The 57671-nt window shown below is 27.7% G+C and carries 54 protein-coding genes, 6 tRNA genes, 3 pseudogenes, 2 riboswitches and 1 other annotated feature (1 of these 66 running past the window's edge); of the genes and pseudogenes, 19 read left to right on the top strand and 44 right to left on the bottom strand.

The genetic code is table 11. The features are described 5' to 3' along the window. Positions 1-135: pseudogene (locus tag NGI68_RS10845) on the top strand (2-keto-3-deoxygluconate permease); the annotation flags it as partial. Between the two features lie 215 nt (positions 136-350). Here NGI68_RS10845 and NGI68_RS17115 read toward each other — a convergent pair. From NGI68_RS17115 to NGI68_RS10865, 5 genes are all read right to left on the bottom strand, one after another. Beyond that, the gene (locus tag NGI68_RS17115; RefSeq protein ID WP_353505384.1) at positions 351-818 is read right to left on the bottom strand and encodes a hypothetical protein; all 468 of its coding nucleotides are present in this window, start codon (positions 816-818) and stop codon (positions 351-353) included. A gap of 69 nt (positions 819-887) precedes the next feature. Next, positions 888-1094 (bottom strand): NAD(P)-binding protein, encoded by a 207-nt coding sequence (locus tag NGI68_RS17120; RefSeq protein WP_353505385.1) that lies wholly within the window; start codon positions 1092-1094, stop codon positions 888-890. A gap of 92 nt (positions 1095-1186) precedes the next feature. Further along, a complete protein-coding gene (locus NGI68_RS10855; protein WP_251861517.1) occupies positions 1187-1573 on the bottom strand; it encodes a zinc ribbon domain-containing protein in 387 nt (128 codons plus the stop codon). A gap of 51 nt (positions 1574-1624) precedes the next feature. Beyond that, the gene (locus tag NGI68_RS10860) at positions 1625-2509 is read right to left on the bottom strand and encodes a bactofilin family protein (protein ID WP_251861640.1); all 885 of its coding nucleotides are present in this window, start codon (positions 2507-2509) and stop codon (positions 1625-1627) included. A gap of 16 nt (positions 2510-2525) precedes the next feature. Further along, positions 2526-3434, bottom strand: coding sequence for a metal ABC transporter substrate-binding protein (locus NGI68_RS10865; RefSeq protein ID WP_251861518.1), 909 nt, complete (start codon positions 3432-3434; stop codon positions 2526-2528). A 199-nt stretch (positions 3435-3633) separates the two neighbouring features. On the opposite strand from NGI68_RS10865, the gene NGI68_RS10870 reads away from it, so the two are divergent. Genes NGI68_RS10870 through rimI form a run of 4 tightly spaced genes read left to right on the top strand, consistent with a single transcriptional unit; the run spans position 3634 to position 6546 of the window. After that, positions 3634-4878, top strand: coding sequence for an HD-GYP domain-containing protein (locus NGI68_RS10870; protein ID WP_251861519.1), 1245 nt, complete (start codon positions 3634-3636; stop codon positions 4876-4878). Between the two features lie 48 nt (positions 4879-4926). Continuing rightward, positions 4927-5385 (top strand): tRNA (adenosine(37)-N6)-threonylcarbamoyltransferase complex ATPase subunit type 1 TsaE, encoded by a 459-nt coding sequence (gene tsaE / locus NGI68_RS10875; protein WP_251861520.1) that lies wholly within the window; start codon positions 4927-4929, stop codon positions 5383-5385. Further along, the gene (tsaB, locus tag NGI68_RS10880) at positions 5382-6095 is read left to right on the top strand and encodes a tRNA (adenosine(37)-N6)-threonylcarbamoyltransferase complex dimerization subunit type 1 TsaB (RefSeq protein ID WP_251861521.1); all 714 of its coding nucleotides are present in this window, start codon (positions 5382-5384) and stop codon (positions 6093-6095) included. The genes tsaE and tsaB overlap by 4 nt, the downstream gene beginning before the upstream one ends. Then, positions 6088-6546 carry a ribosomal protein S18-alanine N-acetyltransferase gene (gene rimI, locus NGI68_RS10885; protein ID WP_251861522.1) on the top strand — a complete coding sequence of 153 codons (459 nt, stop codon included), beginning with the start codon at positions 6088-6090 and terminating at the stop codon, positions 6544-6546. The genes tsaB and rimI overlap by 8 nt, the downstream gene beginning before the upstream one ends. A 174-nt stretch (positions 6547-6720) precedes the next feature. On the opposite strand, the gene tyrS is transcribed toward rimI, so the two are convergent. The 4 genes from tyrS to NGI68_RS10905 all read right to left on the bottom strand — a co-directional run bounded on the left by tyrS (position 6721) and on the right by NGI68_RS10905 (position 12386). Further along, a complete protein-coding gene (gene tyrS, locus NGI68_RS10890; RefSeq protein ID WP_251861523.1) occupies positions 6721-7944 on the bottom strand; it encodes a tyrosine--tRNA ligase in 1224 nt (407 codons plus the stop codon). A 218-nt stretch (positions 7945-8162) separates the two neighbouring features. Beyond that, a complete protein-coding gene (locus NGI68_RS10895) occupies positions 8163-8570 on the bottom strand; it encodes a hypothetical protein (RefSeq protein ID WP_251861524.1) in 408 nt (135 codons plus the stop codon). 136 nt (positions 8571-8706) lie between these two features. Then, complete coding sequence (locus NGI68_RS10900) at positions 8707-9864, bottom strand: AlbA family DNA-binding domain-containing protein (RefSeq protein WP_251861525.1); 1158 nt, start codon at positions 9862-9864, stop codon at positions 8707-8709. A gap of 863 nt (positions 9865-10727) precedes the next feature. Next, on the bottom strand, positions 10728-12386 hold the full coding sequence (locus NGI68_RS10905; protein ID WP_251861526.1) for a nucleoside kinase: 1659 nt from the start codon (positions 12384-12386) through the stop codon (positions 10728-10730). Positions 12387-12509: 123 nt separating this feature from the next. Here NGI68_RS10905 and NGI68_RS10910 point away from each other — a divergent pair, with 123 nt between their 5' ends. The 3 genes from NGI68_RS10910 to fba all read left to right on the top strand — a co-directional run bounded on the left by NGI68_RS10910 (position 12510) and on the right by fba (position 14730). Continuing rightward, entirely contained in the window at positions 12510-13178 is a 669-nt protein-coding gene (locus NGI68_RS10910; protein ID WP_251861527.1) for a DUF421 domain-containing protein, read from the top strand. Positions 13179-13240: 62 nt separating this feature from the next. Next, a complete protein-coding gene (locus NGI68_RS10915; protein WP_286010113.1) occupies positions 13241-13579 on the top strand; it encodes a DUF4363 family protein in 339 nt (112 codons plus the stop codon). A 224-nt stretch (positions 13580-13803) separates the two neighbouring features. Continuing rightward, entirely contained in the window at positions 13804-14730 is a 927-nt protein-coding gene (gene fba / locus NGI68_RS10920; protein ID WP_251861529.1) for a class II fructose-1,6-bisphosphate aldolase, read from the top strand. Between the two features lie 106 nt (positions 14731-14836). On the opposite strand, the gene NGI68_RS10925 is transcribed toward fba, so the two are convergent. After that, on the bottom strand, positions 14837-15874 hold the full coding sequence (locus tag NGI68_RS10925; RefSeq protein ID WP_251861530.1) for a nucleoid-associated protein: 1038 nt from the start codon (positions 15872-15874) through the stop codon (positions 14837-14839). A gap of 317 nt (positions 15875-16191) precedes the next feature. Between NGI68_RS10925 and NGI68_RS10930 the strand changes: the two are divergent. The 7 genes and pseudogenes from NGI68_RS10930 to leuS all read left to right on the top strand — a co-directional run bounded on the left by NGI68_RS10930 (position 16192) and on the right by leuS (position 22174). Next, positions 16192-16730: pseudogene (locus NGI68_RS10930) on the top strand (class IV adenylate cyclase). A 4-nt stretch (positions 16731-16734) separates the two neighbouring features. Beyond that, a complete protein-coding gene (locus NGI68_RS10935) occupies positions 16735-17610 on the top strand; it encodes a DUF5685 family protein (protein ID WP_251861531.1) in 876 nt (291 codons plus the stop codon). Further along, complete coding sequence (locus tag NGI68_RS10940) at positions 17597-18175, top strand: J domain-containing protein (RefSeq protein ID WP_251861532.1); 579 nt, start codon at positions 17597-17599, stop codon at positions 18173-18175. Before NGI68_RS10935 ends, NGI68_RS10940 begins: the two co-directional genes overlap by 14 nt. 24 nt (positions 18176-18199) lie before the next feature. Continuing rightward, entirely contained in the window at positions 18200-18724 is a 525-nt protein-coding gene (locus NGI68_RS10945; RefSeq protein ID WP_251861533.1) for a hypothetical protein, read from the top strand. A gap of 53 nt (positions 18725-18777) precedes the next feature. Then, a tRNA-Gln gene (locus NGI68_RS10950) sits at positions 18778-18852 on the top strand. A gap of 87 nt (positions 18853-18939) precedes the next feature. After that, a complete protein-coding gene (locus NGI68_RS10955) occupies positions 18940-19353 on the top strand; it encodes a rhodanese-like domain-containing protein (protein ID WP_251861534.1) in 414 nt (137 codons plus the stop codon). Between the two features lie 69 nt (positions 19354-19422). Next, positions 19423-19627: a binding site (T-box leader), on the top strand. Between the two features lie 105 nt (positions 19628-19732). Beyond that, a complete protein-coding gene (leuS, locus tag NGI68_RS10960) occupies positions 19733-22174 on the top strand; it encodes a leucine--tRNA ligase (protein ID WP_251861535.1) in 2442 nt (813 codons plus the stop codon). Between the two features lie 147 nt (positions 22175-22321). Here leuS and yjbM read toward each other — a convergent pair whose 3' ends face one another. After that, positions 22322-23110: a GTP diphosphokinase gene (yjbM, locus tag NGI68_RS10965; RefSeq protein ID WP_251861536.1), complete on the bottom strand. Its 789-nt coding sequence runs from the start codon at positions 23108-23110 to the stop codon at positions 22322-22324. Positions 23111-23274: 164 nt separating this feature from the next. Between yjbM and NGI68_RS10970 the strand changes: the two genes are divergently transcribed. Continuing rightward, the gene (locus tag NGI68_RS10970; RefSeq protein WP_353505386.1) at positions 23275-24108 is read left to right on the top strand and encodes a DUF2225 domain-containing protein; all 834 of its coding nucleotides are present in this window, start codon (positions 23275-23277) and stop codon (positions 24106-24108) included. A 171-nt stretch (positions 24109-24279) separates the two neighbouring features. Here the strand turns inward: NGI68_RS10970 and NGI68_RS10975 are convergent, their stop codons facing one another. The 5 genes from NGI68_RS10975 to NGI68_RS10995 form a co-directional block, all read right to left on the bottom strand. After that, positions 24280-24966 carry a metallophosphoesterase gene (locus NGI68_RS10975; RefSeq protein ID WP_251861537.1) on the bottom strand — a complete coding sequence of 229 codons (687 nt, stop codon included), beginning with the start codon at positions 24964-24966 and terminating at the stop codon, positions 24280-24282. Between the two features lie 13 nt (positions 24967-24979). After that, positions 24980-25240 carry an EscU/YscU/HrcU family type III secretion system export apparatus switch protein gene (locus NGI68_RS10980; RefSeq protein ID WP_251861538.1) on the bottom strand — a complete coding sequence of 87 codons (261 nt, stop codon included), beginning with the start codon at positions 25238-25240 and terminating at the stop codon, positions 24980-24982. 20 nt (positions 25241-25260) lie between these two features. Continuing rightward, a complete protein-coding gene (locus NGI68_RS10985) occupies positions 25261-26907 on the bottom strand; it encodes a hypothetical protein (protein WP_251861539.1) in 1647 nt (548 codons plus the stop codon). A gap of 263 nt (positions 26908-27170) precedes the next feature. After that, on the bottom strand, positions 27171-27758 hold the full coding sequence (locus NGI68_RS10990) for an ECF transporter S component (RefSeq protein ID WP_251861540.1): 588 nt from the start codon (positions 27756-27758) through the stop codon (positions 27171-27173). A gap of 95 nt (positions 27759-27853) precedes the next feature. Beyond that, positions 27854-27971: riboswitch (FMN riboswitch) on the bottom strand. 70 nt (positions 27972-28041) lie between these two features. Further along, positions 28042-30198: a Tex family protein gene (locus NGI68_RS10995; RefSeq protein ID WP_251861541.1), complete on the bottom strand. Its 2157-nt coding sequence runs from the start codon at positions 30196-30198 to the stop codon at positions 28042-28044. A gap of 107 nt (positions 30199-30305) precedes the next feature. Between NGI68_RS10995 and NGI68_RS11000 the strand changes: the two genes are divergently transcribed. Then, complete coding sequence (locus tag NGI68_RS11000) at positions 30306-31634, top strand: M28 family metallopeptidase (RefSeq protein WP_251861542.1); 1329 nt, start codon at positions 30306-30308, stop codon at positions 31632-31634. A 147-nt stretch (positions 31635-31781) separates the two neighbouring features. On the opposite strand, the gene prfB is transcribed toward NGI68_RS11000, so the two are convergent. From prfB to NGI68_RS11060, 12 genes are all read right to left on the bottom strand, one after another. Further along, a protein-coding gene (gene prfB / locus NGI68_RS11005) for a peptide chain release factor 2 (RefSeq protein ID WP_251861543.1) occupies positions 31782-32883 on the bottom strand; the annotation gives its coding sequence in 2 pieces (ribosomal slippage) (positions 31782-32804 and positions 32806-32883; 1101 coding nt in all). Positions 32884-32963: 80 nt separating this feature from the next. Beyond that, positions 32964-35471: a preprotein translocase subunit SecA gene (secA, locus tag NGI68_RS11010; RefSeq protein WP_251861544.1), complete on the bottom strand. Its 2508-nt coding sequence runs from the start codon at positions 35469-35471 to the stop codon at positions 32964-32966. Between the two features lie 227 nt (positions 35472-35698). Then, positions 35699-36226 carry a ribosome hibernation-promoting factor, HPF/YfiA family gene (hpf, locus tag NGI68_RS11015; protein ID WP_251861545.1) on the bottom strand — a complete coding sequence of 176 codons (528 nt, stop codon included), beginning with the start codon at positions 36224-36226 and terminating at the stop codon, positions 35699-35701. A gap of 425 nt (positions 36227-36651) precedes the next feature. After that, positions 36652-37329 (bottom strand): ComF family protein, encoded by a 678-nt coding sequence (locus NGI68_RS11020; RefSeq protein ID WP_353505387.1) that lies wholly within the window; start codon positions 37327-37329, stop codon positions 36652-36654. Further along, complete coding sequence (locus NGI68_RS11025) at positions 37302-38324, bottom strand: competence protein ComF (protein WP_251861547.1); 1023 nt, start codon at positions 38322-38324, stop codon at positions 37302-37304. The genes NGI68_RS11020 and NGI68_RS11025 overlap by 28 nt, the downstream gene beginning before the upstream one ends. Positions 38325-38350: 26 nt before the next feature. Then, on the bottom strand, positions 38351-40585 hold the full coding sequence (recD2, locus tag NGI68_RS11030) for an SF1B family DNA helicase RecD2 (RefSeq protein WP_251861548.1): 2235 nt from the start codon (positions 40583-40585) through the stop codon (positions 38351-38353). A 195-nt stretch (positions 40586-40780) separates the two neighbouring features. After that, positions 40781-41956 carry a methionine adenosyltransferase gene (gene metK / locus NGI68_RS11035; protein WP_251861549.1) on the bottom strand — a complete coding sequence of 392 codons (1176 nt, stop codon included), beginning with the start codon at positions 41954-41956 and terminating at the stop codon, positions 40781-40783. An 81-nt stretch (positions 41957-42037) separates the two neighbouring features. Then, positions 42038-42140, bottom strand: a riboswitch (SAM riboswitch). Positions 42141-42253: 113 nt separating this feature from the next. Then, a tRNA-Tyr gene (locus NGI68_RS11040) sits at positions 42254-42338 on the bottom strand. Between the two features lie 5 nt (positions 42339-42343). Then, positions 42344-42419: transfer RNA gene (locus tag NGI68_RS11045), tRNA-Thr, on the bottom strand. Positions 42420-42436: 17 nt separating this feature from the next. Next, positions 42437-42512: transfer RNA gene (locus NGI68_RS11050), tRNA-Val, on the bottom strand. A 13-nt stretch (positions 42513-42525) separates the two neighbouring features. Further along, positions 42526-42610, bottom strand: a tRNA-Tyr gene (locus NGI68_RS11055). A gap of 5 nt (positions 42611-42615) precedes the next feature. Further along, positions 42616-42691, bottom strand: a tRNA-Thr gene (locus tag NGI68_RS11060). Positions 42692-42877: 186 nt separating this feature from the next. Between NGI68_RS11060 and NGI68_RS17125 the strand changes: the two are divergent. Continuing rightward, positions 42878-42997 (top strand): annotated as a pseudogene (locus NGI68_RS17125) (tRNA 2-thiocytidine(32) synthetase TtcA); the annotation flags it as partial. Positions 42998-43045: 48 nt separating this feature from the next. After that, positions 43046-43570, top strand: coding sequence for a spore protease YyaC (yyaC, locus tag NGI68_RS11065; protein ID WP_251861550.1), 525 nt, complete (start codon positions 43046-43048; stop codon positions 43568-43570). A gap of 105 nt (positions 43571-43675) precedes the next feature. On the opposite strand, the gene NGI68_RS11070 is transcribed toward yyaC, so the two are convergent. The 16 genes from NGI68_RS11070 to wecB all read right to left on the bottom strand — a co-directional run. Beyond that, positions 43676-44704: a rod shape-determining protein gene (locus NGI68_RS11070; RefSeq protein ID WP_251861642.1), complete on the bottom strand. Its 1029-nt coding sequence runs from the start codon at positions 44702-44704 to the stop codon at positions 43676-43678. A gap of 95 nt (positions 44705-44799) precedes the next feature. Further along, on the bottom strand, positions 44800-45054 hold the full coding sequence (gene spoIIID, locus NGI68_RS11075; protein ID WP_003356559.1) for a sporulation transcriptional regulator SpoIIID: 255 nt from the start codon (positions 45052-45054) through the stop codon (positions 44800-44802). 109 nt (positions 45055-45163) lie between these two features. Beyond that, positions 45164-45913, bottom strand: coding sequence for a M23 family metallopeptidase (locus tag NGI68_RS11080; RefSeq protein WP_251861551.1), 750 nt, complete (start codon positions 45911-45913; stop codon positions 45164-45166). Between the two features lie 267 nt (positions 45914-46180). Then, a complete protein-coding gene (spoIID, locus tag NGI68_RS11085) occupies positions 46181-47275 on the bottom strand; it encodes a stage II sporulation protein D (RefSeq protein WP_251861552.1) in 1095 nt (364 codons plus the stop codon). A 280-nt stretch (positions 47276-47555) separates the two neighbouring features. Next, a complete protein-coding gene (gene murA, locus NGI68_RS11090) occupies positions 47556-48812 on the bottom strand; it encodes a UDP-N-acetylglucosamine 1-carboxyvinyltransferase (RefSeq protein WP_251861553.1) in 1257 nt (418 codons plus the stop codon). 23 nt (positions 48813-48835) lie between these two features. Then, entirely contained in the window at positions 48836-49543 is a 708-nt protein-coding gene (locus NGI68_RS11095) for a YwmB family TATA-box binding protein (RefSeq protein ID WP_251861554.1), read from the bottom strand. 195 nt (positions 49544-49738) lie between these two features. Beyond that, positions 49739-50140 carry a F0F1 ATP synthase subunit epsilon gene (locus tag NGI68_RS11100; RefSeq protein WP_251861555.1) on the bottom strand — a complete coding sequence of 134 codons (402 nt, stop codon included), beginning with the start codon at positions 50138-50140 and terminating at the stop codon, positions 49739-49741. Between the two features lie 24 nt (positions 50141-50164). Next, complete coding sequence (atpD, locus tag NGI68_RS11105) at positions 50165-51556, bottom strand: F0F1 ATP synthase subunit beta (RefSeq protein ID WP_251861556.1); 1392 nt, start codon at positions 51554-51556, stop codon at positions 50165-50167. 13 nt (positions 51557-51569) lie between these two features. Next, positions 51570-52418 (bottom strand): ATP synthase F1 subunit gamma, encoded by an 849-nt coding sequence (gene atpG / locus NGI68_RS11110; RefSeq protein WP_251861557.1) that lies wholly within the window; start codon positions 52416-52418, stop codon positions 51570-51572. A 21-nt stretch (positions 52419-52439) separates the two neighbouring features. Next, positions 52440-53954 carry a F0F1 ATP synthase subunit alpha gene (gene atpA / locus NGI68_RS11115; protein ID WP_251861558.1) on the bottom strand — a complete coding sequence of 505 codons (1515 nt, stop codon included), beginning with the start codon at positions 53952-53954 and terminating at the stop codon, positions 52440-52442. Positions 53955-53964: 10 nt separating this feature from the next. Then, the gene (locus NGI68_RS11120) at positions 53965-54504 is read right to left on the bottom strand and encodes a F0F1 ATP synthase subunit delta (protein WP_251861559.1); all 540 of its coding nucleotides are present in this window, start codon (positions 54502-54504) and stop codon (positions 53965-53967) included. Positions 54505-54506: 2 nt separating this feature from the next. Continuing rightward, positions 54507-54986: a F0F1 ATP synthase subunit B gene (locus tag NGI68_RS11125; RefSeq protein WP_251861560.1), complete on the bottom strand. Its 480-nt coding sequence runs from the start codon at positions 54984-54986 to the stop codon at positions 54507-54509. A 62-nt stretch (positions 54987-55048) separates the two neighbouring features. Next, on the bottom strand, positions 55049-55291 hold the full coding sequence (atpE, locus tag NGI68_RS11130; RefSeq protein ID WP_003487868.1) for an ATP synthase F0 subunit C: 243 nt from the start codon (positions 55289-55291) through the stop codon (positions 55049-55051). Between the two features lie 39 nt (positions 55292-55330). After that, entirely contained in the window at positions 55331-56011 is a 681-nt protein-coding gene (locus NGI68_RS11135) for a F0F1 ATP synthase subunit A (RefSeq protein ID WP_251861561.1), read from the bottom strand. Positions 56012-56025: 14 nt separating this feature from the next. Continuing rightward, positions 56026-56394 (bottom strand): ATP synthase subunit I, encoded by a 369-nt coding sequence (locus NGI68_RS11140; protein ID WP_251861562.1) that lies wholly within the window; start codon positions 56392-56394, stop codon positions 56026-56028. Positions 56395-56870: 476 nt separating this feature from the next. Then, positions 56871-57671, bottom strand: partial view of a non-hydrolyzing UDP-N-acetylglucosamine 2-epimerase gene (wecB, locus tag NGI68_RS11145; protein ID WP_251861563.1) — the 3' portion only. It continues 357 nt past the right edge of the window; the window shows 801 of its 1158 coding nt (coding positions 358-1158); its start codon lies off the right edge, out of view; it ends in the stop codon at positions 56871-56873.

Genomic DNA, 57671 nt, shown 5'->3' on the forward strand with positions numbered 1-57671 from the left:
ATGAGAAAATATCTTGGAAGCAGTAAAATGTTATTAATTCCATTTTTCTCTTTCCCATTAGGTGCAGGAATGAATCTTGAAACTATTGTAAAAGCTGGAGGTCCTGGAATATTATTAGGAATAATAGACGGTTTTGGAGACCGCTACTCTACCAATTGAGCTATACCCCTATATATCAATTATTAATATACCTAGAGTCAAAATCTTATCCTCTTAGGCATCGTTCCAACGACAAATATTATAATACACGATATTTTCAATTATGTCAATATAGATTTTCATTTTTTACTAAAAATATACTTGTAAATATCCACTTAATTATTACATAAAGATAATTTAAATTATACTTATTAATCCTTGAAATGTTTAAAATTATTCCATAACCTCATAACAGGAGTTGCATACTTAAGTATATTTATATTACAATCATTGCTAAATAGCTTATCAAATCCTTTATCCATAATTTTATTATCCAAATTTCTAATGTGAAAATCTAATTCATTATCAGTTAAATTATCCATAAATCTTCTAAGAACAAGAGAATGATTATAATTCTGAAATAATTTTTTAGTAGATTTATCATAAACTTTTTTTCCACAAATATCATATGCTGAATATATTCCTGTTATAATTGATGTAAGTTGACCGAATCCTAATCCAGGTGAAATAGTACCAAAACAATTACCTATAAAATAAGTGTTATCAATCTTAGGTTTATTACATATTCCTATCATATACCTAGTTATTTCAAAATTATCTGTTATCTCAAAGTTTTGCTCTAAATCATTACAGGCTAAATTATATACCTTCTGCCACATATCATTTATATCTAATTTTATATTGCTAGGATAATAATGAATAAATAATTTATTAACTTCATCTATAGGCTATAAATTTATATTATAATTTCCTCTTAGATAAGGTATACAATCTTTAATAGGTTCATCAAGAACACTAAACATGGCCTCTGCATTAACAAATCTATCTCCTACTCTATTTCGTTTTTCAAAAATAGTTGGTTTAATTCCGTACATTTCCAATGTTTTAGCACAAGAAAGACCAGATATTCCATCTCCCATTATAGCTACCTTCATTAAAAGCACCTCCCACACCATATAGTATAAACGGAAAGCATATCTTCATACATTACAATAACTTAGAATAATGAAGAGCTAATCTGATCTTTTTAAAAATATATTCTTTTTCCACAATGTGGACAATATTTAAAATTACTATCTATTTCTTTTCCACAATTATCACAAATTATTGTATGATTCTCATAATATGATTTTTCACTATATATTTCCTGTAAATCCATATTATTGAGGTTTTTATATTCTCTCACACTATTTAAATTTTCCTTTGATATATAATATACTGTATTACAACATCTAGATTTCAAATAATACTTTTCTCCCCATTTAATAAGTGGTATAAAGAAAAAGTGAAAAATATTATAAGTTTTTATAACAGTATATCTGCTTAAACTTCCACATTTTTTGCAAATTAAATTTTCAAGCTCCTCTATTTCTTCCTTTTTTGTATTTATACCAAATATACCAAAGAAGAACATAAATCTTCTCCTCTCATATTAGTTATTTTATTATTTATACATAATGTAAATCTAATGTTTCCAAAAATCATTCCAATCATCAGTAGTATTTAATCTTCTCCAAGGTCTAAAACTTCCAAATTTACTTTTTACAACGATACCAATACTTAATGGTATTATAAATAATATGCTTATTATATGACCTAACCCTAAAAAAACTATACTTCTAATTAATTCATAAAAAGCCACACCAATAAATATAGCCACCATAGGAGATACCTTAGACTTTAAAAATCTCTTTCCTACATACAAGGAAATAGCTGTAAATCCCATAAGAAAAACTATTAATAAAGCCATACATACTATTGGAATCAATATGATACCTACAATACTAAATAATAAGATAATCAACAGTATAAATGTTAATATTATAGAAGCATATCCATAAACTAGGTTCTTTCCTAATTCTTTATCTATGGCCGATGCCATACGCATTTCATTATATGGCATTACATTATATACTACAATGCAAAGTATTAACAATAATATAGCCACTGATATTCTACTATAAGAAAATTTAATATTTTCTATGTTGATATTTCTAAAAGGAATTTTAGCTTTTTCAAATTTTTCCTTTACATCCCCTTTTATATCTCCCTTTGGCCCTTTTGTAACTTTTCCAGCCATAGACGTTACATCACCCGTAACTTTTCCATTTATATATACATTCCCACCTATAGAAGTTACATCACCATTTACAACACCATTTACATATATATCTGAACCTATGCTTATAACATCTCCATTTTCTACTTCACCGGGCTGAATATATATATTTTCATTAAATTTTACTACGCCTTCTACAACTGTATAAGAATTACTTGCTTTAACAGTATGTATTGGAATACTAAATAAGCACAGCATTACAATAACTATACAAAAGTATATCTTTTTCATCACAAAACACCACCTTCTATTTAAAAGTACTTTTTAGTAATGATATATTGTGCTCTATCATATCTTCATACAATATATTGTTATCATAAACCTTCATAAGTAAAGATTTTATTTTATATTTGTCTAATAGGTTTTTATTATTTTCAAGTATATCATTGTCACTTGATAAAAATATGCATTTGTCTTTATACTTTTTACATATATCTTCTATTTCTTTCTCATTAGTTATTTTATCTTTATCATCTCTTTTAATTTTTACTGTGTTTAAATTTAGATATTTTATAAAATAGTCTAGTTTATCCTCATCTACTATAAATATATAATCACCAGTTTTATCTGATATGTTATTAAATTCCTCCTCATAACTCTTAATTCTCTTTAACATATCAGAAAAATTTTTTTCATAAAAATCTCTATTACTGGGATCTTTATCTTGTATAGCATTTTTTATGTTAGATAATGCTATTTTATAATTATTTAAATTCAAAAAATAATACGGATTATCTTTTAATATTTTATTTCCAAACTTTACTTCTTTTTCATAAGGCATTAATTTAGAACCTCTAGATACATTAACTACTCCTACTTTACTTTTATCTAATTTTGATAGGAAATCATCAATCCAAGGCTCAAAACCAGATCCTACATAAAAAAATAGATCCTTACCACTTATATTTTCCAGTGTGTCCTCCTTTACTTTATAATTCATCAATTCATCTTTGTTTTTAAATATATATTCTATATAGTGCTTATCTTTTACTATTTCTTTTATTATGTTATATAAGTTTTTATCTGTAGTAACTATATCTAGATATACTTCCTTTTTTATGTTATCGTCTCCATCAACACCATTATTTGTTCTTGAACAACCAAATAAACTTATACATATTATAAATCCAATTATAAGAATAATATTTTTCTTCATAAATACACCTCTGTAACATATATATTGAAATATATGTATTATCTAATGAACATTCATATTATATTTTACATAATAGATTTTTTTATTGCAAACTTTATATAATACTTTATATAATTTAGTTCATTTAACTAAGAATATTTATTATTTGATAAAGCTATGTTAAAATAGTATAGGAAATTTAGTATTGAGAGGTTTTATTATGTACGTAAGCATGGATAAAGTTTTAATATCTATCTCTACAGCCCTAGACTTGGCTGAAATAAGCTCCATAGGAAATACTAATATCATAGTAGAAGATGTTACTAACATAGATTACTCAAACCATTTATTTCTCAATCATTCTCAAAGAACATGCTATATATCTTTATGTTTAGCTAAAGCTTTAAATATACATGGCACTCACTTAGAAGAATTATATGTATCCTCTTTACTTCATGATATAGGAGCCACAAATTTTCTTTCAAAAAGTCATTCTAGTAGTAAATTTATTTTAGGACATTGTATTACTGGGTCACAAATCACTAAGTCTTTTCCTATTTTTAATAATATATCTAATTTTATATTATATCATCATGAAAATTGGGATGGAAGCGGAGCCTTAAATATGAAAAAAGAGAATATTCCTATACAAAGTCAAATTATAAGATTGTCTGATTTAACAGATCTTTTATATAAAGATAGTATACCTTCTTATGAGCAAAAATCCTATATAATAAATTGGATTAATAATAATAAAAATATAATATTTTGTCCTGAAGTAGTAGATGCTTTTTTACAAGTGTCTTGTACTGATATGTTCTGGCTAGACTTGGAAAATACTAGTTATTTAAAATCTGCTCTAGATAACATTAGTCCTATACATGACTATAAATTAGATTTGCATAAATTTATGGATATAGCTTATATATTTTCAGAGATAATAGATAATAAAAGTTCCTTTACAGCTGATCACTCTAGAGAAATTGCAAAGCTATGTTACAAAGTAGGTAAAGCTATAGGATATGATGAAACAAGATGTATGAAACTTAAAATAGCTGGCCTTCTTCATGATATAGGTAAGCTAGCTATACCAAAAGATATTTTGGACAAAAAAGGTCCTTTAACTAAAAAAGAATTTTCAGTTATAAAATCTCATCCTTATTATACTAATATAATTTTAAATAGATTTGGAGAGATTGGTGATATTGGTTCTTGGGCATCAAATCATCATGAAAAATTAAATGGTAAAGGCTATCCTAGAGGATTGAAAGCAGAAAACTTATGCCAAGAAGATAGAATTATAGCAGTTTGTGATATATATCAGGCCCTAATAGAGGATAGACCTTATAGAAAAGGAATGAACTTAAAAAAAGCTTTTTCTATATTAGATAAGATGGTAGCAGAATCATTAATATGTGGCAAAGCTGTATATAATTTAAAACAAGCTATGTCATATAATAACTAAAGTTGTTTTTCCTCTATCTTTGTGCTATAAATATTTTGAGGTGATTATATGGAATTCTTAGTTAACTCTATAGAAAAAACAATTCATATAGGAGATTTTATAGGGCGTCATTGTAGTTCAGGAGATATTATATGTCTAAATGGTGATTTAGGTGCAGGTAAAACTCACTTATCTAAGGGAATAGCTACAGGTCTAAATATCCAAGATACTATAACTAGTCCAACTTTTAATATAGTTAATGAATATAATGGGAAATTAAAACTATATCATTTTGATGTTTATAGAGTAAATGATCCAGATGAAATAGAAGCTATAGGATTTGATGAATACATATTTGGAGAAGGTGTAAGCATTATTGAATGGTCTGATTATATAGAGGATCTTATTCCAGATGAATATATGGATATACGAATAACTAAAATGCCTAACATGGGTGACAATTATAGAAAAATATCAATAACTTATCATGGTAATAGATATGATTATATAAAGGAGCTAAAAATATGAAAATTCTAAGCATAGATTCTGCTACAGAATGCGCTAGTTGTTCTGTATTAGATGAAGACAAATTATACGGCGAAATAAATTTTAACTATAAAAAACAACATTCTACCATATTGATGAGTATGATAGATACTTTACTTAAAAATATAGATTGCGACATATCCTCTATAGATGCTTTCGTTATATCTAAAGGACCTGGATCTTTTACAGGATTAAGAATAGGGTCTGCTACCGTAAAAGGATTAAGTGAGGGTACAAAAAAACCTTTTATTTCTGTATCTTCTCTAGATAGTTTGGCTTTTAATTTGGCTTTTACGGAAGGTATTATTTGCCCAATATTAGATGCCTTAAGAGGAAATGTTTATACATCTTTATATAAATTTGAAAATGAAAAACTTGAGAAATTGATGGATTATAACGTAATATCCATAACAGATTTGATAGATATACTAAAGTGTAGAAATGAATCTATAACATTTGTAGGTGATGGTATTTTAAAATTTAAAGATACTATATTGAGCGCTCTAAGCAATGTGAAATTTGCTCCTAGCCATTTAAACTTAGCTCGTTCTTCTTCTTTGGGGGAATTGGGATTAAAATTATTAAAAGATGGCTATAAAGATGATATTCGTACTTTTGCTCCTCTATACATAAGAAAATCTCAGGCAGAACGAGAATATGAAAAAAAAATGGGAATGAAAAATAATGAATAAAAAAGATATAATTATATTGCCACTATCCCTAGAATATATAGATGGCGTAATGGAGATAGACAGTTTAAGTTTTTCTGTACCTTGGAGTAAAATTTCTTATGAAACAGAGCTTAAAAATAAATTTGCAAAATATATAATTGTTGTAGATAAAACAAATAATAAGGTTTTAGGATTTGCAGGAATGTGGCTTATAATAGATGAATGCCATATAACCAATATAGCCGTTCATCCAAATTATAGAGGACTAGGAATAGGAAATATCTTAATGAATGAAATAATAGAGTTTTGCAAACAGCATACTATAACTGGTATAACATTAGAAGTTAGAGAATCTAATACCACTGCTAAAAACCTTTATTATAAACACGGCTTTAAGGATAGCGGTATAAGAAAAGGCTATTATTCAGATAATAACGAAAATGCTCTATTAATGTGGAAAACAGATTTATAAAATAATTTATAAAATCATATAAATAGAAAAACTATTTTTCTCCATAGTTTTGTAAATTACACAAATACATTTATATTCCTAATAAAAATATACTTAATAAGATTTAAACCTTATTAAGTATATTTTTTATAATCATTTTAGATTACATTTATTTTATTATTAAAATATAATTTATTACTCTACTATTATTCTATTAAAATTCTTTTTGCCTCTTCTAATCATTATACCATCTTCTGTAACATGTTCTTCTATTACTACCAGATTTACATCTGTAACTTTTTCATCATTTAAGTAAAGGCCACCTTGTTTTATTAACCTTCTAGCTTCGCTTTTAGACGGTAATATTTCACACTTAACTAATACATCTACTAATAAGTTATTTAGCTCTTCTTTGCTTATATGGGATGTCGGCATGTTTCCTAAGTCTTTAGCATTCCCACCAAATAAAGCTTCTGCAGCAACTTTAGCTTTTTCTGCTTCTTCTTCTCCATGTATAACTTTAGTAACTTCAAAAGCTAACACTTTTTTAGCTTCGTTTATTTGTGATCCTTCTAATGATGAAAGTCTTTTAACTTCATCCATTGGTAAGAAAGTTAATAAACGTAAGCATTTTTCTACATCTGCGTCTGCTATGTTTCTCCAATATTGATAAAATTCATATGGTGATGTTTTTTCAGGATCTAACCATAAAGCTCCACTTTCTGTTTTACCCATTTTCTTTCCTTCACTATTAGTTAAAAGAGTAAAGGTCATACCATAGGCTGCTTTAGTTTCTTTTCTCCTTATTAGGTCTACACCTGCCAATATATTAGACCATTGATCATCTCCACCTAATTCCATAACACAATTATACTTTCTATTTAATTCTAAGAAATCATAACCTTGCATTAGCATATAGTTAAACTCTAAGAAAGATAATCCTTTTTCCAATCTACTTTTAAAGCATTCTGCTGTTAACATTTTGTTTACTGAAAAATGAACACCTATTTCTCTTAAAAATTCTATATAATTTAAGTTCAAAAGCCAATCTGCATTGTTTACCATAATGGCTTTATCTTCTGAAAAATCTATTATTTTTGCTAATTGTTTTTTAAAACAATTACAGTTATGCTCTATTTGCTCTTTTGTCATCATTTTTCTCATATCTGTTTTCCCAGTAGGATCCCCTATCATTCCTGTTCCTCCACCTACTAAGGCTACAGGTCTATGTCCAGCTTTTTGCATATGAGCCATAACCATCATTTGAAGGAAATGTCCTACATGTAAGCTATCTGCTGTAGGATCAAAGCCTATATAGAAAGTAATTTTTTCTTTTCCTAAAAGTTCTCTTATTTCTTCCTCATGAGTTAATTGTTTTATGTAACCACGTTCTTTTAATACATCATATACGTTACTCAATGTTCATTCCTCCTAATATTAGTTCCTTTTTTTAGTATATATTGAAAGCTATATTTTATCAATATTCATATAAATAATGTTTAACGTAATTTATATTAATTATTACATTTATCTAAAATTAAAGCTATTGAAAATTTCCTTATCAATAGCTTTAATACTTAATATAAAATTATTTTTAATCTATATAAACTAAAAATTGTTTTCAATCCTAATAATCCCTATGCTACGTACTTTCTTATAATCTCAGGTATATCCTTTTCTTCATTGATACTTATATAAAAATTCACATTGTAGTGTTCTCCAATATCCTCCAAGGCATAAAATAATTGTGCCGCATTATAAACACTCTTAGTTACAATATCAAACAGCCCATCAATATATACGCTTTCAATATCATAATCTTTTGCTAAAATGCCGCACAAAAATCCATAAAATCTCTCGGAACTATTAATTTTAAACTCAGAACTATCAATCAATCTTATTTTGCTATTTAGTTGAAACATAGCGCTATTATCCTCGTCAATATAAACAATATTACCCTCTCTAAATTTGACCTCCTCGTTAGCCATATTAATCATAGCTTTTGTTTTCCCTGATCCTCTTTGATCACAAAAAACTTGAATCATTTCTACCACCCCTTTTATAATATTTAGGTGAACTCCTCACCTTAAATTATATAGTAATTAAAATGATTTTTCAATAATATTTGGAATATTTACAATATAAAAAATAGTCTATAATATTACATTTTATAATGTTTTTTTACCTATTTTTCTTATAAAATTTATTTATTCCTGGAAACATAACTTTAAAACAATTCTCTCTAAAAGAATTTATAAAGATAACTTTTCCCTTTCCTCTAAATGCTTTTTTCATTCTTCTAAAACCATTTCCCGATTTAGTAAATCTATTTTTATCATCAAGTGTTATTAATTTTTCATATATCCACATATTTCTTTTTAATGTATTAAAGGAACTCATATTATTATCTCTTAATAAACATCCTGGACTTATTATACTAATACTTTTATTGTCTATTAATACCTGTATCTCTTCATAAAATATGGAATAATCTCTATATAACACTGCATTATTTATAGCTTCACATACTGCATCTATAGGATATGATTTAGGTAAAATATTTAGTAAAATATTTCTAGACCTATCTATAATATATAATAAATCTCCTTGAATTATATTAACTTTATCAAATTTGTTATTTATATTATTAATTATCTTTATTCCGTTGTGAGGTAAAAATATATTATTTTTTCTAGAAAATATAAGTAATCCTCCTAAAGATCCTACAAATTTACCTAGTTCCTTATCATAGTTTATTATAGATGCTTTTTCCATCATACTTATTCTATTGTCTTCATTAACAGCCACACCCATTGCACTAAAGTATTTATCTACTAAAGATATCTCCATATCCTTTTCATCACTTTTGATTATAGAACATAGCTCAATATTTAAACTTAAATTGTCCTGAAGAGAAGATATAATCTCTTCCTTTCTCATAACATCTGTAGTTGATCCTCTTCTTATATAAAAAACTCCATTTTCTCTCATCTGATAAGGCTTCTGATCACTATCATATATATTAATAATAACTAATCTTTTCCCTTTATATTGCAATGTTTCTAATGATATGGGTACAGGTGGATCTGTCCTTGAACTTATGATTTGTTGTATCTGTTCCTCTGTAAAATCCATATTATCTATACCAACTATATTTTTAGTTTTATCCTCTACCCCTATGATGATATATCCTCTACCACCTTTAGAGTTAGCAATGGCAGAAACATCTTTTGTTAATTCCTTTTTCCCACTTTCCGTATTAATATCTATAATCTGTTTGAAATCTAATTTTAAACCTTCATTTTTTTTAATTAAACTAGCCAATTTTTTTTCATCCATAACACTACTCCTAAAATACTTATAGCTGATAATATATTATATACATAAAAACCGATTTATATATTATATTTTAAATGATTTAATTTAATATTTACAGAGTATTTTCAAAATAAGTCGTAAAATAAGAAAATTACGACATAACAGACTTTAAAGGATTAAAATTAAAACAAGGAATACTTTTAGTCAATAGATAGCTATTTTCCTTAAAAGTATTCCTTGTTTTAATCCACTTAAAGACTGTTATATAAATTTTTAGTCTCACATAAATATTTTAAATTTAAATATAAAATAATTGGCATAGCCAGGAAATTAATCCATAGGAAATTTCATTGCTAACGCATAAATATTTAGTATTAATAATACTTGTATAAATTTTATAAATCATATATTAGTCTGGCATACTACGCATTAATTTTCTAACGAAAATTTTTTAAGACTTTTTTAAATAATAAAAATAATTGAGAGTTTCTAATAGCTTTAAATATCTTTATGAGTCTACAATATTCTTATAAATAAAAACATAATTGTAGATTTTACGTAACAAAGAGGAGTAAAATCCTCCTTTGTACTTCCTATTCCACATAAAATTACGTTTAAATAGATATAATATCTTTCTTAGATTAAAAAATTGGGATAAGTGGCGTAAAAAGGCATTTGAACAAAATTAGAGATTCTTATTTGTTTTCGAAAATATATGTATATTCCAAATTATTGTTTGAGCGTTCAGCCAGTTATAATTTGGAATCATATATTTTAAGGAAAAACAAATTAGAATTTCTTATTGAAGTGAATTGTCTTTCAAGCCACATATCCCTTTTTTTAATCTAAGGTAGTGACTTTTAAGTCGTAATTTTATTATTTTATTAATATTCATAAAAACAACTTCCGCCTATGAATTCCCTTAATATAGAATTATCAGGAACCAAATCCATATCAACCTCTTTGAAAAAGTTTAGGAAACTTTTCAATCTAGTTGCTTCATAGTAAACGTCACTATTCTTATCTATCTTATTAAGTTCTTCAAGAGCGTATTTTTTTAATACACAAAGTTCATAGACTATTGTGGAGTTAAACATTATATCTGCATTTTCTTGGAACACAAATATATTTCTATCTTCTCCCCTTTTTATGGAAGACCACATTCTTAAAGTTTCTTCTCCTCTATAGCCCCTTGATAAATAGTCTCTAACTAATCTTCTTATTATTCTTACATCAGTTGTGGACACTCTATTATGGTTGTCTATATTTAATTGAGTTAGTGCGCTTATATATATTTTAAATTTATTTTCATCGTTTATCTCTCTTGTTAATATTGGATTTAATCCATGTATTCCTTCTATTATCAATATACCATTTTTAGGGAGTTTTATTTTATTACCTTTATATTCTCTTTTTCCAATTTTGAAATTAAAAGTAGGTAATTCGATCTCTTCCCCTTTTAATATTTGTTTTAAATTTTCATTAAATAAATCTATATCTAAAGCATCAATAGATTCAAAATCATAGTCTCCATTTTTATCTCTAGGCGTGTTCTCTCTATCTACAAAATAATTGTCTAAAGAAATAGGAACAGGAATCAAGCCATTTACTCTTAACTGGATTCCAACTCTATTTGCAAATGTAGTTTTTCCTGATGATGAAGGTCCTGATATTAGTATCATCTTTATATTATTTTTGTCATATACTATGTCTGCTATATTTGCTATTTTCTTTTCATGTAATGCCTCTGATACTCTTATTATATTTTTTATTTCACCGTTAACAACTTTGTCATTCAATGCTCCTACATCTGCTACATCTAAAATTCCCCCCCATCTTTCTGTTTCTCTAAATATTTTCGTAAGTTTTTTATATTCAATAAAATCTGGAATATTAAATGGATCTTTTTCTCTAGGATATCTTAATATAAATCCTGGATCATAGTACATAATATCAAATTTTTTAATTGCTCCTGTTGAATATGCCATTGTTCCATAGAAATAATCGTATCTTCCATCTAATTCATACAATTTTACTTCCGTATATGGAACATGATTTAAAAGTCTAACTTTATCTTTCATTCCATACTCTTTAAATATTTCTACAGCTTTTTCTTTTTTAATCCAAACCTTTTTTATCTTTATATCTTTATTTATTATTTCATTCATTTTATTTTTAATTTTTAATATATCACCTTTATTTAATAATAGATTTTTATGAATTTCACCATATAGTCCTTTACCTAAAGAATGCTCAATAATAACAGTAGCCTTTGGATATAAGTCTAATACTGCTTTTATAAATATAAATTGCAAAGTCCTAACATAAGTATTTAATCCCATCCTATCTGTTATGTCTACAGGGGTGAATAATCCTTCTTTTTTAACTTTGGAAGCTAGTTCATAATATTCTCCATCTATTTTCCCAAGTAATGCAGGCAAGTTACCTTCTAATTTGTTTTCTTTCATTACATCATACAAATTTTTATCCTTAGATACTAAAATGCTACTACCATTAGGTATATCTAGCTTTAATTCTTCCATTTTATTCATCTCCTCATTTTAGGCTGTACTATTATTATAATTCAATTTATTCTATTTTGTTACTTATATTTATTCATATTTTTATTGAAAATTGCCACAATATGATTATAAGGAGGTTTACATATGTTTATAGTCTTAATTAGAACTATAATTTTATACCTTTTAGTTATATTATCTATGAGACTAATGGGAAAAAAACAAATAGGCGAATTAGAGCCTTTTGAATTAGCCATAACTATAATGATATCCGAATTAGCATCATTACCTATGCAGGATTCTCGTATACCATTATTACATGGAATAGTTCCTATATTAACACTTTTAATACTTCAAAATATGTTTTCACTTTTACAGCTTAAAAGTGAAAAACTAAGAAGCTTAATTAATGGAGAACCTAGCATATTAATAGAAAATGGTACGATTAATTTCAATGAATTAAAAAATCAACGCTTTAATATAAACGATATGATGGAAGAACTAAGACTTCAAGGATATTATGATTTAGGAAATATAGAGTATGCAATATTAGAGACTAGTGGTCAATTATCCATAATTCCTAAAACTGAAGAATGTGCTGCAACTAAAAAAGATTTATCTATAAAAACCACACAAGAAAAATTACCTGTAACATTAATTTTAGATGGAAAACTTAATAAAAGAAACTTAAAATTAATAAAAAAGGATGAACAGTGGCTAAAAAATAAATTAAAAGAAAAAAATATTAATTCTTATGATGAAATACTAGTAGCTATTTTAAATTCTAAAGGAAGTCTATATTATGAAAAAAAATAAAATTATAAGTAGGTGATATTATCAAGAGAAGTATAGCATCATTTGTATTATTTTTAATTTTAATTCTTACACTTTTAAACTATTCCTCTAAGCTAAATACTACTTGTAAAAATTTTATGAATCAATGTACTCAGTTAGAAAATTTAATTTCCTCTGAATCCTGGGAAAAAGCATATACTAAATCCAAAGAAATATTTGATAATTGGAAAAATGATCATTTTGTTATTTCTATGGTTATAAATCATTCAGAAATAGATAATATAAACAACGAATTATCTAAACTTACTCAATATGTAAAGTCTGAGAACAAAGATGAATCTTTAGCTTCTATTAATATAGTCAGATTTTTATTAGAGCACATTATGTTAATGGAAAAAATAAATATAGAGAATATAGTATAATATGATTCTAACTTTGGCTATAAGTATATGCTAATATTATATATATCACTCACAATTGGTTTGCTGCACTTTTAAAAAATATATAAATGAATTATAATTAAACTGTGGAAAATATTTGAGTAATAATCTATAATATAATTATGGTTAATAAATAAAAGTCCCATAGGGACTATATAAGTCCCTATGTATTTATTTTAAATTTATTTTGGAAGGTGGAATATTAAATGGCATTAGTAACAACTAAAGAAATGTTTAAGAAAGCTTATGAAGGCAAATATGCTATAGGTGCATTCAACATTAACAATATGGAAATATTACAAGGAGTTGTAAACTCTGCTAAAGCTGCAAACTCAGCTGTTATACTTCAAGTATCTACAGGTGCTTTAAAATATGCAGGTCCTAAATACTTAAAAGCAATGGTAGACGCAGCTATAGCTGAAACTGGAATAGATTTAGCTCTACACTTAGATCATGGTCCAGATTTTGATGCTGTAAAATTAGCTATAGAAAGTGGATTTACTTCTGTAATGTTTGATGGTTCTCATTATGATTATGAAGAAAATGTAGCTAAAACTAAAGAAGTAGTAGAATATGCTCACGCTCGTGGAGTTGTAGTTGAAGCTGAATTAGGAGTATTAGCAGGAGTAGAAGATGACGTAAAAAGCGACGTACATATCTACACTGATCCAGAACAAGCAGTAGATTTCGTAAACAGAACAGGTGTTGATTCTTTAGCAATAGCTATAGGAACAAGCCACGGTGCTTACAAATTTGCTGGAGAAGCTCAATTAAGATTTGATATATTAGAAGAAATCCAAACAAAATTACCTGGATTCCCAATAGTTCTTCACGGAGCATCTTCTGTAGATCCAGAATCTGTTGAAACTTGCAACAAATATGGTGGAGCTATCAACGGAGCTAAAGGAGTTCCTTCTGATATGCTTAGAAAAGCATCTTCAATGGCTGTATGTAAAATAAACATGGATACAGATTTAAGATTAGGTATGACAGCTGGTATAAGAAAAGTTCTTTCTGAAGATCCAAAACAATTTGATCCAAGAAAATACTTAGGTGAAGGTAGAAAGAGAATTGAAAAAATCGTTGAAGATAAAATAAAAGACGTTTTAGGTTCAACTGATTCTTTAAAATAATAAATTTAATTCATAGAAAGTAGATAGATTAAAATCTATCTACTTTCTATTCTCTGTTATTTATTTTATATTTTATTCTGTATGTTCAAATGATATATTATGCAAATTATTTTTGCATATAATTATACACATTTTTAATTACGATATTTACAGAACCATCTCCTACTCTCCTTACTTCAAATCTTGATTCATCATGATAAGATTCTTCATCTATGTATAAGTCGATATCCTTATCTACCTTTACCCTTATCCTTTTAAATTTTTTATCTACCCATTCCTTGTCTACAGGCACTTTTTCTTTTACTCCCTGTTGTGAAATAAACCCTTCGTAGTTTAATTTAGCATCAGGATTCTCTCCAAAAATATCATTAGAAACTTCTTTTACATCTATAGTATCTTCTTCCTTTAATAGCTTATTTACTGTTCTTATTATTTTTTCTGATGTATCTGCATTTTCATTTAAATTAGATTTAGCCCACTCTTCTGTAGCTTTAACAAAATTCTTTGTAGCATCTCTTTCATTTTCTACTATCCTGCAGCCTAAGTATTTACTTATAAAATAGTTTGATCCATATTCTTCACTATCTTTAGATTTTTTTTGTTTATCTATAACCATTAAATTAAACTCTTGTCCTTCTCTTATAGGTTTTATAAATGCACACTTCTGTATTTTTTGAGCACTAGCAGGCAATCCTGTGAATTCTGGAACTATGTCTATACCAATTTTATCTTCAACCATATCCACTACATGAATATAATTTTTAACATAATCCATCTTTAATATGGCAAGCATTGGTCCATATTCTGTAGATATAGAAACTATCATCAAATCACAAGATGCTATATTATCATTGCCTTTCATCAATATAAAAAGCTGCCTAGCTAACTCTTTAGAGACATTTAATAGATCATTTTGACCATTTAAATATTCTTGAGAAAGTTCTTTTACTATATTTCTTTCCTGATTAAATACAGCATATTTTAACTCTTCATCTTTTAAACATCTATCAACATGCTTTAATATAAATTTATATATTTCATCATCTAATCTTAATTTATATTCATTTAATACAGGTTCTTCACTGTTATTATCTAGTATATGTATTATAGCTTCATTAATATTAACTTCTTTTATATATTCCAAAAATAACACTCCTTACTTACATCATTTAACATATATACATTATATTTCAAAGTTTAAACAAATTCAAAATTCTATAACCAATATGTTACCATAAAAACTTTATTTTTTTCAAAACACATTATTATATAATAACATAAAAATATTTTATATCTATAAAACATTACACTAAAATTAAGAACAATTTAATTTACCATAATTTTTAATATAAATTTAAGATGGTACTAAATTGTTTTTATAACTATTATGGTACAATAATAATATAAACTTAATAACATGCTATAATCAATTTACTTATATACCTATTAGGAGTGATTTTATTGAAAGAAATAGAAACTAGAATAATAAAAATAAATGTAGATGAAATTAGAAATAAATTATTTAATTTAGGTGCTGTAAGGTTAAAGAAGAAAATCAAATTAATAAAATATATGATTTCCCCAACAAAGAATTAATAAAAAATAAGGGATATGCAAGAATTAGATATATAAAAGATCTTATTAAAAAGGAAGAACATTATTATATGACTGTAAAAAAACTTATAAGTCAAGAAAAATATAAAATCATGGAAGAAAATGAAACTGAAATATTAGATTCTAAAGAAGGTGAAAATATTTTTAATGCCTTAGGATTAAAATTGGTAGAATCTATATCAAAATTTAGAGAAAGCTATAAATATGACAATACATTAGTGGAAATAGATATTAACGATCCATGTTTTTGCCCTTTCCCTTACATAGAACTTGAATCTGACAATGAAGATGAATTAAAGAACCTAGTACAATTATTAGGTTATTCCATGGATGACACTACTTCAAAAACTATATATGACATACTAAAAGAAGAAAAGGTAAAATAAAAATATGTTTGGATACGTTACCCCTTGTAAAATGGAACTTAAAATAAAAGAATATGAAAAATTTAGAGCTTATTATTGCGGATTATGCAAAACTATAAAAAGAGATTATGGTGAACTGCCTAGAGTAACTATAAATTATGACATGACATTTTTGGCAATATTATTGGATTCCTTAGAAAATAATAAAAATATATTTGTAAAAGAACATTGCATTGTTCACCCTGTGAAGAAAAAAGTTATTATAACTAACAACGAAGCTATAAAATATGCAGCTTTTTTTAATGTAGCTTTAAGTTATTATAAACTTTTAGATAATGTAGAGGATGATGGTTCTATAAAAAGCAATATATCATCTAAATTTTTGAAAAAATATATACACAAAAATAAAAATTTATATAAAAAACATATCCACAGTGTGGATAATTCTTTAAAAAGTTTATATGTATCTGAAAAAAATTATAAAGATAAAAGCATTGATGAAATTTCTCATCACTTTGCTCATTTAACTGGATATATATTATCTTCCTATAAGGATTTTAATTTCAAAGAAAATCTTTACTGGTTAGGATATAATCTAGGAAAATGGATCTATATAATTGATGCTTTTGATGATCTAGAAAAAGACATGAATCAAAAAAAATTTAATGTTATAAATAATGTGTACAATAAAAATAATTTAAATTATAAAGAATTTAAAGGCACTATAAAAGACAAAATAGATTTTTTACTAGTAAACTGTGCTAGTGCCTGTTTAAATAATTTTAACGCTATTCCTATTGTAAAAAATAAGGGTTTATTATATAATATTTTACAATTTGGGTTAATGGAAAAAATGGAAAGAGTATTAAAAGGAGTGAATTTAGAGAATGAATCCCTATGAAATATTAGGAGTAAATAAAAATGCTTCTAAAGAAGAAATACAACACGCTTATAGAAAATTAGCTAAGAAATACCATCCTGATCAATATGGCAACAATCCACTTAGAGATTTAGCTGAACAAAAAATGAGAGAAATTAATGAGGCTTATGATTATTTAATGAAAAATCATAGTTCTCAAAATTACAATTCTAATAGCTACGGTTCCAATAACTATGCTTCTATAAGAGCAGATATAGATAGGGGTAATATATCCTCTGCTGAACAAAAATTAAATAGTATCAATGTAAGAAATGCAGAATGGTATTATCTTATGGGCCGGGTAAACTATTCCAAAGGATGGTATGATGTAGCTCATAATTACTTTAATAATGCCTATAACCTAGATCCTTCGAATTTTGAATATAAAGATGCCTTAAATAAAATGAATAGAAATAATAATTCTTATAGAAAACCTTATTATTCTGAAAGAAGAAGTGATCCTGATATGTGTAGGATTTGCGGTACCCTTTACTGTATGGACTGTTGTTGTGAATGTTGTGGCGGAGATTTTATTAGTTGTTGTTAAAATAATTGGGGGAGATGATAGTTTATGAAAACTACCCACTTAAAATCTTCAAATATAGCTAAAGGGGGTATATTTACGGCTATAGGATTTTTACTTATTTATTTAAGCACTATATTGCCTGTAAACAAACTGTCTTTATTAGCTACTGCTTCTGCTATTATCCCTATAGCCATAGTAAGTACAAATGCTAAAAATGGATTTTTAGTGTATTTATCCACATCAATTTTATGTTCTATAGTAGTAGGTATAAGTAGACCTCCTGTACTACTTTATATAATATTTTTCGGATTATATGGTCTAATTAAATATTATATAGAAAAATTAAATAAAATATATATAGAAATAATATTAAAATTTTTATATTTTAACATATGCTTAGGAATTTTATTTTATATATATAGACTATTTTTTAAAGGTATTCCTATGGTAACCACATATATATTTTTCTATTTTATTGCAGCTGAAATAGCCTTTATTGTATTTGATTATATTCTAACACTCTTTATATTTTATATTGATAAACACTTTATTAAAAATATAAAGGGTTAATATATTGACAAAATTGCTCAATTTGTTATAATAAATTTTGTTAATATATTTATTGCCCATTCGCCAAATGGTAAGGCACCTGCCTCTGGAGCAGGCATTTGTTGGTTCGAATCCAGCATGGGCAGCCAGAAGAGTTCTTTTTAAGAACTCTTTTTTATGTTAATAAAATATACTTCATTTGTACAAAATATATATATATATGAGTTTTAAGTGAGGTGTATAAATTGAATTATAAAATTAAAAAGAAATTTTTATTTTATTCTATATTTGTAATATTACTTACAAGTATCTTAGTAATACCGGTATATAATGCTAAAGCTTATAAAGATATTTTTGCCGAGGAAGTAAAGCAAATAACATCAACTCCATCCTCTACCAACTTAATAATAGATGTGAGAACTCCTAAAGAATTTAGTGATGGACATATACCTAAGAGCTTAAACATTCCATTAGATGATATTAAAAATACAGTTATGTCTAAAAATATAAATAAACATACTAAAATAATTATTTACTGTAATACCGGTTCTAGAGCTAGAAAAGCATCAACTTTATTGGACTCACTAGGTTTTACTAATATATATGTTTTAGGTGGTTTGAATTCATGGCCATATCCTCTAGAATATTGATTAAAATATATATTTAGTAATCCCTTGACAATATATGTATCATAATATACAATTGAGTATAACTTAATATTAAAAGTATTGAACAGGAGTAGTAATATTTCTTCTATTACAAAGAGAACTGTTGGTTGGTGGAAAACAGTATAGAAAAATATGAACTTGCCTAGGAGCTTGTCTGTTAAAAACAGACACGGGTAAAACCGTTATTTTTATAAGAGAAATCTATTTTTTATAGATTTAATTAGAGTGGTACCGCGAATAACCTTTCGTCTCTATAAGAGATGAGAGGTTTTTTATTTATAATTAAATAGATTATACAAAATTTATTTGATTATAACTTAAATTGTAAATAATAATTTATAAAATAGATAGGAGGATTATTATGGGAAACTATAGTACTAAAATTGATAAAAAATGGCAAACAAGATGGAATGAAGATTCTTTATACAAATTTAATAATGAAAATTTAGATAAAAAATTATATGTACTTGAAATGTTTTCTTATCCATCAGGAAGTAAATTACATGCAGGACACTGGTTTAACTATGGCCCTGTAGATTCTTGGGCAAGGTTTAAAAGAATGCAAGGTTATAATGTATTCCAACCTATGGGCTTTGATGCTTTCGGTCTTCCAGCTGAAAACTATGCAATAAAAACAGGTATACATCCAAAGGATTCTACATTTAAAAATATAGAAACTATGGAACAACAATTAAAAGCTATGGGTGCTATGTTTAACTGGGAAAATGAAGTTATAACTTGCTCACCAGACTACTATAAATGGACTCAATGGGTATTTTTAAAACTATACGAAAAAGGATTGGCTTATAAAAAGAAGGCTCCTGTTAATTGGTGCCCAAGTTGCAATACTGTTCTTGCTAACGAACAAGTTATAGACGGAAAATGTGAAAGATGCGATAGTAATGTTGACAAAAAAAATCTAGAACAATGGTTCTTAAAAATAACTGACTATGCAGATGAATTGTTAGAAAAACTTGATGATTTAGATTGGCCTGAAAAAACTAAATCTATGCAAAAACACTGGATCGGTAAATCTGTAGGTGCTGAAGTTACATTTAACGTATTAGATTCAGACTTAAGCTTTAATGTATTTACTACAAGGGTAGATACATTATTTGGAGTTACTTATGTAGTTTTAGCTCCAGAGAATGAATTAGTGGATAAATTGACTACATCAGAAAATAAAGCTGAAGTTGAAGTATATAAAGATCAAGCTACAAATCAATCTGATATAGAAAGACAATCTATAACTCGGGAAAAAACTGGTGTATTCTCAGGCTCATATGCTATAAACCCTATAAACGGTAAAAAAGTTCCTATATGGATAGGAGATTATGTCTTAAATACCTATGGAACTGGTTGTGTAATGGCGGTTCCTGCTCATGATGAAAGAGACTTTGCTTTTGCTACTAAATACAACCTTCCTATGGAAAGAGTTATAGAGGGTGGCAATTCTCTTCCTTATACAGAATACGGTAAGATAATAAATAGTGGAGAATTTAATGGATTATCTGTAGATAAGGGTAAAGAAGCTGTAATATCAAAACTAGAATCTATGAATCTTGGTAGAAAAAAAATAAACTATAGATTAAGAGATTGGCTTATATCAAGACAAAGATATTGGGGTGCACCTATTCCTATAATTTACTGTGAAAAATGCGGTGCAGTAGAAGTTCCAATAGCACAACTTCCTGTAGAACTACCTTATAATGTAGAATTTTCTCCAGATGGTAAATCACCTTTAGGGAAATGTGATGAATTTATAAATACAACTTGTCCAAAATGTGGTGGACCCGCAAGAAGAGAAGCAGATACACTAGACACCTTTGTATGTTCCTCTTGGTATTATTTAAGATATCCAGATAATAATAATTCAGAAGAACCATTTAATTCTGAGTTAATAAATAAACTACTTCCAGTGGATAAATATGTTGGTGGTCCAGAACATGCTTGTATGCATCTTTTATATGCTAGATTTATAACTAAAGCATTAAGAGACATGGGATATCTAAACTTTGATGAACCATTCTTATCTCTTACTCATCAAGGCTTAATACTAGGGCCTGACGGTTTAAAAATGAGTAAATCTAAAGGAAATACTATATCTCCTGATGATTATATAAGTGAATTTGGAGCAGATGTGTTTAGAATGTACCTAATGTTTGGATTTGATTATACAGAAGGTGGAGCTTGGAGTGACGATGCTATAAAATCTATTGGAAGATTTGTAGATAGAGTAGAAAGAATATTGGAAAATTCTATAGAAGAAATAAAAAATAGTAAAAATAATAAATCTACTACTGATAAAGATGAAAAAGAATTAAATTACGTAAGACATCATAGTATTAAATCTATAACTGAAGATATTGATAAAATGCAATTTAATACTTCTATAGCTAGACTAATGGAATTCACAAACAGCCTATCCAAATATTTAGGCAATGATACTATTAAAAATGCTTCATTCTTAAAAGAAAGTATAATTGACTTTATAAGACTATTGGCCCCTTTTGCTCCTCATTTTGCTGAAGAACAATGGGAACTTTTAGGGCTAAATTCTTCTGTTTTCAATGAAAGTTGGCCTGAATTTGATACTAAAGCTTTAATAAAAGATGAAGTTGAAATAGCTATACAAGTAAATGGTAAAATAAAAGCTAAAATAAATATATCAACTAGCTCATCGGAAAATGAAATAAAAGAAGAATCGTTGAATAATCAAGATATCAAGAATGCTATAGGTGATAAAGAAATAAAAAAAGTTATAGTAATAAAAAATAGATTAGTTAATATAGTTGCAAAATAATATAAAATTTTATAATTTTTAAAGGTGAGTTATACTTATAACTCACCTTTAATTTTATTAAATCCTTATTTGTTTTTACTATTTATATTCTAAAAAATTAATATATAATTTTACTAGTAAATCATTAACCTATATTAGTAAGTCATATTATTTATACATTTCTATAGTTTTTTCTGTAGATTTTAAAAGACTATTTAATTCAAATACTTCCCCTTCTTCTATAAGCTTATTTAATTGGGCCTGATACCTATTTGAATCTATAATCTTACCCATAGATTGTAAAATTAAAATATTATCCATTATGTAAGATACTAAACTTGATTTTACCTCAAAAAGCTTTTGGGCGTCTTTTATTTCATCTTTTATTTCCATCATTAGTTCATCTAAGTTGAAAGCGGCATCTGCAGCTGATTTAAGTTTTAACTTTATATCTTCAGGTATTTGATGTTTGTATTTATAATTTAATGAATGTTCTATAGTAGCCCAAAAGTTCATAGCTAATGTTCTTATTTGAAGTTCTGCTAAAATATCCTTTTCCCCTTCTGCCATGCTAACCGGATATTTTATAATCATATGGTAACTTCTATAACCGCTGTTTTTTACATTAGTTACATAATCTTTTTCATATATTATGTTCATATCTTTTCTTTGCCTTACTAGTTCTACTACTCTTTCTATATCGCTAGTAAATTGGCACATTATTCTTATACCAGATATATCTTCCATTTCATAAGAGATTCTATCTAGTGGTATATTAAATTTGTTTGCTTTTTCTAAAATACTAGAAATTTCTTTTACTCTTCCCGTAACAAATTCTATAGGGGAATATTCATTTTCTTCTCTATATTCTTTTCTTATGCTTCTAAATTTAACCTTGAGTTCTTCTACTGCTTGCTTGTATGGTATCAAAAAAGTTTTCCATTCACCTAATGCCATGTCATTCACCCTTTTCAATATGTGCTTTAAAATTCATAAATAATTCCAAGTAATATATTGCTATTATATATTATTTTGATATTATAATTATATATAATATTATAATTATAGTATTTGATATAATTATAATATCAGATATGAATGGGAAAATGAAGGTGATAATTTTGGATTACTGTGAATCGCATGAAGATAATGCTAATGATTGGAAGATATATAAGGAAAATAGCCCTGAATGGTTAAAAGAAAAGTCACTTCTATATGAAAGAAAAGTCACCTGCCCTGTATGTGGTAATGTATTCATGGCGAAAGCTGTAAAGACCTCTTCTTATAGAATTTTAAAAAAAGACTCTGATCTTTTTATAAGATATTCTATTATAAATCCTTATTTTTATGATGTTTGGATTTGTAATGAATGTGGTTATGCAGCTATGAAAAAAGATTTTAATAGTATAAAAAACTTTCAAATAGATTCTGTAAAAGAAGGAATAACAGAAAATTGGATACCTAGAGAATATCCTGAAATATATAATGTAGATATAGCAATTGAAAGATTTAAATTATCTTTGTTAAATTATGTAGTTCTTGAATCTCCTTCAAGCAAAAAAGGCTTTAATTGTTTAAAATTAGCTTGGATGTATAGACTAAAAAATAATTATGATAAAGAAAATTTATTTTTAAATGAAGCTTTAGGTTGTCTTAAAGAATCCTATTTTTTAGAGGATTTCCCCATATATGGTATGGATAGATATACTACCACCTATTTAGTTGCAGAATTAATGCGAAGAACAGGCAGTAGTGAAGAAGCTTTACGTTGGTTTAGTAACGTTATAACTGCTCATGGAATTTCTAGTAGGTTAAAAAACTTAGCTAGAGATCAAAAGGATCTTATAAAAGAAGAAATGAACAAAATACATATAACTTCTGAAGAATCTACATACAACAAAAATGATAAACTTAATAATAAAAAAAAGAAGGAGACAATCTTTACTAAATTTTAAAGAAAATAAAAATTCTATAGAAATATTTCTATAGAATTTATGAATGGACCCTATATTCATAAAATATATATTGTCTCTTCTAAATTATATGTTTAATAGTCCCTGAAATAAAGAAATATTATATAATAATATACAATGTTTCTTTATTTGCCCATTATAAATCCCGTAAATTTAAACTATCTTTACGGGATCAAAATTTATATGGTCACAGGAAGTTAAATAGTATTCTGTTCCATCTCTCAGCCCTTCTAATGATCTTGTTGTGCTTATTCCATGTAAATGTCCATATATAACTTTATCTACCTTATATTCCTTTAAAAGCTCAGTTATAGGTGAATCCTGAAATTTATCATTAGTAGCAGGATAATGTAACATTACTATAAATTTTTTTATCCCTGATTTTTTTGCCGAGTCTAGTGATAATCTTAGTCTTATAAGTTCTCTTCTATATATCTTTTCATCATGAATTGTAAAATTATCTGATGGTTTAGGAATCCATCCCCTTGTTCCACATATAGCATAATCCTCATATACAAAAAAATTGTTTTGTATAAAATTCATATCTTCATACAATTTATTCAATTTAGTTATGGAACTCCACCAATAATCATGATTACCCTTTATTAGAATTTTTCTTCCTTTTAAATTATGAATCCATTCCAAATCCTGCAGTCCATCTTCCATTTTCATGGACCAAGAAATATCTCCTGCAATAAGAATTGTATCCTTTTCTGTTATTTTAGTTTCCCAGTTTTCTTTTATTCTTTCATGATGCATAAACCATCTATCTCCGAATATATCCATAGGCTTATCTTCATTAAAAGCTAAATGTAAATCTGATATTGCATATAAGCTCACCCTATCACCTCTATTATTTTATTCTTTCATCTATTTCCATAACATATGCTATTACTTTTGCTACTGCATCATATAATTCGTAGGGTATGGAATCTCCTATATCTACATTAGTTAAAAGATTTGCCAATTCTTTATCATAAACTATAGGTACCTTTTCTTGTGTGGCTTTTTCTAAAATTTTATCTGCTACATATCCCATACCAGCAGCAGTAACCACTGGAGATGTGTAACTTTCTTCATATTTTAAAGCTGCAACCTTCTTTCTTTCATTCACAATAATCACCCAATCTTTTATTATGCTTTAATATCAATAGCATTTAAATTGTTATCACTAAAAAATTCTCTACAATTTGATATATTGAAAATATCTACTTTTTGCTCTACTTTTACAAAAATATTATACCCTATACTGCCCATATCTTCTATAAGTTTATTTTTCCCTTTATTTAATAAACCTACCCATTCTTTCATAGTTTTTATGTTTATCTCCATATTACTATTTTTAAGAGTTATATAAGCATCCACTATGTCCATATTAGCCGTAGCTATAGATGTAGCTATCTTTACATTACTAGAGTCTATCTTTTTCCCTTTACCTCTTTCATCCTTTATTATAATTTTACAATCACACTGATTTTCTTTAAAATTTAAAGGTAAATCTAGATAATAGTATTCATTAGATATGGTATTAAACATTTTAAAATTATTTATATTATTTTTTAATGTTCCCATTATTTTATCATAGGATGAATTATTGCTATGTTTTAACATTTCCATCAGGTTTTTAGCTATATTTTTTATCTCATTTGTCTTTATATTTATTTGTTCTTTTATATCTGAAGAATCTATTTGTACTTTGTTGGATGCCATTTCTATTGATTTTGTTTTAACATTTTTTGTAGTTTCATTAACTAGAGTTTTATCCATTACTTCAGTATTTTCTAACTTTACTTTTAATCCTAGTATGTCTTGCTCTTCTTTAGTAAAATTTTTTAATATTCCATTTAAATCTTTCTCTTTTAACAATAAATCTCTTACCAAATTTATATTCTCTTGTTTTCCTGTGGCTATAAATTTTTTAAAAGTAGATACCAATTCATTATTTATATCATTTTCAGTACTATTATTAAAATTTTTTATTTCTTTTGATTGTGCTTCTTCCCCTATAATATTATCTCCATTAGATGCATTTGTTACTACAGACATTTCTTTATTGTTTATGGCAGATTTATTTAATTCTTTATCCATATTGTTTATTTTATTATAAATACTAGATTCTTTAAAAACTTCCCTAAAAGCCTTTATGTTTTCCTCCGTAAGATCTACATTAGTTTCTAATAATACAAATAAGTCTTCTTGTGTTAAGCTTTCTAATTGGTTAAATAGCCCTTTTAATATATTACTTATTTGTTGTCCTTTAGCACTTTGAAGATCTATTCCTTTACCTTTTATATAGTTTTGTATAAAGGCATCTCCTTCTTCAGAATTACTTTTTAATTTTTCCATAAAGTTAGACAAATTTATAATTTTTAATATATTATCTTTGGTTAAAGGCATATTATGCTTTATCATTTTCTCCAATAAGGGATATTCTTCTTTATTTAGTTTTATGTTTTCTTTGAGCAATAAATTCTCTATAGAATTTTGCTGTTTTTGTTGCTCCTCTACTAAATTACCTTCTAAAAATTTTAAAACTAGCTTCCCTTCTTCAAAGCCTAAAACTTTAAATTTAAGCAGCCCATTAGGTAGCATTCCTTTTAAGTCTTCAATAGAAGCCTTAAACTGCCATCCATCTATTAATTTTAATATTGCTTCTCCTTGGCTCTCCCCTTGCCCAATTACCCTTGCAGCAAAAATCTCATCTATTTCAAAAGAAAGCTTACTAGATATTTTTTTTGTATTACTATTATAAACATTATTTATATTTAAAATGCCTGGCATATTAATATCACCTCTTATAATATCTTGCATAGACTTACTACACGAATTATATTTACATACTTTATTATCTATTATCGTACTACATATATATTTACTAAACAAACTAAAAAAGAGTATTATTATATTCCTCTATGATTAAAACTTCTAAATATAATTTAAAATCCTATATTATTAAATAAAATCATTATTTTTCTGTATAAAAAATACTGATTAAATAGGTAAATAACTATTTAATCAGTTGTTATAATACTTACATTTTATTTTTAATCCCGCAATATAGGAGATACGCTTTTATATATAACTTGAGTTATTAAAGATATTATAGCTCCTTTAAGTAAATTAAATGGAATTATGGACCAAAATATAAAACTCTTTAAATCCACTATTTTAGAATTTAACTTATTACCTAATGCTACTACCGCTTTTATTGGAAAATTTAATGCTTTTTCATATAATGGTAAAAGAACATAATAATTTAATATTCCTGCCACTACAGACATGCATATTGTTCCTATTATTAATCCTAATATTGCACCTTTTTTACTCTTATCTTTCTTATAAATATATGCTGAAATACCTACTAAAACAGATCCCACTAAAAAATTTGCAGTTTCTCCTATGAAAACTGTACTTCCTTTAAATATACCATGTAGTATATTTTTCATAAGTTCTATTAATATACCTGCCACAGGACCTAAAGCAAAACCACCTAATAATGCTGGAATATCGCTTATATCAATCTTTAGAAAATCTGGGAATATAGGTATTGGAATTTCTATAAACATAAGCAAAAATCCTATAGTTCCTAGTAAGGATATCTTCACCAACTTGTTCAATTTACCGTTTTTCATATTATCCCTCCATTTTGTATCCCTTCAAGAACTATACAATTGTAAAATAAAAGCCCTGATAAATAATATCAGGGCTTTGTAATCATAACTACAATTGTAATCTTCTTTCATCCAGACTTTACTGTCGGCTTCGGAATCTAACCGAATCATGCCTATAAAAGGCTCGCGGGCTTTACCGCCGGTGGGGAATTTCGCCCCGCCCTGAAGATATAAATATTAATTTTATGTGTTTTTATTATATACTATTAATAATTTTAATTCAATATCCATATTATAAAATTATTTATTTTTTCATACTTAAAGAAATTCTGTTTCTCTTTTGGTCTACTTCTAATATTCTAACTTCTACTATGTCTCCTACTTTTACAATATCTAATGGATGCTTTACAAAGCTATCTGAAAGTTGACTTATATGTACTAAACCATCTTGGTGGACTCCTATATCCACGAAAGCTCCAAAGTCTGCTACATTTCTAACTGTTCCCATTAAAACCATATCTGGTTTCAATTGAGCTATATCTACTACACCAGTCTTTAATATAGGCTTTGGTAAATCTTCTCTTGGATCCCTACCTGGTTTTTTTATTTCTTTAATAATATCTAATAAAGTAGGTTTACCTATATCTATTTTTTGGCATATAACATCTATTCCCTCAGTATTAACTCTGCTATCTATATCCTGTAATTTATTATTTTTAATATATTCTAGATCATATTCCAATAGACTTAAAAATTTCTTAGTTCCTTCATATGATTCTGGATGTACTCCTGTATTATCTAAAGGTTCTTTACTTTCCATAACTCGAAGAAATCCTGCACATTGTTCAAATGCTTTTTGACCTAATCTTTTAACCTTTAATAATTCTTTTCTATTCTTAAATTTTCCTACTTCTTCTCTATAAGCTACTATATTTTTAGCTATAGAACTATTAATTCCTGAAATATATGATAAAAGAGATGGAGTTGCAGTATTTAAATCTACACCTACAGCATTAACACAATCCTCTACTACTCCTTTTAATGATTCGTCTAATTTCTTTTGAGATACATCATGCTGATATTGACCTACCCCTATAGATTTAGGATCTATTTTTACAAGCTCTGCTAAGGGATCTTGAAGTCTTCTACCTATAGATATAGCACCTCTTAAAGAAACATTTATATGTGGATATTCTTCTGTAGCTAATTTTGATGCAGAATAAACAGAAGCTCCTGCTTCGGATACTATAACATAATATATGTCTTTACCTTTTTCTTCTTTTATTTCTTTAAGCATTTTTGATATAACTTCTTCCGATTCTCTACTAGCTGTTCCATTTCCTAAAGATATTACATCTACATCATATTTATAGATTAATCCTTTTAATATTTTTATAGATCCTTCCACATCATTTTGTGGCGCTGTAGCATAAACTGTAGCTGTATCTAACAGTTTTCCTGTTTCGTCTAATACTGCTATTTTGCAACCTGTTCTAAAACCTGGATCATATCCTAAAACTACTTTGTCTTTTATAGGTGCTTGCATTAAAAGAGCTTTTAGATTTTCTTTAAATATTTTTATTGCCCCTTCTTCACCTTTTTCTGTTAACTCAGCTCTTATTTCTCTTTCTATAGATGGATATATTAATCTTTTTAAAGAATCCTTAATAGCCTCTTCTATATACACATCTGTTTCATTATTTCCTTTTAAGGATCTACCTTTTAAATACTCTATTATTTTATCTTCGTTACAAGTAATTTTTGCTGCTAATATTTTTTCTTTTTCTCCCCTATTTATAGCTAATATTCTATGAGGGGGAATATTTTTTACATTTTCTTTATAATCATAGTACATTTCATAAGGAGTAGGTTCACTACTATCTCCCTTTGTTTCTATTACTCCCTCTTTAAACACAAAATTTCTTATCCACTTTCTATATTCCGCTTCATCAGATATAATTTCACTTATTATATCCATAGCTCCTTGCAATGCATCTTCAATAGTATTTACTTCTTTTTCTTCATCTATAAATTGACTTGCATATGTTTTTATGTGTTCTTTAAACTCTCCTCCTACTATTACCTTTGCTAATGGTTTTAGGCCTTTTCCTTCTGCTATAGTGGCTCTTGTCCTTCTCTTTGGTCTATAAGGTCTATATAAGTCATCTACTTCAGTAACAGTCTTACAATTAATTATACATATTTTTAGCTCATCTGTAAGTTTTCCCTGTTCTTCTATAAGCCTTATAACATCATCTTTTTTAGAATTTAAATTTCTTAAATATGTAAGTCTTTCGAAAAGCTCTCTAAGAGTTTCGTCACTCATTCCTCCTGTTACTTCTTTTCTATATCTTGCTATAAAAGGAACTGTATTTCCTTGATCTAATAAATCTATAACTGCATCTATATGTTTAATAGATATGTTCAATTCTTTTGATAAAACACTATTTATATCGCTCATCTTTACCTCCAAATATTAAATAAAGTCACTAAAAATATATTATACCAGTTATATATCCTTTGGCAAATTAATATAAATTAAATTATAAACAATTTATAGGAGATATCATGAGAAATTTTGCCAAATTATTCTATATAGCTATTATTCTAACCTTTTTGTGTTTTAGTATACAAACTGCCTTATTTATAGAATCATTTAATATAGACTCTGTGATTAATAATATTAATTTAATATCTTGTGATAAATTTAAGGGAAGACTTCCAGGCTCAAAGGAAAATAGACAAGTTGCAGAGTATATAAAAAATAATTTTAAAAGTAACAATCTTATTCCTTTTGAGAAAAACTTTTCCCAGGATTTTGGTTGCTTTTATCCTAGTAGAATTCATGGTAAACCATATCTAAGAGTAATGGATTCTAGTGGTAATTTAGTAAAAGATTATTCCTATGGAGAAGATTTTAAAGAAGATATGCTTAATTTTAGAGAAAATAAATTTTCTTTTTCTAACGAAAATGTAATGATCAAAGATGATTTTATGAACATAAATTATAATAATGGTAATTTCCTTATATATACAACTAAAGATTATGACTCTAATTTTAGAAGTTCTTTTGTAAAAGAAGCACCTTACAATATGTATGTAGTCACCAATGGAAAAGTTTTTTCTGAAATAAAAAATTTTTTACAGTCAGGTAACAAAATAGATTGCTTTATACCTTACTCCATAAAAGAAACTGAACTTAGCAATATAGTTGGATATATAAAAGGGATTAATTCCAATGATGATCCTATTATTATTTCTTCTCACTTTGATCATTTAGGTGAAGATTTAAAAGGCACCATATATAGTGGAGCATTAGATAACGCCTCTGGCACTAGTTTTATGTTAGAATTAATTAAGTATGTTAAATCTCTAGGAACTCCTAATAGAGATATTATATTTGTTTCTTTTAACGCAGAAGAATTTGGATGCTTAGGATCTAAAGCTTTCATTGAAAAATATTATAGTAAAATAAAAAATGCTACAGTTCTAAACTTTGATATGATAGGAGGCAGAGAAAGCATTCCTCTTTGTATAATGGGATCTGACAAAGATACCGCTAATACGCCTCTTATAAAAGAACTATCTAGGCTATGTTCCTCTAAAAATATTGATTTTAATTATATGTTTGAAAATGCTAGTGATCATTACTTTTTTAGACAAAAAGACATAGATGCCATAACATTTTGTGACAATGATACGTCTAAAATTCATACACCTAAAGATAAGATTCAGTTTATAAATAAAAACTCTATAAAAAGGTGTTACAAAGTAGCATCATTAAAAATTATAAAATCTGCCTTTAAAGAAAATTTATTTTATATATATTATAAAGAATTTATAATTGGCTCTTCTATTCTACTTTATATATTTATAAAGAAAGAAGAAAGAAAATGAGAAATTTCTTATAGTAAATATATAAAAGGGACTGTGGCATTAAAGAATTTAAGCACAATATATTGTTTTACAAGTTTAAAGTTAACACAATATATTGCAGGATTTACTCTTAGTGCCACAGCCATTTTTATTACTTATCTTATAGTTTTAAAAATTTCCCTTTAGATATTCTGTAATAAATAGATTTATATCTCCATTCATTACAGCATCTACATTACTAGTTTCTGCCCCTGTTCTATGATCCTTTACTAAATTATAGGGATGAAATACATAAGATCTTATCTGACTTCCCCATCCCATATCTTTTAATTCTCCCGTTAAATCTTCTATCTTTTCCTTATGGGATCTTTCTTTTAATTCTACTAATTTTGATTTTAAAACCTTCATAGCAGTTTCTTTATTAGTATGCTGGCTTCTTTCATTCTGACATTGTACTACAATGCCTGTTGGTATATGTGTTATCCTTACAGCAGATTCCGTTTTATTAACATGTTGCCCACCTGCTCCACCTGCTCTATAAGTATCTATTCTCAAATCTTCATTCTTTATCTGTATTTCTTGATCATCTGTTAATTCTGGAAGTACTTCTATAGATGCAAAAGAAGTTTGTCTTTTACCATTTGCATTAAAAGGAGATATTCTAACTAATCTGTGTATGCCCTTTTCACCCTTGAGATACCCATATGCAAACTCTCCACTAATTCTTAATGTTACACTTTTTATACCTGCATCTTCAGCTTCCAATAAGTCCATAATTTTAAGCTTAAATCCTTCTTTTTCTGCCCATCTTGTATACATCCTAAATAACATATCGGTCCAATCTTGTGCATCCGTACCACCTACACCTGAGTGTAATGTCATTATTGCATTATTTCTATCATATTCTCCAGATAACAAGATTTCTATTTTAAATCTATCTATTTCATATTTCATATTTTTATATTCTGATAATATTTCCTTTTTCATATCATCATCTTCTTCTGATAACATTTGGCACAATACTATAATGTCTTCTATAGTGTTTTTTAGGCCTTCATATTTATCTAGTTTATCTTTTAAATACTTTTCTTCAGAAGTTATTTTTTGTGCTTCATTTATATTGTCCCAAAAATTAGGATTTTGCATTTTATTTTGAAGCTCTGATATACTATTTTGTATTCTTACTATGTCAAAGAGACTCCCCAATTTCTTTTATTGTATTTTGAAGTTCATGAGAATTATTTATTATTTCTTGAATTTCTACTATCATGTGCTCACCTCTATTATTTGCTGAAAAAGTTATAAAACCAGAAACCAAATAAAAGTTTCCGGTTTTATTATAATATATTTTTATGCCATTCTACCACAACAATTTTTATATTTCTTACCACTTCCACAAGGACATGGATCATTTCTACCTATTCTATTCTCTTTTTTAACAGGTTGTTTTTTTACTGAATCATCTTCATAATTAGTTGATGTTTCTCTAACTACCTTTTCTCTTTCAGGAGCTTTTTCTATTTCTACATGGAATAGATATCTAATAGTATCTACCTTAATATTATAGATCATTTCATCAAACATCTCACTACCTTCAAATTGATATGCTTGAACTGGATCCTGTTGTCTGTATGCTCTAAGACCGATTCCCTGTTTTAAGTGATCCATATCGTCTATATGATCCATCCATTTGGTATCCACTACCCTAAGTAATACTACTCTTTCTATTTCCCTTATTTGTTCTTCACCAATTTCTTTTTCTTTATTGGCATATATTTGTTCTGCAGTTTCTAATAATTTTTGTTTTATTTCTTCATCTGAAAGGTTGTCAACATCTTTTTTATTTATTGCACCTTTTGGTAAACATATATCTTCTAAGTAGTTAACAAGATTTTCAAGTTCTTTTTCAAATTCCTCTTCTACACCTGAAATATGAGAATTAGTTGCAGTATAAACTACATCTCTCATCATATCTTTTACTTGTTCTCTTAAATCTTCACCTTCTAGAACTTCACTTCTTTGTTTGTATATTATTTCTCTTTGTTTATTTATTACATCATCATATTGAAGTAAAGTTTTTCTTATATCAAAGTTATTACCTTCTACCTTCTTTTGCGCGCTTTCTATAGCTGAACTTACCATTTTACTTTCTATAGCTTCATCTTCACCAAGTCCTAGTTTATCAACTATTCCTTGCATTCTCTCTGAAGCAAATATTCTCATTAAATCATCTTCTAAAGATACAAAAAATCTTGATTCACCAGGATCTCCTTGACGACCTGAACGTCCTCTTAGCTGGTTATCTATTCTTCTAGACTCATGTCTTTCTGTACCTATAATCATAAGTCCGCCTGCTTCTTGTGCTTCTTTAGTAAGTTTTATATCTGTACCACGACCTGCCATATTAGTAGCTATTGTGACTGTACCATATTCCCCTGCATGAGATATTATTTCTGCTTCCATCTCATGGTATTTAGCATTTAACACTTGATGTGGTACTCCTTTTTTCTTTAACATAGAAGATAACATTTCTGATTTTTCTATACTTACTGTACCTACTAACATTGGTTGCCCTTTTTTATGTCTTTCAACTATTTCTTCAACTATAGCTTTAAACTTACCCTTTTCTGTTTTATATACCACATCAGGGTTATCTATTCTAGCTATAGGCTCATGTGTAGGTATTACAATTACATCTAATCCATATATTTCTCTAAATTCATTTTCTTCTGTTTGAGCAGTACCAGTCATACCTGATAATTTGTTATACATTCTAAAATAGTTCTGATAAGTTATTGTAGCTAAAGTTTTAGATTCTCTTTCTACTTTAACTCCTTCCTTAGCTTCTATAGCTTGGTGCAACCCATCACTATATCTTCTTCCTTCCATAGCTCTTCCTGTAAACTCATCAACTATTAAAATTTCTCCATCTTTAACCATATAGTCTTTATCTTTTTTCATTATATAATTAGCTTTTAAAGCTTGAACTACATGGTGTTGTACTTCCATGTTTTCTGCATCAGCATAATTTTGTACTTTAAAGAAATTCTCTGCTTTATTAACCCCTGAATCGGTAAGCATAGCTGAATTGGCTTTTTCATCTATAGTAAAGTCTTTTTCAGCTATTAATGATTTAGCAAAATAATCTGCAACTTTATAAAACTCTGTGGATTTTTCTCCTTGACCTGATATTATTAATGGTGTTCTAGCTTCATCTATTAATATAGAGTCAACTTCATCTACAATTGAGAAATTTAACTTTCTTTGAACTCTTTCTTCTTTGTAAACTACCATATTATCTCTCAAATAATCAAATCCAAATTCACTATTTGTTCCGTAAGTTATGTCTGCTCCATAAGCTGCCTGTCTTTCTTCGTTAGTTAAATTATGTAAAATAACCCCTACTTCTAGTCCTAAAAATTCATACACTGGGGCCATTAAATCTCTATCTCTTTTAGCTAGGTAATCATTAACTGTAACTATATGTACCCCTTTTCCTGTTAATGCATTTATATAAGCCGGCAATGTAGCAACTAAAGTCTTACCTTCACCAGTTTTCATTTCTCCAATTCTACCTTGATGTAATACTACACCACCAATTAATTGCTCTCTATAGTGCTTAAGTCCTATTGTTCTGTATGCAGCTTCTCTAACTAAAGCAAAAGCTTCTGGTAAAACATCTTCTAATTTTTCTCCTTTTTCTAATCTACTTTTAAATTCTTCAGTCTTTAATTTAAAATCTTCGTCTTTTAAGGATTGCATTTTTTCGTCTAAAGCTTCTATTTTATTCACTATAGGATTAATTCTTCTAAGTTCTCTTTCACTATATGTTCCAAATATTTTATTCAAAATTCCCATGCTATTCATCCTCACTATTTATCAAATTTTATAAGTCTTGACTTCATAAATTATATCATTTAACTATATTCCATTCAACTTTTTAGAATAATAATTATCTAAATTTGTAAATAATAATTAATTATAGTAACTCTTATATTAATAAGTTTTATCTATATAAAAAGTAGGCATATATATTTAAATATGCCTACTTACAATTCACTTTATTGACATGTTAATGTATTATTTTAAAATTCAGGTTCAATTAACCCATAGTTTCCATCTTTTCTTTTATATATAACATTTACTTCTTCTGTATCAGCATTTTGATATACAAAGAAATTATGTCCTAAAAGTTCCATTTGTAAAACTGCTTCTTCTGAAGACATTGGCTTCATAGCAAATTTCTTAGTTTTTACTATGTGAGTTTCTTTATCATCTCCATTTTTATAGTCTGGTATATATTGAAATTTTAATGATCCATCATGAATTTTACGTTGAAGTTTAGTTTTCTGCTTTCTTATTTGTCCTTCTAATTTATCTATTACCATGTCTATAGAGGCATACATATCTTCTGTTGTTTCTTCGCCTCTTAATATAACTCCATGAAATGGTATTGTAACTTCTATAGTTTGTTTATTTCTGTGTACACTTAATGTAGCTGTTGCAACTACATTAGGGTTGAAAAATCTTTCAAGCTTTGACAGCTTTTTTTCAACTGTCTCCCTTAAAGCACTTGTTACCTCAATATTTTTGCCTATTACTGTTATTTTCATTCTTCAGCCCCTCTTTCTGTAACTATTTTGTTTTGTAACTTCTTATGTTATGTATATTCTAATACTATTTTTTAAAAAACTCAATAGAAATTTTTTAAATTTACAAAATATTAAGTTATTTATAACAATTTCTTATTAATATACGTTATTTACTGATATTATAAAAATAAGACCTATAGCTATACTATAAGTCTTATCTTTAGTTAAAATCAGCTGACCTGGTCTTTGACCCCACACTCGCCTGCTGGAACTTTCGCTACCCAGAGTTCATCTTCTCACTACTAATCCTCTCGTTTTTAATAACGGCAGGACTTACTTCTAAGCCGCACCATGCTCATCAAATATTTTTATTTAACTTACGTGGATCGTTTTGCCTGCGACTGGCATCGACTTTCAACCACAAACCTAATTTTAATATATTTAAATTATACATCACTTTTTGCTGCAGTCAATATAAAAATTTCCCTTGCTCCTGTTTTTTTTAACTCATTAGCACAATAAAAACAAGTAGCTCCTGTGGTCAAAACATCATCAATCAACAGTATTCTTTTATTTTTTATATATTTTTCATTATAAACTTTAAAGCTTCCCTCAACATTTAACCATCTTTCAACTCCATTTAATCCTATCTGATCTTTTGTATTAGTTTTCTTTTTTAAACAATACTTTATTGGTATATTCATATTTTCACTTATGAATTTTGCCAGATATTCACTTTGATTATAACCTCTTTTTTTATAGGATTTTTTACTAGATGGAACAAAAGTTATAATATCTGCATTTATACTAATTTCTTTTGCTTTTCTGTACATTAAATTAGCTATTATTTCTCCGCTTTTAAAATCACCTTTATATTTTAAATTTAATATAAGTTCCATCATTACACCTGAATAATAACAAGTAGGGAAAGCAGGAAAATAATTATTTCCTTTCCCTATAGTTTTAGCATCATTACAGTATTTTATAGAACCAAAGCATTTTTTACATATTAAATTTTCTTCTATATATTCTCCACATATTACACATTTATTTTCATAGGGGTATATTACCTCTTCCATACATTCTATAATATATTTTATATAGTTAAAAATCCTAGTTCCCATGCTTCTTTATTAAAGTGTCTTATTACATCTTTAGCTTTTTCCATATGCATAGTTTCTGAATTAGCTAAAAATATAATTTCTCCTTTAAAATCGTATTCACCTCTTCCAACAGTACCACATAGGTATATTAATTCTTTATAGTTAAACTTATTTTTATCTGATCCATAAATTATTAAATCTATATCCTTAAATTTTGAAAATTCATCGTAAAATAAATGGGTTATAAATATACCCTCCTTCATCTTTTTGAAGTTGTATAAACTTTTATTAGAATCTAATTCTATATCTAATATTATATTTACATCAATGTTATTTATATAATTATTAAAATAGCTATATAAATTTTCACTAATAAAGTATGAAGGAGTATATATAATTACTTTTCTTTTAGAATGAAATGACCATTTCATATAATCATAAATAATAAAAGGTATTTCTCTACTTATGTTGATTCTTGTTAATAAAGTCCTTGGCTCTATTATAGGCATTCTATCCTTTTTAACTGGTATATAAATGTTTCTACTATTAAGAAATAATTCTTCTATAGAATACATTATGCATCTACCTTCATTACTAAGTTTAGACAAAATTAAATCTTTTATGCTATCTTTGTTGTAATTTGTATAACTACTCAGATCATCATATAATATAAAATCAAATTTTTCATCAATATTAAATGCTACGTTAAAATTAGTTACTTTTAAATTTGATGTTATATCTAACTTACTCCTTCTTATATAAGAGTATTGTCTAAAGTTACTTCTTCTTTTTATATTTTGTATTATATCTATATTATTTTCTTCTTCATTTGTTATATATAAAATATTATTTTTATTTTTTACTAAATACAAAATAGAATCCACAAAAAAATCAGTAGTATTATAAGGTATAGATATAACATTTAAAAATTTTTCTTTACCCTTACACCAGTTTAATATAACTTCCCCAAATTCATTAACTTCATATTCTTTTTTAAATTTTTCAAGTAAAGACATAAAGTTCACCTTCTATATGTAATATATTATTCTTCATTTATAATTTGGTTATCTAATACATTGCTTATACGCCATTTTAAAAGAGAATATCTTTTAAAAATTTTATCATTTTTAACCATAAAATTTATAGCCTTCAATGATCCAACTAAAACCACAAGTTGTTTTGCTCGTGTTATTCCTGTGTACAATAAATTTCTATTCATCAAAAGTGGTGGACCTTGAAAGGATGGCATAACTACCACTGGGAATTCACTACCTTGGCTTTTATGAATAGTTACAGCATAAGCTAAATCTATTTCATCTAAATATAAGCTTTCATATACTACTCTTCTTTCATTATCAAACAAAACTTGAACCGTCTCTTTTTCTTCATCTATATCTTCTATATACCCTACATCACCATTGAATATTCCTAGCCCTTCTGCCTCTCCTTGGCCATTATTCTTAGTCCATTTTAGAGAATAGTTATTCTTTGTTTGCATAACTTTATCTCCTACTCTAAATATATAATCTTTAAATTCCATTTCTTTTTTCATATTATTTTTAGGATTTAAAACTGACTGTAATTCTTTGTTTAGATTAGATACTCCTAATATTCCTTTCCTCATTGGAGACAATATTTGAATATCGTTAATTTTATTCCAACTTCTATTGAATTTAGGAAGCCTTGTATTTGATAGGTCTACTAGTGTATTTAATATTCTTTTAGGATCACTGCACTCTATAAAATAAAAATCCTTATCCTTCTTATTTATAAGTGGCATTTCTCCATCATTTATTCTATGAGCATTTACTATAATCATACTTTCTTTAGACTGCCTAAATATTTCTTTTAATCTCACCACTTTTACACATTTACTTTCTATTAAATCTCTCAATACATTTCCAGGACCTACTGAAGGTAATTGATCCACATCTCCAACTATTATTATTCTTGTACCTATTGATATAGCTTTTAAAAGAGTATTCATTAATATTATATCTATCATAGATGCTTCATCTATAATTACTACATCACATTCTAAAGGAGTTTCCTCACCTTTAGAAAAAATTTCTTCTGTCTCCTCCCCCGATACACCCATTTCTAGCAATCGATGTATAGTTTTAGCTTCTCTTCCTGTTGTTTCAGACATTCTCTTAGCTGCTCTCCCTGTAGGGGCTGCCATAAATACTCTCATATTAGCTTTTTCAAATATTTCCGTTATACAATTAATAATAGTTGTTTTTCCTGTACCAGGGCCTCCTGTTATTATTTCTACCCCATTTTCCAGTGCTCCTTCTATAGCTTCTCTTTGAGAATTATGAAACCTTATATTATTACTTTGTTCAAAGTTTAATATTTCATCCTTTATATTTATGTTTAAATTATCATATTGTGACAAAGATAAGTTAAGTATTTTCTTTGTAACTCCTAACTCGCAATAATAATAAGGCAAAGTAAAAACACAGTCTTCTTTATTTACTTTTTCTATCTTTAATTTATTTTCTGCCACATTATTGTATACATTTTCATTTATTTCTTCTTCTTTTACACCTAGTACATCTATAGCTTCACTTATAAGCCTATCTAAAAGCATATAGGTATTTCCTAATCCACAAAATCCGTTTATTATATAATTTATTCCACTTTCAATTCTAAAAGGTGAGTTAGCTGCTATTCCTAAGCTTCTTGCTATTTTATCTGCAGTCTTAAATCCTATACCTCTTATTTCATCTGTAAGTATGTATGGATTCTCTTTTACTATTGATACAGAATTTTCTCCGAATCTTTTATAAACTTTCATACATTGATTAGGGGTTACTCCATAATTTTGAAAAAACATCATTATATTTCGTACTTCATTTTGTTTTATATAAGATTCATATATTGTATCTATTTTTTTCTTTCCTATACCTTCTATCTCCGTTAATCTTTCTATATTATTGTCTAATATATTTAGAGTTTCTTCTCCAAACTTTTTTACAATTTTTTTTGCAGTTACTGGGCCTATCCCTGATATAATTCCTGAGGATAAATATCTTTCTATACCTACTATAGTATTAGGTACTACTTCTTCACAAATTTCTACTTTAAATTGATTGCCAAATTGAGGATGAATAACCCATTGACCTTTCAATTTTAAATTTTGTCCCTCTGCTATATATGGCATACAGCCTACTATAGTCACAATATCTTTCTCTACCATTATTTTTGCTACTACATATCCATTTTCATCATTTGTAAAAACTATATCCTCTATATATCCCTGTATTTCCTGCATAAAATCTCTCCTAATATTTTTCATTTCACTATTATTATCTAAAGTAATATCACTTATAACTGTAATAAATACTATAGTATTAGTCTTTATCTATTTAGAACAATTATATCATATAATTATATAGAAAATAAAAAGGAATGGTATATTATGATACCCATTCCTTTATCTATTAACTTAAAATTATATATTTTTTACTTATATATGTTTTTTTATTTCTTCTACTTTGTCTAATTTTTCCCATGGAACATCTATGTCTGTTCTTCCAAAATGTCCATAAGCAGCAACTTGTTTATATATAGGTCTTTTCAATTCTAAATCTCTTATTATAGCACCAGGTCTTAAATCAAATACTTTATTTACAATTGAAACTATTTCTTCATCAGTTATTTTACCTGTTTCAAATGTATCAACTGAAATAGATACAGGCTTAGCTACACCTATAGCATAAGCTAATTGAATTTCTAGTTTATCAGCCACTCCCGCTGCAACTAAGTTTTTAGCTACCCATCTTGCCGCATAAGCTGCAGATCTGTCAACCTTTGTTGGATCCTTACCTGAGAATGCTCCACCACCATGTCTTCCATATCCACCATAAGTATCAACTATTATTTTTCTTCCTGTTAATCCTGAATCTCCTTGAGGTCCACCAATTACAAATCTTCCTGTTGGATTTATAAAATATTTAGTGTTTTCATCTAATAATTCTGATGGTACTATAACTTTTATTACATGTTCTTTAATGTCTTTATCTATTTGTTCTAAAGAAACATCTGCACCATGTTGGGTAGAAATAACTATGGCATCTATTCTTACAGGTTTACCATCTTCATATTCTACAGTTACTTGAGTTTTACCATCTGGTCTTAAATATGGTAATGTACCATTTTTTCTAACTTCTGATAACCTTTTTGATAATTTATGAGCCATTTCGATAGGCATTGGCATATATTCTTTAGTTTCATTTGTAGCAAATCCGAACATCATACCTTGATCTCCAGCACCTACTGCATCTAATCTTTCCATTTCACCTTTTTTAGATTCTAGGGCTTCATCTACGCCCATAGCTATATCTACTGATTGCTCATCTATTGATGTTATTACAGAGCAAGTATCACAATCAAACCCATATTTCGCTCTGTCATACCCTATTCCTCTTATAGTTTCTCTAACTAATTTTGGTATATCAACATAACATTTTGTTGATATTTCCCCAATTACCATTACCATTCCTGTTGTAACTGTTGTTTCACAAGCAACTCTTCCATTAGGATCTTTATCTAATATGGCATCCAAAACCGCATCTGATATCTGATCACATATTTTATCTGGATGTCCTTCTGTTACTGATTCAGATGTAAATAACTTTCTCACTTTAATTCCTCCTAAATTGCTAATTTTCATCTAAAAAAACACAACCTCTTCAATAAGAAGAGGTTGTTATATAACGACGCTCTCTTATCTTGCAGATAACACTGCAGGAATTGGCACCGTAGTGAATATTCACTGGTTGCCGGGTTTCTCAGGGCCCATTTCCCTCCACCTCTCTTGATAAGAGTTTTTTATTATTATTTACTAAAAATCATATCACACTAGAAAATACATGTCAATATTATACTTACAACTTATTTATATAAAATAAAAAACATCTTTACTTATAGTAAAGATGTTTGGTGGAGGAGGACGGATTCGAACCATCGAAGCGAATCGCAACAGATTTACAGTCTGCCCCCTTTGGCCACTCGGGAACTCCTCCATGTATGGAGCTGGCAATAGGAATCGAACCTACAACCTGCTGATTACAAGTCAGCTGCTCTGCCAATTGAGCCATGCCAGCATAATATAAGATTTTAATGGTGGGCACAACAGGGCTCGAACCTGTGACCCCCTGCTTGTAAGGCAGATGCTCTCCCAGCTGAGCTATGCGCCCATTAAAATTAATGTGGTGGAGGAGGACGGATTCGAACCATCGAAGCGAATCGCAACAGATTTACAGTCTGCCCCCTTTGGCCACTCGGGAACTCCTCCACATATGGAGCTGGCAATAGGAATCGAACCTACAACCTGCTGATTACAAGTCAGCTGCTCTGCCAATTGAGCCATGCCAGCACATTTCTTGTGTCATATCGACAAGGAATATTATATCTACTTATTAATATAAATTCAAATAAAGTTTATAGCATTTACACCAGTTTTATACCTATATATGCCTATTTTTCTCTTTATATCTCTATTTTTCTCACTATTTCTTTTACATAAATTAATAAATATATTTTATAATATTAATGTCTATGTTATATGAAAGAACTTACCTACGAATTAGAAAAAGATATTCCCAAAGTTAAAGACAGACTACTTGGATGTTTAACTAATATAGATCAAATAAACCTATGGAATAAAGATAAAATGCAATAATATTTATGTCCTTATATCAATATATATTAATATAAGGAGGGGTGCATTTTGGATATAGAAAAAACTCATTATACAGAATCATTATCTTATTATAAAATAGCAAATTCTCTTAAAGATTATTTAGATAAAGATACTATAATAATATGTATTGGCACAGATAGATGTATAGGGGATTGTCTTGGTCCATTAGTAGGAACTATACTAAAATATAAAAATATACCTTTAAAATTATACGGTACCTTAGATGAACCTATACATGCTTTAAATATAGAAGATAATATGAAGATTATAAAAAAATCTTACCCTAATAGTTCTATAATAGCTATAGACGCTTGTCTTGGAGATAAGGATAATATAGGTCAAATTCAAGTAAGAAACTTACCTATACAGCCTGGTAAAGGTGTTGGAAAGACGCTTCCTAAGGTAGGAGATCGATCAATTATTGGAATTGTGGATTCCAATGAAAACTGTGATATATTTCTTTCTGCTAATACTAGATTAAGCTTAATATTAAATATGGCTAAAGTTATTTCCCATTCACTGCTTCATTGTTGTCATATGTTAGATATTTAAATAATATTTTTATATTAATATACTTTTTAATTTATTTATATAAAAAATTAGAGTTCATAGGCATCATCTATGAACTCTAATTTTATATGTAGTCAATTAAATCTATTATACTAGATTTAATTCATCACCAGATTCTGATATTGATATCTTATCTAGATAATCTAGCATCTTTCCTGTTCCTTCTGCAACACAAGAGACTGCATTTTCTGCTATATGTACTGGTACTTTATTAACATTTTCAATTAAATTGCTAAGGCCATTAAGTAATGCACCTCCGCCTGTCATTATAATACCTTTATCTGCTATATCAGCTGATAATTCAGGTGGAGTTTTTTCCAATACTGAATGAGTAAGTTCTGCAATTGATCTTACAGTATCCTGTAGGGCTTCTCTCATTTCATCTGAGGTTACAGTTAAGTTTTTTGGTAATCCTGTAATCAAATCTCTTCCTCTTATATCCATTGACGTATTTTCTCCTGTTGGAAATGCAGAACCTATTTTTATCTTTAAATCTTCTGCTGTTCTTTCTCCTATCATAAGTTTATGCTTTCTTCTTATATATTTTATTATAGCATCATCAAACTTGTCCCCTGCTATTTTTATAGACGCTCGAACTACGATACCTCCAAGAGATATAACAGCTATGTCTGTAGTTCCTCCTCCAATATCTATTATCATACTTCCGCTAGCCTTAGTTATATCTAAATCTGCACCAATAGCTGCTGCTAAAGGTTCTTCTATTAAAAACACCTTCTTAGCTCCAGCATTTCTAGCCGCATCCATAACAGCTCTCTTTTCAACTTCTGTAGCTTCTGATGGAATGCATATTACCACTCTTGGTGCAGATATTTTTTTCTTTCCACAAGCTTTTCCAATAAAATATTTTAGCATTCTTTCCGTAATATCATAATCTGATATTACTCCATCTCTCATAGGTCTTATAGCCACTATATTACCTGGTGTCCTACCAATCATTTCTCTAGCCTCTTGTCCAACAGCTAGAACCCTGTTTTTATTTCTGTCTATAGCTACCACTGAAGGTTCATTTAAAATTACACCTTTACCTTTCATATACACAAGTACTGTAGCTGTCCCTAAATCAATTCCCATATCTGTTCCTACACTAAAAAACATTCCCGTATCCACTCCTACTCTATTGTAGTTATATGTCATGAGAATATTTAACATTTTTCTCATAACTATCTATTCTAATTATAATAGGAATGTAATTAACCTTCAATAGCTTTATATTTCATCTTTGTAGCTTTTCCACCTCTTATATGTCTCTCTGCCTTGTTATAATCTAATATTTCTTTTGCTTCTTCAGCTATTTGAGGGTTTATTTTAGGTAACCTTTCTGTCATATCCTTGTGTATTGTGCTTTTACTCACTCCAAAAACTTTAGCTGTTTTTCTTATAGTAGCTTTAGAATCTATAATATAGTGTGCTACTTCAAGGACTCTTTCTTCAATATAATCTTTCAAAGTGTGCTACCTCCTTAATCCCTTTATAGTTATAAATATGCTTGTATAAAGGATTAAATTCATTTATATTTAGCCACTTTCCGCATAAAAGCGGAAAATGGCGTCCTTATTAATATTTAATATATTTTGAAGGATTTATGTATTTATTTCCCTTCATCATAGCAAAGTGTAAATGGTCTCCATATTTTTCATAAGCTGATCTTAATGTAGTTCTTCCTACATTGCCTATTACAGAGCCTTGCTTTATTTGTTGACCCTTAGCTACTTTAACTTTAGAATTTAAATTAGCATATATACTTTTGATTCCATTTTGGTGATTAACAATTACTTTTACACCATCTTGGCTTGAAGTAACTATTTTCTCAACTTTACCATCTGCAATAGCGCAAATTGGTGCATTTAGTTTAGCTTTTATATCTAAACCTAAATTAGCTCTATAGCTTGAAGTAGAATTCCAAAATACTGGATCTTCTGAATATACTCTTGCTAAATTTCCTTCCACTGGTTTTATAAAGTTACTATTTTCAGTCTTGGAAACTTTAGCTGTCTCCTTTTCCTTTTGTTGATTTTTTTCATCCTGTTTATTTTGTTCTTTTTCACTTTCTTTGTTTTCTTCTTTTTTAACCTCAAGGGCATTATTATAGCTTTTACTATTTCCTTCTACAGCCTTTGCTGAATCTTTTTCTTTTTTATTTTCAATTGATTTATTATTTTCAATAGGCTCTCTCTTTACATGTGAATTACTTTTAACTGTAATTGCTGCTATAGCTGCTACTATGCAAAGACAAAGGAATAGAACTACATAAAACCCCTCCTTTTTAAAAAAGTTTGATTTTTTATTAGATGGTTTTTTTTCCATATCAACACCTCCTTTTTTTAGTTTGTCCAGTGGATAGCAAAAAATACATATTTTATTAAAAAATTTTCCCTTTTTTCCCCTAAATTTCAACATTATATTTATGAAATTCAATGAACAATTGTTGATTGTTGTAATTTTTTACCTTATTGCTTTGAATTAACAAAAATAAAAAATCCTATGAAAATTCACAGGATTTTTTGTTTTATAAATATTTATAAAAACTTAGTTATTACAAGTTTAATATACATAGGTGTTAATTTATAAAATTTAATTTTTATATTTAAGAGTTTCTATATCTACGCCTTTATAGTAATGCTTAAGTATATAATCATACTTTTTACCTGATTTACCCATTCCATTTGCACCCCATTGACTCATTCCAACATTATGTCCATAACCATTACAATTTACTATAATATGATTACCTTTAAATTCTAGAGAAAACTTGGACGAGTTTAGTCCTAAAATTTTTCTAAATTCTGTACCTTTAATTTCTACATTACCTATTTTAATTCTCTTAATACTACCACTAGGTGTTTTTTCTTTTATTACCATTTGTTTACCTATATTTTTCTTATTAACATTACATTTAGGATATTGTTTTTTTATTATTTTTATAAATTCATCATATGAAAATTTTTTAATACTCTTAAATTTAGGAGCCTTCTCTTCTCCTGGACTTTCTACACTCTTTAAATATGGAACTTCACTATTAAAAACATTTTCACTATTCTCTGTTTTACCATTGCTAGTAGCAAAATAATATGGTGCCATAACTATTTCATTATTATACACAAGTACATTTCCTTTAGTACTGTTAACACTTTCCTCTATTTTATTCCAATACTCATTTCTTTTACTTTTTGGCCAAGAATTTATTCTTTTATTCTTAGGCATGAAAACTTGAGATTGAACACTGTCACAAACATCTGCATTTAATCTTTTATTATATTGGTTATCTCCAAACCCTTTCATATGGGCTAAAACGTAGGTTCTAGCAGCTACTGCCTGAGCTTTTAAAGCTTCTATATGGAATTCTGCTGGCATTTCAGCTGAAACTACACCTCTTACATACTCTTCAAGTGGCATTGCTCTTACTACTTTTTCATTGACAAAATAAACTCTAACCTGTGGTTCTGACTTTAATTTATATTTTTTGTTTATATCCATCTTGTCTACTTGCTGCTTTTTTTCTACTTGTTGTTTGTTTTCTAACTTAAATTTACTTATAGTCTTGGTAATCTTTGATTTATCTTCGCCACCAAAAGATAAAACAAAGGTTAAAACTAACATAATACATACAGTACTTATGATTGTTATAAATAACTTATTGATATTAGTATACCTATTTAGTCTTCTCATGTTTTCCCTCTTTTCATAATAAAGTTTTCTATACAATTATATTTTTAATAGTTCTTTATTATGATAAGATATGATTTAAAACTTATTTTTAATATTGTATATTATAAATTTCCATATAAACTCATTGGATTAATAATCTAATTTAAAAAAGTTGTTACAAAGTACAAACAGAAAAACATTAAAAATAAACTTCATATAAAACTACTAATAATTTCATAAATATATAAAAAGAACTCACAGTAAATACCATAAGTTCTCTAAAATACAGCGTTATGCAATTTTAATATATTCTTCTAACATCTACTCCCAGTTTGTTAAGTTTTTCTTCTATTTTTACATATCCTCTATCTATATGATATACATCTGTTATTTCAGTCTCTCCTTCGGCTACTAAAGCACATAATATAAGAGCTGCACCTGCTCTTAGATCTGTAGCTTTAACTTGAGTTCCTGTCAATTTAGTAACACCTTCTATTACAGCACTTCTGCCATCAATCTTTATATCTGCACCCATTCTTTTCATTTCAGATACATGCATAAATCTGTTTTCAAATATAGTTTCCGTAATAATACTAGTTCCTTTTATAGTAGATAATAGTGCCATCATTTGAGCTTGCATATCTGTTGGGAATCCAGGATATGGCATAGTTTTTATGTCTACTGGCTTTAGAAGTTTTCTTCCATCTACTATAGCTATTTCTCCTTTTATTTTTATATCTACACCCATTTCTGTAAGCTTTGCTATTATGGGTTTTAGATGTTCTTCCATAACACCATTTATTTTTATCCTACTTTTAGTTATAGCAGCAGCTATCATAAAAGTTCCTGCTTCTATTCTGTCATATATAGGTCTATGAGTTGTTCCTTTTAATTCATTAACACCTATTATTCTTACCGTATCCGTTCCTGCTCCTATAACATTTGCTCCTATACTATTTAAGAATCTACCCAAATCTTCTATTTCTGGTTCTTCTGCTGCATTTTCTATTACTGTTTCCCCTTGTGCCATAACCGCTGCCATCATTATATTTTCAGTGGCTCCTACAGAAGGGAAATCTAAATAAATTTTATTTCCTAGTAATTTATCTGCTATAGCTTCCACATAACCATGACCTATATTAACTTTAGCTCCAAGAGCAGTAAATCCTTTTAAATGTAAGTCTATAGGCCTTGTACCTATATTACATCCTCCTGGCAATGCTATCTTAAATCTTCCGAATCTGGACATCATAGGACCCATCAACAAAAATGATGCCCTCATTTTCTTTACTAAGTCACTATTGGGCTCTAAATTTTTTATAGGTTTAGCATCTATTATAATTCTATTATTAACCTCGTCTATATCTACATTTGCTGAAATGCTTTTTAAAATATCTGTAATAACAAACACATCTTCTAACATTGGAGCATTATCTATAACACATTTATCTCCACTTAATATACTACCTGCAATGATTGGTAATACTGAATTTTTAGCTGTACTTATGTTTACCTCACCTTTTAACTTATTCATACCATTAATCACTATATTATCCATCATTATCCTCCATTTCAATATTACTAATATGTTAAATTTATCTGTGGTGTTCCTAATATTAAGTAGGATTTCTCTGAATTATATTTACATACAGCATAATTAAAGTCTATTTTCTTACCACATACATTTATTGGAGTATATCTTTTTGTATAAGCTGTGGTGCTATATCCATTATCTAATTTTACTGTTTCTATGTTTTTACTACCTTTTCTATTTAAAATAGAATTTATATCACTATTTAGCTTTTCTAAATTTTTATTATTATTTTCTGCCTTCAAATATTGAAAAATATAATCTTTTTTATTATTCAATTCTAAATATGACTTTATTTTATTTTTTAAATTTATAAAGCTTTTATTTAATGTATTGCTCTTAAAATCCATCATAACTATATTTTCATTGTTATATTCTTTTATATTGATGTTTCCTGACATTTCTTTATTATAAAAATAAATATTATAGCTATGTTTTTCTTTAAATAATTTTTTATTAAAATTTTTATTTAACTCTAAATATGAACATATTTCTTTAATAAACTCTTTATGTGTTAATTGGGTGGAGAAACTTACATTACCTCCTAGTTCAACTATTTGGCTATTTGTTTTTTCTGTTATTTCAAAAAAAAGTTCATCCTTAGCTTCAGCTTTGAAATAATTCTTTGGCCCAAACATAGCTGATACTATAGGAAATAACAAAATAAATATTACGCTCAATTTTATGTTTTTACTCATATTTATCTCCCCCTTTCTCTTTAGATTATTTACACAAATTTCTGATTGTATTCAATACTAATATATTATTAATATATCGCTCTTTATAAAAAATGTGAGCTATTTTTAAAATATTAACAAAAAAAGCTTACAAGGTATACATAACTTTTATTGTAGTTAAAGTTATGTATACCTTGTAAGCTATAAAATTTTTGATTATATTTCTTTTGTCTTAATTCTAGCAATAGCTCTAAATAAGGCTAATTGTGCTCTTTTTACATCTATGTCTTTTTTATCTGCTAATCTTTTTTCTGCTCTTTTTTTAGCATTCTCTGCTCTTTTTATATCTATATCTTCTGGCTTTTCACTAGCATCGCAAATAATATATAATTTATTATCTTCTATCCTTAATACTCCACTAGATGTAAATACATTATGTTTATTCCCATTTAAATCTATATATTTTGTAATAGTTGGCTTCAAATAAGTAATCATTTTAATATGATTAGGAAATATAGCTATTTCTCCATCTATCGATTTGGTTACTACTTCTTTTACTTCTCCAATTTTAATATGTTTTTCAGGAGTAAATATAGTAAATTCTATATTATCTTTCATACTTATTCTCCTCTTATTAACCTATTATTCTCCCATTTCCTCTGCTCTCTTTAAAACTTCTTCTATAGTTCCTTGGAATAAGAAAGCTGATTCTGGAATATTATCATGTTTACCTTCTAATATCTCTTTGAATCCTCTAATAGTTTCTTTTATAGGAACGTATTTTCCTTGCATTCCTGTAAATTGTTCAGCTACTGTAAATGGTTGAGATAAGAATCTTTGTATTCTTCTTGCTCTACCAACCACTAATTTATCTTCTTCTGAAAGTTCATCTATACCTAATATTGCTATTATATCTTGAAGTTCTCTATATCTTTCAAGTATATTTTTAACCTTAATAGCTACTTCATAATGTTCTTCACCTATTATTCTAGGATCCAACATTCTAGATGAAGATTCCAAAGGATCTACTGCTGGATAAATTCCAAGCTCTGCTATAGATCTTGATAAAACTGTTGTTGCATCTAAGTGAGTAAATGTTGTTGCTGGTGCTGGGTCTGTTAAGTCATCCGCTGGAACATATACCGCTTGAACAGATGTTATAGATCCGTTTTTAGTAGATGTTATTCTTTCTTGAAGAGCTCCCATTTCCGTAGCCAAAGTTGGTTGATATCCAACGGCACTTGGAATTCTTCCTAAAAGAGCTGAAACTTCTGATCCCGCTTGAGTAAATCTAAATATATTATCTATAAACAATAACACATCTTGACCTTGATCTCTAAAATATTCTGACATTGTTAAACCTGTAAGAGCTACTCTCATTCTAGCTCCTGGTGGTTCATTCATTTGTCCGAATACCAATGCTGTTTTTTCTAAAACACCAGATTCTTTCATTTCATAGTAAAGATCGTTTCCTTCTCTAGTTCTTTCTCCAACACCTGTAAATACTGATAAGACACCATGCTCTTTTGCTATGTTGTTTATCAATTCTTGTATTAATACGGTTTTTCCTACTCCGGCTCCTCCAAACAAACCTATTTTTCCACCTTTTTGATAAGGTGCTAATAGATCTATTACCTTTATACCTGTTTCAAATATTTCTGGTTCTACAGATTGTTCTTCAAAACTTGGAGCTGATCTATGAATAGGATGGCTTTCTTTTGATGTAAATTCCCCTGCTTCATCTATAGGGTTTCCTAAAACATTAAATAATCTTCCTAAAACTTCTTTACCTACTGGTACTGAAACTGGGCTTCCTGTATCTAGAACTTCCATACCTCTTCTTAGACCTTCAGTACTTTCCATAGCTATAGATCTAACAGTGTCGTCTCCTATGTGTTGTTCAACTTCTGCTATAATTTTTTTATCACCAGCATTTATTTCTAATGCGTTAAACAAATCTGGAAGATTTTCAGAATCAAATTTTATATCTATAATTGGTCCTATTATTTGTATAACTTTTCCTAAATTTGCCACTATAGTACACCTCCTACCTTTGAGCTTCTGCACCACCAACTATTTCTGATATCTCTTGTGTAATAGCACTTTGTCTTAATCTATTAAATTGTACATTTAAATTATCTAGCAAATCATTGGCATTGTCTGTTGCACCGTTCATTGCTGTCATTCTAGAACCATTTTCACTAGCTTTTGAATTATAAAAACAATTTAATACAGTTGCTTTTAAGTAATTTTCTAAAACTTCATCCATTAATTGGGCTATTGACGCATCAAATTCTATATATCTATTACCAATTTTATTTTCTTTAGTAAATGGTAATATTTTATTAACCAAAACCTGCTGTTTAACAGGTGAATAGAATTCTGAATATACTAAGAAAACTTCTCCTATTTTTTTAGTGCTATAAAGTTCAATTATACTCTGTGCTATAGTTCTAGCTTCTTTTGCTGTAGGAATATCAGGTATATCTATATATTCTGCTAAGGTTTTTATACCTAATTTCTTTAAATACATTCTTCCTTTTTGTCCTATAACTATAGCTGAAGATTTCTCTCCATCTTTTCTTATTTTATCTACAACATTGTTTATTATGTTTATATTAAAGCTACCACAAAGACCTGAATCAGATGTAAATATAACATATAGCTTATTATCACTATCATTACCATCTATATAAATATTTTTATCTTCTATAGAGTTAACTATCTCTTTTAATACTGGTTCATATTTATTATAGTATTTTTTATTTATTTCTAAATTAACTCTAGCTTTTCTAAGTTTAGCAGTAGCCACAAGCCCCATAGCTTTTGTGATTTTTCTTATATTGGTTACAGATTTTATTCTTCTTCTTATTCCGATAAGCCCTGCGCCTGCCATATCTTACCTCCTTCAGAGATATTACATCTCTGATAAAAATACATTTTTGAAATCATTAATAGCTTTATCTAGCTTGCTTTTAAGCTCATCAGTTAATTTTCCATTTTCCAATATCTCTTTTTCTATTTCTCTATAATGAGTATCCATATATTTAAATAATTCTTCTTCAAATAATTTTATTTTATTTACAGGTATATCTGAAAGATGATTATTAACTACGGCATAAAGAATTATTACCTCTTTTTCAACAGGCATAGGTTTATATTGAGGTTGTTTTAATATCTCAACTAATCTTTTACCTTTTTCCAATCTTTTCACTGATTCTTTATCTAAATCAGATCCAAATTGAGAGAAAGCAGCTAATTCTCTATATTGTGCCAAATCTAATCTTAATGTACCAGCTACTTGTTTCATAGCCTTAATTTGAGCATTTCCACCAACTCTTGATACTGATATTCCTGCGTTAACTGCTGGTCTTTGTCCTGCATTAAATAACTCAGATTCTAAGAATATTTGACCATCTGTTATTGATATAACATTAGTTGGTATATATGCAGTAACATCTCCTGCTAAAGTCTCTACTATAGGTAGAGCCGTTAATGAACCTCCACCTAGTTTTTCTGACAATCTAGCAGATCTTTCTAGCAATCTTGAGTGTAAATAAAATACATCTCCTGGATAAGCTTCTCTTCCTGGTGGTCTTCGAAGTAATAGAGACATTGTTCTATAAGCTACTGCGTGCTTAGATAAATCATCGTATACTATCAAAACATCTTTTCCTTTATGCATAAAATATTCACCTATGCTACATCCAGCATAAGGAGATAAATATTGTAAAGGAGCTGAATCTGATGCTGTAGAGGAAACCACTATAGTGTAATCCATGGCTCCCATTTTAGTTAATTCATTAACTATATGTGCTACTGTAGATTGTTTTTGTCCTATAGCAACATATATGCATATTACATCATTATCTTTTTGATTAAGTATTGTATCTATTGCTATAGCTGTTTTCCCTGTTTGTCTATCACCTATAATTAATTCTCTTTGTCCTTTACCTATAGGTATCATAGAATCTATAGCCTTTATTCCTGTTTGTAACGGTTCTTTTACAGACTGTCTATCTATAACTCCCGGAGCTTGAACTTCAACCGCTCTAGTTTCAGTAGTTAAAACTGGTCCTTTTCCATCTATAGGCATACCTAAAGAATTTACTACTCTTCCCACTAAGGATTCTCCTACAGGTACTTCAACTACTTTTCCAGTTCTTTTTACTACATTTCCTTCTTTTATACCTTCTTCAGATCCTAGTAAAACACAACCTACATTATCTTGTTCTAGGTTTAGAGCCATTCCATAAACATCATTTGGGAATTCTATAAGTTCCCCTTCCATACAATCTTGTAATCCATAAACCCTAGCGATTCCATCTCCAATTTGAATTATTGTTCCAGAATCTACAGTCTCTATGTTTGTATTAAACTTTTCTATTTGTTGCTTTATTATTGATGTTATTTCTTCTGGCTTTATATGCATAGTCTCACCTCTATTCTCTTTTGAGCATTTTCTTCTTTATGCTTTTTAATTTTGTACTTAGAGTACCGTCTATGACGTCATCTCCAACTCTTACATATACTCCACCAAGTATGTTTTTATCTAATTCTTCTTCTAATATTATTGTTTTATTATATCTATTCTCTAATTTTTTTATTAGTTCTTCTTTTTCTTCTTTTAATAGTGGAATTACAGTTTTAATATTAGCTAAAATCATATTATTTTTTTCTAGATATATTTTTTCCATCTGTTTTAGCTTTTCTTCTAGGTACAAAATTCTATCTTTATCTATTAGTACTAATAAAAATGATAAAAGCTGATTATCAATTTTATCTTTAAATATTTCAGTAAATATATTCTTCTTTCTAGAAGTACTTATTTCCGGATGTTTTAATACTTTTAAAACATCTTCATTATTTTTTATTATATTTACTACATCTCTTAGATCTCTTAAATATTCATCTACTTTATTATTCTGTTCTGCTACTTCATAAAGAGCTAGAGCATATCTCCTATCTAAATATTCATACATAGCTATATACCTACCTTACTTATAAAATCCTTTATAAGTCTTCTATGCTCAACATCATCTATAGTTTTTTCTAATGTTTTAGAAGAAACTAATACAGCTAGTTCCACTGCTTCCCTCTTTATTTCATCTTCTGCATTTTTCTTTTGTCTTTCCGCTTCTAATCTTGATCTTTCTATTATTCTATCTGCTTCTTCATGAGCTTCTTTAACAATATCCTCATATACTGTTTCAGCATTTGATTTATAACCTTCTACTATAGTTTTACCTTGTTTTTTTGCATTACTTAATTCTAATTGATTTTTTTCTTTTAGATCTAATGCTATTTTTTGATTTTTATCTGCATCTTCTATTTTACTTATTATTTCATTTTGTCTGGAATCAACTACAGCAGCTATTTTATCAAACCAAAAATATTTTAATATTAAAAGCAGTATAATAAAATTTAATATTGAAGCTATGACTTGCGGAATGCTTATTTCCATATATTAAAAGCCTCCCTTCGGCTTTTAATTCCAAGTTTCTATGTAAATAGATAACTATAGAATTAAACTACCTTAGATATTAAAATTAATGCTACTATTAATCCATAAATAGCTGTTGCTTCTGAAAAAGCACTACCTATAAGAAGAGTACTCATGATCTTACCACTTGCTTCTGGTTGTCTTGAAACACCTTCTACTGCCTTTCCTGTAGCATTACCTGTTCCTATACCTGCTCCTATACAAGCTAATGCTGCTATTCCTGCTCCTAAAGCCGCCATTCCTGATACAAATGCTTTTGGATCCATAATAAATTCCTCCTCAATTTAAAAAATTATATTTCTTAATTAATGTTCTGATATTACTTTTATATTAATCATAGTTAACATAACAAATATAAACATTTGAATTGTTCCATCAAACAAATCAAAATATATATGGAATGGAATAGGTATTACCAATTGTGCAAAAGAACTTATTTTAGATAAAGCTGAATAAACCAAGTCCATAATAAGTACTGCTGCAGTCATATTACCAAATAGTCTTAGACTTAGTGACACTGGCAACATAATTCGTTCTAATACATTTAGAGGTAATAAAAATAAATATGGTTTGCCATATCCAACTAAATAATGTATTGTTCCAATTTTCTTTATAGCATAACCTTGTATTACTATAAATGATATTGCTGCAATTCCCGCCACTACGCTTAAATCTAAGGTTGGTGGTTTTAATCCTAGTAATCCCATTAAATTCATAAGTAGTAAGTATATCATTAATGTTCCTACGTATGGGACAAATTTTTTGAATTCTGGTCCCATATTTTCATTAACTAAACCTCTAACGGAATTTAACATTATTTCCATAATTGTTTGCTTTTTATCTGGAACTTTCTTTAGATTTCTTGTAAATATAATACTGGCTAAAGATATTATTACAATAATTACCCACTGAGTTATTAATGTTGAAGTAATACCGAATTTATATCCAAACAGATTAACATAAAATAATGGTAAAATCTTTTCCAATTCATCACTTCCTTTTATACTTCATTTTTACCTAAACTTGTTCCATAAAATATTATAGATATAAAATTTGAACTATATCCAAGTAAAAAAGGAATAATATTTTTTGTGTTGTTTTTAGACAATACTAAGCCTATTACACACACTCCAATAATTCTAATGACAAAACCTAATGTAGAAAATATGGGACTTTTGTTTTTTACTACTACCATATCAGTAATTCTAGTATTTATAAATAGATTAATATTAGATGATATTAATCCTATCAAAAAGTAAAAACCACATCTAATATTAAAAATAACACTAATAATAATAAAAAAAACTGTTCCCATAATAATATTAAATATTACTATTTTAGAAATCATTTTTTTAATTTCTGCTATCAATTACAAATCCTCCGGAATCATCTTTGTGATAACTTATTATATAACTTATAGTATAATAGTCAAAATTTTAATTATACTTATTTATGCTCTTTTAGGTTTATTATTGCTAGTTTAAACGTTTTAAATGCTTTTAACCACTACTTACCTTCAAATATGTATTAATTTCTCTGTGTAAGAATAATTTAAAACATTTTATGCAATTTCATCATTTAATTCAAAATTCAAACTATTTAGCTTTTTATAGTTTTTTTATATATTTTTTTTGAATTTCGCTGTTTTTTTTTTAAAATTTATAACTTTATTATAAATTCATGAAAAAATAATTATAAATATCACTATTTTATATAGTAATTGTTACAATTTATCAAAATAATAATGAATTAATCGTTTTTTATTCTTTCAATTGTTTCTAATAAAAAAACAATATAAATAAATAATATTTATATTGTTCTTTATTTTAACCATATTTTATTTTATTATTTACTAATTTCAAACTCTTCTGGTCTTTTTTCTATTTTATCAAAATAGTATAATATACTATTTACTATTCTACATGACGCCTTACCATCCCCATAAGGATTTATTGCTTTACTCATACTATCATATTTTTGTTTATTCTCTATTAAATCTAATGCTTCTTTAATTATAACATTCTTGTCTGTTCCCACCAATTTAACTGTTCCTACTTTTACTGCCTCTGGTCTTTCTGTTACATCTCTTAATACTAAAACTGGTTTTCCCAAATGCGGAGCTTCTTCTTGAAGTCCCCCTGAATCCGTCATTAACATATAGCATTTATTCATTAAATTATGAGTTTCTTTTGTATCCAAGGGATCTAATAAATGTACTCTTTCTAAATCTCCTAATATACTACGAACAGTATCCCTTACTATAGGGTTTAAATGTACTAAATATACAACCTCTACATCCTTATGCTTTTCTACTATAGTTTTCAATCCATTGCAGATGTTTTCTATTCCCTCTCCCCAATTTTCTCTTCTATGTGCTGTAACCATTATTACTTTTTTATTTTCATAATCTATTTTATTTAAGTTCTCATTTTCAAAAACATAATCTTCTTCTACTGTAAACTCCATAGCATCTATAACTGTATTTCCTGTTACAAATATGCTTTCTTCATCTATAGCCTCTCTTACCAGATTATTTTTAGAACCTACTGTAGGTGCAAAATTTAAATCTGCTATACTTCCTGTAAGCTTTCTATTCATTTCTTCTGGAAAAGGAAAATATTTATCAAAAGTTCTTAATCCAGCTTC

Source organism: Clostridium sp. Marseille-Q2269 (genome assembly GCF_943736985.1).
Taxonomy (GTDB): Bacteria; Bacillota; Clostridia; order Clostridiales; family Clostridiaceae; genus Clostridium_F.

What these genes read in the sequence shown, in the direction of transcription:
- NGI68_RS17115 (WP_353505384.1), bottom strand. Translation starts at nt 818, where the DNA reads ATGTGGCAGAAGGTATATAATTTAGCCTGTAATGATTTAGAGCAAAAC.
- NGI68_RS17120 (WP_353505385.1), bottom strand. Translation starts at nt 1,094, where the DNA reads ATGAAGGTAGCTATAATGGGAGATGGAATATCTGGTCTTTCTTGTGCT.
- NGI68_RS10855 (WP_251861517.1), bottom strand. Translation starts at nt 1,573, where the DNA reads ATGTTCTTCTTTGGTATATTTGGTATAAATACAAAAAAGGAAGAAATA.
- NGI68_RS10860 (WP_251861640.1), bottom strand. Translation starts at nt 2,509, where the DNA reads ATGAAAAAGATATACTTTTGTATAGTTATTGTAATGCTGTGCTTATTT.
- NGI68_RS10865 (WP_251861518.1), bottom strand. Translation starts at nt 3,434, where the DNA reads ATGAAGAAAAATATTATTCTTATAATTGGATTTATAATATGTATAAGT.
- NGI68_RS10870 (WP_251861519.1), top strand. Translation starts at nt 3,634, where the DNA reads ATGTACGTAAGCATGGATAAAGTTTTAATATCTATCTCTACAGCCCTA.
- tsaE (WP_251861520.1), top strand. Translation starts at nt 4,927, where the DNA reads ATGGAATTCTTAGTTAACTCTATAGAAAAAACAATTCATATAGGAGAT.
- tsaB (WP_251861521.1), top strand. Translation starts at nt 5,382, where the DNA reads ATGAAAATTCTAAGCATAGATTCTGCTACAGAATGCGCTAGTTGTTCT.
- rimI (WP_251861522.1), top strand. Translation starts at nt 6,088, where the DNA reads ATGAATAAAAAAGATATAATTATATTGCCACTATCCCTAGAATATATA.
- NGI68_RS10895 (WP_251861524.1), bottom strand. Translation starts at nt 8,570, where the DNA reads ATGATTCAAGTTTTTTGTGATCAAAGAGGATCAGGGAAAACAAAAGCT.
- NGI68_RS10900 (WP_251861525.1), bottom strand. Translation starts at nt 9,864, where the DNA reads ATGGATGAAAAAAAATTGGCTAGTTTAATTAAAAAAAATGAAGGTTTA.
- NGI68_RS10905 (WP_251861526.1), bottom strand. Translation starts at nt 12,386, where the DNA reads ATGGAAGAATTAAAGCTAGATATACCTAATGGTAGTAGCATTTTAGTA.
- NGI68_RS10910 (WP_251861527.1), top strand. Translation starts at nt 12,510, where the DNA reads ATGTTTATAGTCTTAATTAGAACTATAATTTTATACCTTTTAGTTATA.
- fba (WP_251861529.1), top strand. Translation starts at nt 13,804, where the DNA reads ATGGCATTAGTAACAACTAAAGAAATGTTTAAGAAAGCTTATGAAGGC.
- NGI68_RS10935 (WP_251861531.1), top strand. Translation starts at nt 16,735, where the DNA reads ATGTTTGGATACGTTACCCCTTGTAAAATGGAACTTAAAATAAAAGAA.
- NGI68_RS10940 (WP_251861532.1), top strand. Translation starts at nt 17,597, where the DNA reads ATGAATCCCTATGAAATATTAGGAGTAAATAAAAATGCTTCTAAAGAA.
- NGI68_RS10945 (WP_251861533.1), top strand. Translation starts at nt 18,200, where the DNA reads ATGAAAACTACCCACTTAAAATCTTCAAATATAGCTAAAGGGGGTATA.
- leuS (WP_251861535.1), top strand. Translation starts at nt 19,733, where the DNA reads ATGGGAAACTATAGTACTAAAATTGATAAAAAATGGCAAACAAGATGG.
- yjbM (WP_251861536.1), bottom strand. Translation starts at nt 23,110, where the DNA reads ATGGCATTAGGTGAATGGAAAACTTTTTTGATACCATACAAGCAAGCA.
- NGI68_RS10985 (WP_251861539.1), bottom strand. Translation starts at nt 26,907, where the DNA reads ATGCCAGGCATTTTAAATATAAATAATGTTTATAATAGTAATACAAAA.
- NGI68_RS10990 (WP_251861540.1), bottom strand. Translation starts at nt 27,758, where the DNA reads ATGAAAAACGGTAAATTGAACAAGTTGGTGAAGATATCCTTACTAGGA.
- NGI68_RS10995 (WP_251861541.1), bottom strand. Translation starts at nt 30,198, where the DNA reads ATGAGCGATATAAATAGTGTTTTATCAAAAGAATTGAACATATCTATT.
- NGI68_RS11000 (WP_251861542.1), top strand. Translation starts at nt 30,306, where the DNA reads ATGAGAAATTTTGCCAAATTATTCTATATAGCTATTATTCTAACCTTT.
- secA (WP_251861544.1), bottom strand. Translation starts at nt 35,471, where the DNA reads ATGGGAATTTTGAATAAAATATTTGGAACATATAGTGAAAGAGAACTT.
- hpf (WP_251861545.1), bottom strand. Translation starts at nt 36,226, where the DNA reads ATGAAAATAACAGTAATAGGCAAAAATATTGAGGTAACAAGTGCTTTA.
- NGI68_RS11020 (WP_353505387.1), bottom strand. Translation starts at nt 37,329, where the DNA reads ATGGGAACTAGGATTTTTAACTATATAAAATATATTATAGAATGTATG.
- NGI68_RS11025 (WP_251861547.1), bottom strand. Translation starts at nt 38,324, where the DNA reads ATGTCTTTACTTGAAAAATTTAAAAAAGAATATGAAGTTAATGAATTT.
- recD2 (WP_251861548.1), bottom strand. Translation starts at nt 40,585, where the DNA reads ATGCAGGAAATACAGGGATATATAGAGGATATAGTTTTTACAAATGAT.
- NGI68_RS11070 (WP_251861642.1), bottom strand. Translation starts at nt 44,704, where the DNA reads ATGTTTTTTAGTGTAGGAACAGATATGGGAATTGATTTAGGGACAGCT.
- NGI68_RS11080 (WP_251861551.1), bottom strand. Translation starts at nt 45,913, where the DNA reads ATGGAAAAAAAACCATCTAATAAAAAATCAAACTTTTTTAAAAAGGAG.
- spoIID (WP_251861552.1), bottom strand. Translation starts at nt 47,275, where the DNA reads ATGAGAAGACTAAATAGGTATACTAATATCAATAAGTTATTTATAACA.
- murA (WP_251861553.1), bottom strand. Translation starts at nt 48,812, where the DNA reads ATGGATAATATAGTGATTAATGGTATGAATAAGTTAAAAGGTGAGGTA.
- NGI68_RS11095 (WP_251861554.1), bottom strand. Translation starts at nt 49,543, where the DNA reads ATGAGTAAAAACATAAAATTGAGCGTAATATTTATTTTGTTATTTCCT.
- NGI68_RS11100 (WP_251861555.1), bottom strand. Translation starts at nt 50,140, where the DNA reads ATGAAAGATAATATAGAATTTACTATATTTACTCCTGAAAAACATATT.
- atpG (WP_251861557.1), bottom strand. Translation starts at nt 52,418, where the DNA reads ATGGCAGGCGCAGGGCTTATCGGAATAAGAAGAAGAATAAAATCTGTA.
- atpA (WP_251861558.1), bottom strand. Translation starts at nt 53,954, where the DNA reads ATGCATATAAAGCCAGAAGAAATAACATCAATAATAAAGCAACAAATA.
- NGI68_RS11120 (WP_251861559.1), bottom strand. Translation starts at nt 54,504, where the DNA reads ATGTATGAATATTTAGATAGGAGATATGCTCTAGCTCTTTATGAAGTA.
- NGI68_RS11125 (WP_251861560.1), bottom strand. Translation starts at nt 54,986, where the DNA reads ATGGAAATAAGCATTCCGCAAGTCATAGCTTCAATATTAAATTTTATT.
- atpE (WP_003487868.1), bottom strand. Translation starts at nt 55,291, where the DNA reads ATGGATCCAAAAGCATTTGTATCAGGAATGGCGGCTTTAGGAGCAGGA.